Origin of the sequence: Aquiflexum sp. (genome assembly GCF_041751335.1) — a bacterium.
Taxonomy (GTDB): Bacteria; Bacteroidota; Bacteroidia; order Cytophagales; family Cyclobacteriaceae; genus Aquiflexum.
This window is the reverse complement of record NZ_JBGSXS010000240.1, coordinates 1-46,653: the sequence shown is the minus strand read 5'-3', so window position 1 is coordinate 46,653 and position 46,653 is coordinate 1. Positions and strand designations below refer to the sequence as shown.

Genomic DNA, 46,653 nt, shown 5'->3' with positions numbered 1-46,653 from the left:
AAGCAAATCACTCTCAGGAGTGCCACTTTTTGCATCAAAAATATCTTCTAATCTTTTCAAGGCGACTCTGTAATCTTCTTCTGTTTTAATTGGTTTTAAATTCATAATCATAAGATTTTAAATATTATTTGCATCAATTTTATCATATTCTGAATGAGTTCCAATAAATCTGACAAAAGCCAATTGATGTTCAAAATTAAATTTTATCACTAGTCTATATGAATTTCCTATAATGTTAAAAACAACTCTGCTATCTTTTAAAACACTTGCATTGGCATAACTATGCTTTACTTCATTCGGAGTTTTCCAATCTGAATTCATTGCAGTTTCATACCAGGTTTTCAAATATTGCTCAGAGTCTGGATATTTTTCCCAAAATTCTCTCAAAGTACTTTTTGCAAAGATCCTCTTCATTGTTCTCGATATGGGAACAAATATAAACAATAATTCGCAAAACGGGAACATTTATAAAGTGAATTTCAAAATATGTGGAAACCACTCACTCACACATCGTCATCTCCACCTTTTCAGCCCCATAGTCGAAAACCTGCAGCTTGGGGCTTACATAGTGTATCCCTAATCCCAAGCCCCTGACAATAAACAAAATCCCTATAAACATCGCAAGATAAGGAAGGGCATTGGTCAGTTTGGTTCGGAGGGACAGAGATAGGATTTTGCCGGAGACCATTACAGCGATTAGCATGGGTATTGTTCCAATTCCAAAAAAGACCATGTACATAGCGCCGTATATTGGACTTTGAAGTGCCAAGGAAGCTACCAAAGCAATGTACACCATTCCGCAGGGAAGCAATCCATTCAACAATCCCGAAGCGAAAAAAGCTGGGGTACCCCCTTTTTTTAAAAAATAACCCAATGAAGATTTCAACTTGGAAACTGCACCAAAAAGGCCGGATCGGGTAATTAACCTTTCGGAGCTTTTGTAAAAAAATGCCATCAATAATATCAAAGATCCCATCAAAATGGAAATCCATTGTTGGATTCCTGCCAGGGCCAAAGAAAAACCAATCATACCGATGACCGCACCGAGCATGGTATAAGTAAGCGTTCTGCCTAGGTTATAGATGATTTTATTGCGCAAGAATGGAGAATTGTCTTTGGCGGAAACCGCCAAGGCAATAGGGCCACACATTCCCAAACAATGGAATGAACCCAAAAACCCCAATAAAAATGCCGTCCAGATCACTTAAATATTGATTCTTTTCTCCTCGTAAAATTCCTTTCCATCCTCCGACCAACTCAGCTTGATCCTCCAATAGCCTGGTTTCAGGTCTTTGACATCCACCGAACTCTTATTGGTCTCGGAAATATCAAATGCAATCTTTTGATCAAGTCTCGCATCTGATGGTCTGAATAAGTGTAATGTTCCCTTTGCTCCTTTGGGCAACAGTAAATCCACTTTTTTGAGTTGGCTGTCATAGACCAGCACATTATAGCCAATTTCACTGGCATTGATCATTTTATCAATCTGATCCTGATATTTGATTTCCTCCTCATAGTAATTCTGTGTTACCAGATGAATATCGTCTTGTTTGATACAAAAAGTCACCATCCCGATCATCAAGATTCCGAATATGACTAATGTGATGGTTATTCCTTTTCCCCAGTCCATGTATTTTTTGTTTTAATGGTTGTATTTGTTTTAGTTGTTCCGCTGATGCGGATAGGTTTAATTGTTTGTCAGGTTGTCCCACTTTGTTATTTCGAACGTAGAGAGAAATCTGTTCAGCTTAAGGATCAGACCTCTCCTGCAGTCGAGGTGACAAGGCAAACCTTACTGCTACTCTTGATGCCGTTATTTTATCAACTGTGTCAAAAGGATTTTCCTTGTCATTTCTTCCGAAGAGAGAAATCTATACTGCCTTGAGGTTAATAGACTTCTCCTTTCGTACCAATGACGTTATCGGAGCAGCCGTCATGCTGATCCCGATGGCTATCGGGAGAAGCATCTCATGAGGTTCAGTAAATGATAAATTTGAACATAAATAGGACCTTTTGAGATTCCTCGCACCTCGGAATGAGGCAACCTGATGTCATTACCCATTTTGAAAATTTACAAAATGTTGTAAACTCGAAGTGACAAGGTTACGTCTCTTAATAATCTTAATCATTTTATTGGATCAAGTCTTCTCGTTTCAAATCTCTCGCATCTACTGATGCTAAACCTTCGAGGGTATAAAAAACCTCAAAGGTTAATTCCTCGCATCTTGGTTCTTGACTCTTGGTTCTAACTTCATTCCTCATCCTTCTAAATTCCTCCTTTATAAACCGGCCCCATAAAACTTGTTTTGATCTTATCGATTTCCTTTCCGTTTTGGAGCAATACCAATTTTATTTTTTCTTGGGGTATTTTCACATCTTCGTTGCTTTTTACAATAAAGAACCTCCCTTCGAACTTTGACTGCCCCTCCAAGGTCCAATTTTGATCCCCAACGACCTCAACCCTAAAATCCGGGTCCTCCGTTTTCAATTCCACCGTCTGTGGATCAAAGGTTTTGTTGATAAAGGTCACTTCATATAAGTTGCTGACTTCACCTGTATCCCGGGCCTGATAGGTCATTCCCCTAAATCTTGTAACAGTAGCACCCAAATCATCTCTAGTCGCAATCAAAGCCACAAATGCTCCCATTAAGATTATCAACATCAATGAATACACTTTTACTCTTGTTGTAATCAGCTTTTGGGTTCTTTTTTCCACACTATTATCAGATGCATAGCGGATAAGGCCTAAGGGCCTGTCCACTTTCTCCATGACTTCATCGCAGGCATCAATACAGGCGGTGCAGTTGACACATTCCATCTGAACGCCATTTCTGATATCTATACCAGTAGGACAGACCTGAACACAGAGGTTACAATCAATGCAATCGCCCTTGGGACTTTCTTCAATTATATTTTTTCTTATTGGAGCCCTTGGTTCACCCCTGACGTGGTCATAAGTGACGTTAATGGAATTGGCATCTAACAAAACCCCCTGAAGTCTTCCGTATGGACAAACCACAATGCAGGCCTGCTCCCTAAACCAAGAAAAGACAAAGAGAAAGACTCCGGCAAAAGCCATCAATCCTATAAATCCTGCCATATGTTCTGATGGTGGCTGACTTACGATTTCTTTGACCTGATCCACACCGACTAAATAAGCCATGACTAAATGGGCAATGGCAAGGGAAATCAAAACAAACAGTGTCATTTTAAAACCCTTTTTCCAGATCTTCTCCCCGTTCCACTCTAGGGCATTCAGCTTACGTTGTTGATTAGCATCTCCTTCGATCCAATTTTCTATCTTACGGAATACCATTTCCATAAAGAGGGTCTGTGGACAAAACCAGCCACAAAAGATCCGTCCGAAGACCGCTGTAAAGAGGATAACGAACACAAATAAAATCAAAAGCAGAAAAATGAGTAAATGGGTATCCTGTGGCCAGAATGCCGCACCGAAAATGATGAATTTCCTCTCGAAGATATTGAACAGCATATAAGGCCTACCTCCAACTTGGATAAAGGGCCCTGCAAAGAGAATGGCCAACAAAACCCAAGAAAGATAAGTCCTCCAACGGTAAAACTTTCCGGATACCTTTTTGGGATAAATCCAGTTTCGCTTTCCATCTTCCTTTACACTGCCTAGGGAGTCCCGGAATTTATCAGGATCCAACTGAGGATTATTTTTACTCATATTTCCTATAATAAATCCCCTGAAGTTTTCATTTAAAATGACCGATTCAGGGGGTTGATTTATTTTTATTGATCTTCCCTTTCTACAGGTTCAAGCTCCAAATCATCTTCTGTCAGGGCATCGATCGGCTGTTCTATAGCAGGTTCATACTTTTCTCCTTCAGGTGCCTTGGGGTTTACAGGAGTAGTTCCCACCATGGTCAATATATAACTGGAAACATTTTGAATTTCTTCTGGACTTAATTGATCCTGCCAAGGGATCATTCCTTTTTCCACCACGCCATATTTCACTACGCTGAAAATATCGTTAATGGATCCGCCATGTATCCAATATGCATCGGTCAGGTTTGGACCTATTCCACCCCCACCGTCAGAGGCATGGCAAGCCACGCAGTTGGTATCAAATATTTTTTGACCAGATTCCAAGGCCTGAGTGGTTGCATCGAAGGTCACTGTGTTTTCATCTATACTTGTCAGGGCCAGGGCATTCCACTCTTCAATCTGTATGGCAGCGATTCTCTGCTCTTCCGAATATTCCTCTATCTGCGTTTTGCCGATTCCCAGCACGGTATAATAGCTAAAGTAGAAAACCGCAAATGCTATGGTCACATAAAACACATTTACCAACCATGGCGGCAAATGGTTATCCAGTTCCACTATGCCATCATAGGAATGATCCAACAGGAGTTCTTTTTCCTCTTTGCCCCCAACCGGTTTTAATTTTCCGGTGATAAATTTCAATTTAAACTCATCCCACCAAGATGGTTCATTGGCTGTTTCAGGATTCTCTTTTTTGAAAACTGCCACCATGAAGGACATGAGGTATATCATCAAAATCAAAAGCAGCACAATCACTCCCAGTACGACAGCCATGATAACCAATAAGGTCAACTGACTGCTTTCCATTTGTTGCATTTTTGAAAACCAGGACAATTCACTGGACTGGGCCATGGCAGGAAGAGAGCTAAAAATCCCTGCCAACAGGATCAATATGGATTTAAACTTTTTCATAGGGGCTGTTCTTTGGTGTTTCATCATCTAAAGGCATTTCCTTCATGTGATCGATATACTTTTTGTCAACTCTGATTACCCATATAAACATCCCGACAAAGAAGATCACAAAGATCAGTAAGGATATGATGGGATATATTTCTATGTTCTCAATGGAACTTAATATGTCTTTTTTCATAGCATCGGTTGATTAAGGATTAGAAACAGTTGTTTTCTTGATATCAGTACCCAATCTCTGCAAATAGGCAATCAACGCAACTATTTCAGAATCTGGCAATACTTCTACACCTGAAGCCTTTAGATTGGCTACTATTTGGTCTGCCTGAAAAGACAAATCTGCATTGGCCTGCTGATCATATCCTTCAGGATATGGAACACCCAACTTTTGCAGGGTTCTGATTTTAGCAGGCAAATCTTGATGATCCATGATATTAGTGGACATCCAAGGATAAGGAGGCATCAATGAACCTGGAGACATTGTCCTTGGGTCCACCATGTGGTGATAATGCCAACTATCAGGATACTTTCCTCCTACTCTATGCAAATCAGGGCCGGTTCTTTTGGATCCCCAAAGGACAGGCCTGTCATAGACAAATTCTCCGGCTTTGGAATATTCTCCATATCGCTCAGTTTCCGACCTAAATGGTCTGATCATCTGAGAGTGGCAGCCGACACAGCCATTGGATATGTACAAATCCCTACCCTGAAGTTCGAGAGGTGTATAAGGCTGTACACTGCTGATAGTAGGCACATTGGATTTAACCAATATAGTAGGAATAATTTCTATAACCCCGCCAATCAAGATGGCTATAGTGGCAAGAACAGTAAAGAACAAAGGTTTTCTTTCCCATGCCCTATGCCAAAATTCTCCTTCATGCTCAACATGAGGTTTCAATGCCGGAGCTTCATCAGCTTCATAGGCTATAAAGGTTCCTTGCTTTGCAGTCTTTACCATATTGTAAACCATGAGAATGGCTCCCGATAAGTAAATAAACCCTCCAAAAGCCCTTAAAATATACATTGGAACAATCTGAACTACCGTTTCAAGGAAGTTGGGATAAGCCAATCTACCTGCCTCTGTGAATTCTTTCCACATCAATGATTGGGTCAAAGCTGCTACATATAAAGGGAGTGCATAGAATACAATTCCCAAAGTACCCATCCAGAAATGGGTCGTTGCCAATTTGGTGGAATAAAGGTTAGTCTTCCACATTTTAGGCCATAGCCAGTACAACATGGCAAAAGTGAAGAATCCATTCCAGCCCAGGGCTCCAATATGCACGTGTGCAACGATCCAATCTGTATAGTGGGCAATGGCATTTACATTTTTCAATGAAAGCATTGGACCTTCAAATGTTGCCATACCATAAGCCGTCACAGCCACCACCATGAATTTCAGTACAGGATCAACCCTTACCTTATCCCAGGCACCACGAAGTGTCAAGAGTCCATTGACCATACCTCCCCATGAAGGGGCTATCAACATAACTGAGAAAACAACGCCCAGTACTTGCGCCCACTCAGGCAAAGCTGTGTAAAGCAAATGGTGAGGTCCAGCCCAGATATAAAGGAATATCAAAGACCAAAAGTGTACAATTGAAAGCTTATAGGAATAAACTGGTCTATTTGCGGCTTTTGGCAAATAATAATACATCAATCCCAAAAATGGTGTAGTAAGGAAAAACGCCACGGCATTGTGTCCATACCACCATTGTACCAATGCATCCTGTACACCTGCATAAGCAGAATAACTTTTGAACAAGGAAACAGGTAATGCCAATGAATTGAAGATATGCAGCACAGCAATCGTCACGAAGGAAGCCATATAAAACCAGATGGCCACGTACATATGCTTCTCCCGTCTTTTGATAAGTGCACCGATCATATTCGCACCGAAGGCCACCCAAACCACCGCAATCAATATATCTATCGGCCATTCCAACTCTGCGTATTCTTTGGAAGAAGTCAATCCCAAAGGCAAAGTGATGGCCGCCAATAAAATGACAGTCTGCCAACCCCAAAAATGAAACCAGCTCAGCGCTTTGTTCCACATGGGTGTTTTCAGTAAACGGGGCATTGAATAATAAACTCCTGCAAAAATCGCATTACCGATAAAGGCAAAAATCACTGCATTGGTATGCAGGGGTCTTATCCTACCATAAGTGGTATAGGGATTTCCAAGGTTCGCTTCGGGGAGAAAGAGCTGGATGGCCGCAATCAATCCTACCAGCATTCCCACGAGGCCCCAGGCGATAGTGGCGACCCCGAAGTACTTTACGATCTTATTATCGTAATTGAACTGTTCCAGTGTTGTTACTGACATACTTACTTCGATTTAGTTGTTGATGGTACTTGTTTTTTATCTTTTGTTTTGGTTTCATTTTCAAAAAGGATCCTGATGGCAGGAGTGTGGTTGTCATCAAATTGGCCCGACTTCATGGCCTTGAAAAACAGGAACAAAAATGATCCTGCTAAAACTAAACTGATGGCGATTAGGATAAAGATTACTTCCATGGTTATAATATATTATCTTTTAGGCCTCTTTTATAGGCCATATAGTTTGTGGTCAAAGTGGTGAATAGTACTACTGAAAGACTGCTGATAGGCATAAGAATCGCACAGAAAACCGGACTGACAAGCCCTTGAACCGCAAAATACACCCCTACAAAATTGTAGGTGAAACTCAGTCCAAAACTGGCTTTGATGATATTCTTGCTGGTTTGGGCGAATTTGAGAAATACGGGCAATTTTTGGATCATTGAAGCATCCATGATGGCATCAGACGCAGGTGAGAAATTTGTAATTTTATCAGTGAGTGCAATTCCGACATTTGCCTCCCTAAGTGCCCCGGCATCATTCAGCCCATCGCCGATCATCAGGGTATTTGCTTCATTTTCGTTCAATTGCTGTATATATGACAGCTTATCAGTAGGACCTTGATTGAAATTCATCAAGATCTGATCACCAAATATTTTTTTGAGATTGATCCTTTCATGGTCTTGATCCCCTGAAAGAAAATGAACTGTTCTTTTCTGCTGAATTTCTGACACTACTTCTTTAATTCCTTTTCTAAGTCCACTCTGAATATAGAAATAGCCGAGTATCGAATCTTCAATGGAAAAAAATACTAAGTTTCCACCCTCAGGTAAATTTTTATTTTCGGCACCAACAAATTCCGCTGAGCCCAGCTTTATTTCTTGGCTTTTGTAAATGGTACGGATACCTTTTCCTTGTATTTCTTCTACTTCAAGTAGACTCAAGCCTTTGATTCCATCAAAATAAGTATTGATCCTATTGCTCAGGGCATGGGTAGATTGGTTGACCATCGATTTGATCAGAGATTTTGATTCAGCCAAAAGTGGTTCTCCGAAATATTTCACTGAGGCTTGTGATGGAGCAGTCAATGTACCCGTTTTATCAAAAATCACTGTATCCACTTTTGAAAGTCGCTCTATGACCTGAGAATTTTTAAGGAAAAATTTTCCTTGGCCAAAAACTCTCAGGGTATTTCCCAAAGTAAAAGGAGTGGACATCGCCAAAGCGCAAGGACAAGTAATGATCAGAACAGAAATAAAAGACAATACCCCCAAAGCAACCTGACCTTCCCAACTCCAATACACCAATGCTGAAAGTGCTACCAACAAAACAGTAACCGTGAATTTTCCAGAAATTCTATTGGCGAGGGATTCCAAGGAATTTGTTTTTTCTTTTTCGAAGGAGTCATTGTTCCACAAACCTGTAAGGTATCCTTGAGAAGGTGATTTTTGTACAGTCAATAGTAGTGATTTGCCTTTCTGCCTTCCACCAGCATAAATCAGTTCTCCCCTCTTCCTGATTACAGGCACTTCCTCTCCTGTCACAAAGCTGTAATCAATAAAAGCTTCTCCTTCCAAAAGAATACTATCTGCCGGAACCAACTCTTCATTCCTGACTTTGATGATATCCCCAACATGGAGTTTGATCAAAGGAATAACTTCTTCTTCCTCCCGGACAATTTTAGTAACAGCAACAGGAAAATAAGATTTGTAGTCACGGTCAAATGATAGGGTATCAAAGGTTTTTTGTTGGTAAAATTTGCCGATCAGGAGAAAAAACAATAACCCACCCAATGTATCCATGTAACCTTCATGACCCAAACCAAAAATATCATAAAGACTATAGGTAAATAAAGTGATGATACCGACAGCTATGGGCACATCCATATTGACACCTTTGTTTTTGACTGCGATCCAAGCTGATCTGTAATAATCAGTGGCCGCATAAAAAAACACTGGAAGTGACAATAGCACATTGAGGTAATTAAAGGTCTTTTTGAATCCCCTCCCCAATAATTCAGCTTCTGCAAAATATTCCGGCAAGCTAAACAACATCATGTTGCCAAAGCAAAAACCCGCAACTGCCAATTTGTAAATGAGTTTTTTGTCGCTTGTTGGGGCTGCCTTTTTATCAATATCAGACAGATTGATACTGGGCTCATAACCTATTCGGGAGAGTAGACTCACTACCTCCCTTAGGCTGATTTCTTCCTGATGGAATTTGATCTGTACTATTTTCTTAATAAAATCAACCCTTCCTGAAACAATTCCTGAATTGATTTTATGGAGATTTTCAAGCAACCAAATGCATGAGGCACAGTGAATCAGAGGTATGGAAAATGAAACATGAGTTTCACCGGAATTTTGAAAATCAACAAGTTTGCTGATAATATCAGGATCATCCAAATAGTCAAACCTGTTGTTTCTAGAGGAAACGGACTTTTGGCTTAAGCCAGGGTTATCCGCAATTTCATAGTAAGAGCAGAGGTCATTTTCACTTAGAACCTCATATACCAATTTGCAACCCGTACAGCAGAATTCCTTTCCATCAAAAGGAAGGATTTCTTCTTTACAGTCCTCTCCGCAATGATAACAGGTGGATTTGGAAGGTTGGTCAACTATTTGGTTAGGATTATTCATTGGTACAAGTTACATTTCTAAAATTGTTAAAAGCATGATAAAAATCATCTTTTGATAATATTTAAAATGACAGATAAAAAGATAAGCGATCGTACCACATACCGCCTTTATAGAAATGAAATAAGACTTTTGCCAAATCTGATTGGTAATTTTTGGAGGTAACCAAAAGGGTGCATTGATGCTTGCCGGCATAAGACCAAAAATCTCCTATTCGGTTGAAGTTGAATTTGATGAAAGATGTTTCTGAGGTTGCATTACTTACCAATTGGACCAATTCCTGTTCTTCTTTGAGTTTTGATCTGGGAATAAAGGAGGGCGAAATAATGGTAGCTTTGCTGCCCTTAATATTCTCTGAAAAAAGTTCAATAAAATTCTTAATTAGTTTTGCTGAACCCGGTGTGCCATCATAGTGGAACAGTATGCTGTCGGTAGACATTTCTTTGTCAAAAAGCAAGACCGGGATTTTGCAGGGCACATTTTCCAAGGCCCTAGGCATATCAAGACCATGAAGCCAATCCAGCACTTTTGGCAAATGTGCAGAAAATAAGGTAGGCCCTTGTTCAGGACTGCAAATTATTCCTTTTCCACCTTTGGAAAGATGGCCGGAAAAACCCGGTGGCAATTTCTCACAATAATGTGAGGAGATAATTGCCTCAGGCACTGCAAAGTTTTCCAACCTTTCTGTTTTAACTTGCATAACTTCAATCATTTTTACAAAACTATACTTAGTGACGAATTTGCGAAGTGATATTAAGAAGGTACAAATATGACTTTGGTCATACTTTTAGAAAAAGCTGGATGAGAGGCGAGAAGCAAGAAGCCAGACCTTTGAGGTTTTTTTTTAACCTTGAAGGTCATTTATAGAAACATGAGCCAAGAAACAAGAGCAGAATCGAGAGCGAAGGACCAGAACCAAAGCTTGCCCCGGGTATCTGGAATTCAAGAACATCTCACCATTAACACATTCCTGCCCAAGTCAGGCGGAGATTTCGATGAGAGAGAAAAAGAATGACTAAAAATTTCAACCCATCTTATAATTATGGTAATTTCATAGAACCAAATCCTGAAACTATGATGACCAGATCAATTCTACTGTTTTGCTTTTTATTTCTGTTAAACCCACTGCTATTTGCCCAATCCACATCCCTGTTTAACGGCAAAGATCTGGAAGGCTGGTATATGGATGTTCCCGATCTTGAAAAAGACAGCAGTCTGAGAATACCTTTTATTGTAAGGGAGGGAATGTTGGTGAGTTTGGGTACGCCTCAGGGCCATCTGATTACGGAAAAGGAATTCGAGAATTACAGGTTGGAAGTGGAATACAGGTTTCCTGGTAAACCTGGCAACTGTGGAGTTTTGGTGCATGCTTCCGCTCCTCGTATACTTTATAATATGTTTCCCAAATCCATTGAAGTTCAGATGATGCATGAAAACGCAGGGGACTTTTGGTGTATAGGTGAAGACATCCAAGTGCCTGACATGGAAGAAAGACGTGGGCCAAAAGACAATTGGGGAGTAATAGAAGGCAAAGGACGACGGATAATAAACCTTACTGATAATTCAGAAAACCCCAAAGGTGAATGGAACCACATGCTCATCGAATGTAAGGATAACACCATCAAAGTTTGGGTAAACGGGGATTTGGTCAACCATGGTTTTGGTGCTACAGCTACCAAAGGAAAAATAGCTATACAAGCTGAAGGGGCTGAAGTTGAGTTTAGGAAGTTGGTATTGTATTGAAAAATAAGGTATTTTAACTAGATGGAAGCGTCTTTAATGCTTCAGGTGATATTGTAAAATGAATGGAAAATCACCCTCTTAAAAAAGCGCCGTCACCTGCATCCTTCCAATATGCACCACCCTTCCCAATCCTTCTGAATTCCTCCCTTCATAGACCATATTCATCTGGAGGCCCTCACCGATTTTCTGCAGCCAGTTGAGGGACCAAGTAAAGTTATTGCCGGGAGTCAAGGCCTGTAACATTTCATATCCTGTTGGGGTGTTGGGCTGTCCGTTGTAGTCAATAAAGACATATTTGAAATTAGCGTTGATGGTGGTTTTGATGGCTTGGGCGTAGCGCAGGTCAAGTCCCATCTGATGAAGTGCAGCCCTTTCTTCAAATTCCTGATTGGCCAAGTTCAGTTTGTCGGTATATTGATAGGTCATTGTTGTCCGAAAAAGACTGCTCGGCTGCCATGCCAATTCCGGTCCGAAACCATATTGCTCAATATTGAAATTTCTATTATCCAGGAAATCGGAATTTGCTATTCTGTTTCCCGTCTGAAGAATTAGCCTCAAGTTTACCTGTGGGTTAAAATTGTAACGGGTATTGAGTCTCCAGTCCTTTTGCGTCAGGTCATCAAAACCGCCTGCGAGCAATTGTTTGTTTTGACTGTCAAAAAGAGAAAGGTCAAAACCGTATTTTGCAGAGGATCGGTTAAAGAAAAAGGAAGTGCGGATCACCTGTCTAACCGATAAAAGATCTTCAACAGCAAATCCTCCTACAAATGGGTTGATACGGTCCCAGAAATCATCAGAGGTGATTTTCTTTTCAATGCTCAAACTAGTGGTATTGGAAAATTTCTGCAAAAACTGCCTTATCCCTTTTTCTTTACTCCAATCATCTGGAAATTTGGCATTGAGCCTGTAATTGAAAATAGTATTGAAAGCCTGCACAAAATCGGTGGTAGGTACAAACACTTTGATAAAGCTTTTTTCGTCAGGATTGATGGCAATATAAAATTCATTGAGCTGCTGAATCCCGTCCTCGTTGTCATCCCTCCAAGCATGAGTACCATCTCCTGTAGGTACCGGTAAAAAGACAAACTCCCTCCTGAATTCCCTGCCATTGCCAAGCGCATAGCTGAGTTCATTCCTGATATTCCCTTTCCACATATTACCCAGATAATCAATCTTACTGAGCACCGTGGTCTCCGCATCCTGGACTGTTCTCAAAAACTCCAGTTTTCTGTAGGTAAAAGTACCCGTCAGGTCATGTCCGCCAAACCTCCTTTTCAATCCTACCATCGTTTGGAATGCCTCAGTATCCGGAGTCATTTGACCAAGGACTGGAAACTTATCCTCCCTGACAGATGCATTGACAAAGAAAGAATAGGGCAGCGTATCATTGCTCTCAATAAAAAAGAAATGCTCCAAAAAATTCATGGCAGTACTGACCACCGAATCCCGTTCTACATTGCTCACTGCATTTCTGTCCAGGATCAATCTATAACCGGGAACCAATACCTTAGACTGGTATCTTATATCACCTGTGTATCTTAGCCACGAGGAGTTCAGATCCCTCACATCACTGTCGAGTAAAAAAAAATCATTTCGGACCAAAACCCGCTTACCCAATTCTTGGTTCCATTTAGCCAAATGCTGCGTCCCTGCCAGAATATCCCCTCTGTTTCTAAGATTGAACCGATAGCTAAAAGTATTTTTGATATCCTTGGTAAGTTCCACTTGGGAAGTCAATATCCTTTCATGTCCCGCTTCCAAGACATCTTGAGGTGTCAAACTCCAATCCCTGTCAAATTCGATGTACCTGAGCCGGTCGATAAAACTAAAGTGATTGGAATTATATTCCAGCTCCGCCAGTGCTCTGAATTTGTAGTCTTTTAACTTGTCAAAAGACCTGTTTTCAGACATTATCCCCGATTTGATGGCAAAGCCATTATTGTCTTCATTGTTAATTGAGGAAAATAGGTTATGATCCACATTTGAAAAAGCCATCTCGGTATATACCTGTTCATATGAACTGAGCTTGACCCTTGTACCTGCTGTAAACATTTGTTTTTTGTTAGGCGATGGTAAAGGAGAGAGAATCGAATAATTGCCCTGCGGTTCACCACTTACCGGAGGCCTAAAGACATACACAGGTCCATTTGCAATCTGTCTGTCCCTGACATAATCGCCATTTCCCAGCCCCACTTCGCTGAAAGAAACCGCAAAATGGGCTACTTCAGGATCTGTACTATATTCAAAATAGGTGTTGGGATTGCCATTATCATCCAAATCCTGAACCCTCCTGTATAGAATCCGATTTGGATCAAAAGGGATGCTGTCTACTCTTGGCACTGATGCTGCATCAAGGTCATCTCCTACTGATGCCAGCAACTGTTTGTCAGCATCAGAAAACTCAAAGAATAGAGGCCTGTTTCTGTTATCCTGTTCCCTATAAAAATTCATATAAACAGAGACCTTTTCTGCCTCCTGAATGTGATTGGCTGTAAGAATAGACCGGGAGAAGTTCCTTTCAGCATATTCATAATCAATCCTGATCCTCGTATATTGGGTAATCAGGACATTGGGTGTAAAAGTAATCTCCCCCTGATTATAGTCAATCACATAATCATAATTGAATCCCCTTTGAAGCTGCCTTCCGTCATAGAATACCCTTTCTGAGTTTGCCATGACGATCACAAAACGTTCATTTTGAGGGCCGGGTATTCTATAAGGCCCCAAAGTTCCCTCACTGACCTCCAGGACAATTGAAGCAAATTTGCCTTTTGCCACAGAGGCGGCTGCTTGAGTGGAAGCTTTCCACTTTTCCCCCAATTTGTATTGGGTAGTCATTTGAGCTCCCTGAACATTTTTGTAATAGCGCAAAAACTCGGATTGCCTTTGCTGTAAAACTACATCCCCTGCTGCAAGATTAAAATCATCATTGTATAATTCCACCAATACGTTATCAAAATCCTGCAACTGCTGGGTATTTCCTTCAGGCTGAAAGGGTACGTTTTGGTCCGATATACTTGCTCTGATATTCAGATTTTCTGCCAACTGCCCGTTCATCTGAAGGTTGAGCGAAGAGTTGACAAAAAGATTTTGGGTATTTCCGAAGGATATTCCCCTAGTGAGGTTTCCGGATTTGTTAAGGTTGGTGCTAGGAAAAAGTTCTTCTCTAAAATCAAAGGAAGGCAATGCTTTGACCCTATTGTCCCTAAACAATGCCATGGAATCATAGTCCGCCAATAAAGTCCTATTTGCTACTGTCTGATGAAAACTATATGGAAAAGTCCTGAAGCAAACCAATACGGAATCAGGTATTGCAGAATCGTTAAATTGAATGCTGAGATATCCTGTGCTGAGATGGTAAGAAAAGGGATAAGTTTTTTCATCACTGTCCACCACCCTGATGCTTTCTTCCAAAACACTGAGAGAATCAAGTAAAAAAGGCTCCTGAAAAACATCAGCTGTTATCCACTTGCAAGTTTCAGATTGGGCAAAAATGCTTATCTGAAAGCCTGTTGTCAAAAACAGGAAAACAACCAAGTACCCAAACCTATACATTCTGAACTGCATATAACCTTGCTAAGGTAATATTTTAAGCAAAAAGATTATCTATGGGCAGGATTTTCTAAAAAAATGACCAAACCTCATTTCACCTGACCAAATTAAATGCAAGAAAAAAAGAGGTTCCTTTCTCTTCTATGGTATTAAACCAGATCTTTCCCCCTTCTGTTTCTACTCCCCTTTTGGCAATCGCCAAACCAAGTCCTGATCCTTCAGATTTTGTACTGAAATTTGGCATAAAAATTTTATCTCTCAACTCTTTGGGAATACCTTTACCGTTATCTCGAATTTCGAGTACGACCTGATCTTCAATTATTCTGAGAAAAACATGCATTAGTGCCTTTTTTTGATGATCAGAAGCTTGAAAACCATTTATGATCAAATTGGCAATAATTCTTCCAAAAAGCTGCTTGTCTCCAAGCACTGTCAAAGTTTCTTCTTCTGTCAAATCACCAAAAATGATTTTCTCATTCTCCCTATTTTTGAAGAGTTCCAAAGTTCCCAAAACCACTGACTTAAAGTCCATCAATTCTTTTTTAGGCTGAGGCATTTTGGCAAAATTGGAAAACGATGTGGCAATATCACTAAGGGTATCAACTTGGTGGATCAAAGTCTCAATGGGCTTCTTCAGCTTTGTCGGATCATCCAGATTGCCTTCTGCCTGAAGTCTCAACAAATGCTGAAGGGTCAACTTCATAGGCGTAAGGGGGTTTTTGATTTCGTGCGCTACTTGTTTGGCCATTTCCCTCCATGCCGATTCTTTTTCAGTTTCTGCCAGCTCTTTTTTACTGGCATCCAATTTAAAGAGCATGTTATTGTATTCATTGACCAAAAGACCTATTTCATCATTAGCAGGCCAATACATTGGCTCATTATTTTCCAGACCAGTGACTTTCAGCTTTTGGGTAAGTAGCTTGAAAGGAAAGGTTAGGTTTTTGGAAACGAAGTACGAGATGAACAAAAACAATATAAAAACCAGAACAAAAATATTGATGATATTGCTCAATACATCTGCAATCAACAGGTCTAGTTCTGTTTCTGATTCAAAAAACGGCACTGCTAAAATGGCTTGGACTTCCTGTCCATCATTGGATCGAATGGCTGCATATACAGATTTAAAATTGAGGTTACCTATGGTTTCTTCCAATAGCACAAGATTATTCTGACCCTCTACCAATTCCACCATTGCATGGGGGTTGATATATGGTGTCAATACTTTTTTATCAAAAATATTCGGTTGGGAAGTGTTGATAAGAATACCTCTGTTGTCATACAAGTTGATATCAGTATTGGCATTTCCTGACAAATTATTCATAGCTTCTTCCAGTTCATCTTTTTCCAAAAGGCCGGTTCTCTGTTTTTCGATCACATTAGATAAATTGTCTTTTACGAGGGATGCCTTTTGGAGGTATTGCCTGTGAAGCTCTTCTTGATATGAATTGGTAAACAAACCGACTATGATGAGACTAATAATTAAAATTGGGAAGAAGAAAGCAAAATTGAGATATAGTTGAAGTTTGGTAGCATAGTTGAAATCAAAAGAACCCATTCTTTTGGAGAAAGTGACGGCCAAAAGACTAATGAGTGTAAAGGCAATGAAGCCCAAAAAGAACAATGAAATATCTGCGAGTATGTAATAAAAAGGATATACCGGAGAAGAAACTACAATGACCCTATCATTTTCTCTCACCCCTATATGATGGAATTTTTTTCTATAAACCCCCTTCTCATACAATATCGGTTGTTCTAAAACATTCTTCAGATCAGCTGCACGGTAATTGAACAAACCTACCCCGTACTGTAACTCCCCCTCTTCATAAACAGCAAAGTCATATTTTTTTTGATTCAGACTTCCTACGTATTTCTCATCCATTAGCAGTTTTGGGAAAACAGAACCTGCAAGAACCCTTAATTGACGTAACTCCAAAAACACAGTACCAATATAAACTTCATCCCTAAGCAAAGGAATAAATGCAAAATACTGGTTGCCCTCCCCCTCTTTTCCCTGATTGATGAAATACAAATCCCGAACCGAAGTCGCATAATCACTTTTCACATAATCCTTCCGCAGGTCATCCAACTCATTAACATTGCCCCGGTCGAGAACATTATCTCCTATGGCATTGAATACTTTGATTTTAAGAGCGTATTGGTCAAAATAATTATCCATGTGGATCTTCCTAATTTTTTTGTCAATGGACTCTTTTTGCATTAAGGGATCCACCAATGAAGTTTTAATGAAAATATCCTCACTTACCCTATTCATAATATCTGAAAGAAAAAATTCAGCCAGGATATCATTCTCTATAAGTTGTTGAGATCCAAAACTTAATTTGGACTGAAAATTCCTGCTCAAATAAACCTGATGTGAAGCAATACCTATGATGATCGCTGCAATAAGACATCCAAAAAAGAATGTCAGAAATGTATTTAATCCAATTTTGAAAATATGTCGAAACAAATTAAAATGGATAGCTGCCACCAGTAAAATAAAATGGGCCATATATGCTGCAGCCCACATCCAGTTCCAATAACCCAATCCAATCATGAAAGGAATAGAAAAATATACCAAGGTGTATATCGCTTTGGGTATAGGTACTGAATTGTCATAAAAAATCAGATTCAAAATTAAAACAGTAAACATAAAATACCCTGCTCCTCCGACAAAGACTACCAATAAGCTGATAAATTTAAACCAATCCAAAGATGGTAAGCTTAGGATATTGAGGTCCCATTGTGAATTGCTCAGAATATCAATATATAAGCCGTAAAAAACAGATAATAGGACGGTTGAAGCCAAATAGGAAAAGATTAAAAACAAACGGCTATTATACCTGATTTTCCTTGCTCCTAACCAGCTTTTAAACTCTTTGCCAGCAATATAAGCCAACAACATCCCAAATATGATGGCAAGACAAATGATATTGATAAAAAGATCCCCAAGGCTGGGATTGAAATAAGAAGAAGCATAACCTGAAGAATCAAAAATTTCAAAGTCAAAATAATCTCTTGGAAACCGAAATAATAACATCAAAGCCCTGACAATAAACAGGACCAGACCGGCATAAAGAGTTGACCTTATTTTTTCCCCTTTTCGCCAATACACAAGAACTATTTCTCTGGTCAAAATCAGGACTAAAATCAATAAAGAAAAGAAAAATATCAAAATTGCAAATTTGTTCGACTGTTCTATGGGCAAATAATCCGGGTCAAAATATACCGAAAACAAAAACTCCCCCTTGGATCCAAGAACTTCTTTATACCCCTCTTCTCTTTTTTCAGATAAAGCAACTAAACCATTTCCAAATACAAATTTATTGAAGCCCGATTGAAGAAACTCATTTTGAATATCTCTTTTAAAATAGAGCGGATACAACTGCACCAACCAAAAGCCTTTGTTGTCTCTTGAAAACCTTTTGATCTTAGAATAATAAATCCCAAACCTGTCTTCAAGGATATGCTGATTAATTTTTGGATCCACCAACTCAAAATCAGGCATAAATGAAAAGTCTGACCAATAAACCAATTCACCTGATTCGCTGAAAATATAATAGGGGTGGTTCGTTGGGATGGTAAGATTGGTAAAGGAAAGTGCCTCATCAGGCCTGTTAGCCATCAGTATCGCTATATAATCCTCATCAAATTGTAGGTCTATTTTTTGGATTTTCTTAGAAATAGGCTGCACAAGTTTTTCTGAATCATCCTTCCTCGAAAACATGAAATTAACAGCCAAAAAAACTCCAAGACTGATTAGGGCAATAAATAGAGGAACACGTTTGATTTTGTGCATAACCATAAGTTAAGCAAAAAGCAAAATCCATACCCGGACTTTGCTTTTATCTTAATATTTTTCTCCGTGAAAAATAAACTTGGCTTTTCTTTTTTTGGCATTTCTGTACCAAAAGAATCCAATTATTGCTGCAATCAAATAGGGCATTGAAAAAAGGTATAAAATCCCCATGTTTAAACCTGCCCCAATACTTGTTTCACCATTGCTGACATTGTTTTCAATTGAGGCGCGGCACATTGCACATTGGGCATAAACAGGCACCTGAATGACTAAGAACAACACAATAAAAAGAAGGGATTTTAGGACGGGTTTCATATTTAGGAAAACGTCAGATATTCTCGAATAGTTTAGAAATTGTAGTAAGGACTTATCATCAAATATACCAATACGCCTGAAAGCGTTACATACAACCAAATTGGAAATGCAAATTTAACTACTTTTCTGTGTTTTTCTCTTTGATCCGTATGTCCATAATAGTAGGCTAGCAGAATGGGGAACAAAGCCACTGCTGCAAGGATGATATGGGTGATCAGAATGAAATAATAGACACTTCTAATCAGGCCTTCCCCACCAAATGAAGTGCTTTCCGCCGTAGCATGATAAACTATATAAGAAACCAAGAAAATTGCTCCCAATCCAAAAGCTGTGGTCATAGATGCTCTATGAAATTCAATATTTCCTTTTTTAATGAAAATCACACCTGAAATCAAAGCTATGGATGCAGCTGTATTGATCACCGCATTCAGATGGGGGAGAAAATAAACCCAATCACTGGCAACATCAATTTTGGATGGCATAAAAAGCAATACTGCAACCACTACGGGTACGGCAACGGCAATCAAGGTAATCCATCTAATGATACCCTTATCTTTTGTTTGAACAAGTGAACTATTCTTTTCCATGCAATAATATTTTTGTTTCTAATATCAATCTGTCGACTTCTTCTCTTTTTGTTCCGCTATAGTACCCCCTAATTCTTCCAATGTCATCTACTAAAACAAATTTATCGCTATGAATAAATTCCTCCGGGTCGCCCAAACCATCCAATGTTGGCAGGATGAAACCACATCTTGCCAAGTTGTATATTTCCGCTTTATCACCAGTTAGGAAAAACCATTTTTCAGGTGTGGCCAAATGTTTTTGGGCATAAGATGCAAGTACTTCAGGTGTGTCATATTCAGGATCAATGGAAATGGAATAAATCTGAACATCCGACTCATTTCTGAAAGCATCATCGACTCTTTCCATCTCAGTGGACATCACAGGGCAAATACTTGGGCATGAAGTAAAAAAGAAATCAACTATGGTAATTTTGCCGTTCATTTCAGATTTACCTCGCTCTTTGTTTTCTTGTGTGAACAATCTAAACTCAGGAATATAATGCTGACCTGATTCTTCGACAATGCATTCACCAAAGGGGTTTTCTACCCCAGTCTCATATAGAATCGGGATGTCGTATCTATTGCTGCCAAAAGACTTGAGGAATACAATAATTAAAACTGGTACCATCAGGATACACAACAAAACCAAACCTTGCAAAATCCTAACTTCTTTCATTTTTCTTTGTATATATAAACAAAAAAGTAGGTCAGAGTTCTCGACCCAGACCTACTTTTTTTATTAAATCAATAAAATTTTACCATCTTAAAAGGAAGATATCACTTCCTTCTCTCATCAATGCTATTACCAACCAGACCAAGAATATCAACGGAACAATAATGGAATAAAACAAGGGTTTTGCTTCATCACCAAGGTGCATAAATTCCATCATAATATATTTTGCTTTCCAAATTGTAAGCCCAATGAATATGGCATAAAGTAGAATACCTCGTGGAAGTGTAAAAGCAAAAACAAATTCAACGAGAGTCAACAACAACAGAATACCTGCTGTTTTCCATATTTTTTTAATTTTGGCATCATTCCTTGGAGTTACCTCCAAAACTGATTTATTTTCTTGCATTGCCATATATAAATATTTTTAATTTTAGATCAAATAGAACAGGGTAAACACAAACACCCAAACCAAGTCAACAAAGTGCCAATATAAACCGATTTTCTCAACCATTTCGTAGTGACCTCTTTTTTCATAAACTCCGACTGCGGCTTGGTAAAAACATAAAAAGAGAAGGAAAACACCAAGTGTTACGTGGAAACCATGAAAGCCTGTAATAAAGAAGAATAATTGAGCGAAAGCAGCAGGTCCGTATTCATTGACTGAAAGATTGGCACCATATACCGCCTCTGTGACCACCCTTCCAAAGTTATTGACGTAAGTGATCATTGAACCACCATCTGTACCATGGATAAAGTGTGACCATTCCCAAGCTTGGCAACTCAAAAAGGTTATACCTCCCAAAAGTGTCCAAAGCAACCATTTCACAACATCATTTCTATCATTTCGATGTCCCGCCTCCACAGCCAAAACCATGGTTACTGAACTCATAATCAATATAAATGTCATCAACCCTACAAAGGCAAGTGGGATATGCACTCCATGTATAAATGGAATAGCATCAAATACCAATTCCGGAACAGGCCAATATTCATTTGATCCAACAAAAGATTCTACAGGACCAGCATAAACCGGGAAGCTTACCCTTATTGATATATAGGTGATCAATAATGCAGCAAAAGTAAAGATATCAGAAAGTAAGAAAAACCACATCATTAGTTTTCCATAGCTGGCCTTGAGGGGTTCATTTCCACCTCCCCAGACACCTCTTTTGGGACTCACCCCGATAGCAGTTGCAGACGTTGACATATTTTATATTTAATTAAAATTTCATTTAATGATTCAATAATAAGAACATAAACAGGTAAAGCCAAAGACCACCCAGAAAATGCCAATAGGTCACGCACATTTCCATTGTATCCATGTTCTTGGAATGTACCTGATATCTAAAGGACGAAATTAATACAATAATTAGAAATATCACACCGCTGACCAAGTGTAATGCATGCAGACCTGTGAAAACATAAAGAAATGAACCTGCTGGATTTCCAACAAAGAATACATCTCTATCAACCAACGCGGACCAACTATACCATTGTCCTATCAAGAACGCTACTCCAAGGATTGAGGTAATTATCATTCCAAGTCTGATTTTGCCCAGATTGTCTTTTTTTGCTGAAATAAATGCCCAATGCAAAAAAACACTACTCAAAATGATGATGGCTGAATTATACCAGAAGATATCGGGCAAATCAAACTCCAACCAATTCCCTTCTGACTGTCGTACGATATAAGCACTCGTCAATGAGGCAAATATCATGACCACCGTAACAATAAACAGCCACAAGGCAAATTTTTTGGGGTGCATTGCAATAGGCTGTTCAGCACCTTCTATATAAGCATACTTTTCTTCCATGATTAAACTTTATCTAATAAATATGCGATTTGAACAATTGGAAGGTACAAGAATGATCCGAACATGATTTTTAAAGCCGACTTTCTGGAACAATCCTTCATCAAGGAAAATGTCTGGGCCAAAAACAAAACCCCACATACTGTAGCTACAATCCCGGAATTTAGACCAGTTAATCCAAAGTAGGTGGGTAACAAACCTAATGGAATCAGAAATAGGGTGTATATCATTATCTGAATGGCTGTATTCAAATCTTTTTTACCTCCACTGGGAAGTAATTTAAAACCCGCTCTTTTGTAATCTTCATCGCTTACCCACGCTATGGCCCAGAAATGCGGAAACTGCCAGATAAACTGAATTCCAAATATAATTAATGCTTCATGAGAAATAGCACCTGTGGCCGCTGTCCACCCCAATAATGGTGGCATCGCACCAGGGATAGCCCCTACAAATACTGCAATTGGACCAACTCTTTTGAGTGGTGTGTAAACAAATACATATAGAATCATGCTCAGGATGCCAAGACCAGTAGTTAAGGGATTGGTAAAAATCCATAAAATGGAAATTCCCAAAAACGCAATTATCAAGGTGAACCAATAGGCCTCCTTCAAGGAAATCTGATTTAAAGGCAAAGGACGATTTTGGGTCCTTTTCATCAATTTATCATAATCCCGCTCCCAAATTTCATTGGCTGCACCGGATGCTCCACTAATAAGAAATCCTCCAATCATTAGAGCAAAAAATTTACCCCAAGAAAAGATTACTCCGGAGTCACCAAGAATAAATCCAAAGATAGCGGAGAAAGTTACAAGAGCTGAAAGTCTGAACTTGATCAACTCATAGTAAATCCTGGCCCTCAGAACCAAGAAATCCAATAATGTATCTTCTGTTAAATTTATAGTTCTCATGAACCTATTTTTTCAATATTTAATTTTTTTTGATCACTTAATTGTAGCAAGATGACAAACTGGATTCCTATGATCAAGGTGCCCATTAGAAGGTGAATTGGCTGAAGGAAAGCAGGAATCGCAAAATAAGCCATTCCTACACCTGTCATAATTTCAATAAATAAAACCAGTAGTAATATTTGAGACCATTTAAACACTCTCGCATGTCTGAGAGAATACTTATATACTTTATAAATAAACAGCAAATGAACCCCTAAGATCAATAATGAATAGGACCTGTGAACAAGAAATGCTAAACCTAAATTATTGATCCACTCACCCCTTAATAAATTTCCAAATTCAAATGCAACCTTGTCAACACTTTCTCTTACCTGAGTGCCCAGTACAATCTGAACAGCCATCAACATAAAGGCAAATAATAATATTACGAAAAGCCTATTGGGTTTTTCAGTCATTATTTTAACAGGATAAGCCAGTCGATGAGACTTATAATGAATATATAGCAAGAGACATACGATCAGCAATGCAAGAACCATATGTAGGGTAATCATCCATGTCAACAAATTGGTCGATACAACAACAGACCCTATCCATGCTTGAAATAGGACAAGAATCATATTGAAGAAGGCAAAGATTGGGATTACTTTATCCTGATTCCACAATGGTATTGATCTGAATAAAGTTAGAAATACCAATATTCCGATCACTGCTCCTATCAATCTATTGATATATTCGATCCATGTTTTGACTGGATTGAATTCCTCTTCTATCAGAATACTTTTGTCATTTTTAATTTCAGCGGCTTTTTTATGAAAACCGAGATTTTCCAATTGGGCTATAAACTTTTCATTTTTCTCAACCCTTTTCTCCAAGTAGATATCCTGATAATCACTTGGGAGCTGATTCACACTTGTCGGTGGAACCCAGCTCCCAAAGCATTTAGGCCAGTCGGGACATCCCATTCCGGAACCTGTACTTCGTACAATTCCTCCGACCAATATCAGAAAATAAACAGCTATCACAGTTATTAATGAAATCCTGCGAAAGCTGTTTATTGCGTTAAGATTCTTTTGATTCATTGGCTACTAATACGGCCTCTTCATCTGCAATAATCTCTTTTTCAAGTTTCACCAATTCCTGCTCATGTGGAAGATTGGATTCGGGTGTAGCAGATAATGGTACTGTCTGTGGAATAAAATCCTCCTTAGCACCAGGCTTTGAATAATCATAAGGCCATCTGAATACCGAAGGAATCTCACCCGGCCAGTTTCCGTGAGCCGGATGAAGTGGAGTAGTCCACTCCAAAGTATTGGATCTCCATGGATTCAATGATGCTACCCTTCCTCTATACATGGAATAGAAGAAATTAAATAAGAAGATAAGCTGTGCACCAAAAGTGATAAATGCTGCAACAGATACAAACATATTCAAATCTGTATACATGTTGGAAAATTCAAATCCAGTCCATGAATAGTATCTCCTTGGAAATCCTGCAATTCCAATGTAGTGCATAGGGAAAAATACAAGGTACACTCCAATGAATGTTAACCAGAAATGAATATATCCAAGTCTTGCATCCATCATCCTTCCAAACATTTTTGGGAACCAATGATAAACACCTGCCATCAATCCAAAGAAGGATGCAGATCCCATCACCAAGTGAAAGTGCGCAACGACAAAGTAAGTGTCGTGCAATTGAATATCAATGGCTGAATTACCCAAGAAAATACCAGTCAAACCACCGGAAATAAAGAAGGATACCAGACCGATGGAAAACAGCATTCCAGGTGTAAATATCAAATTACCCCTCCAAAGAGTAGTCAAATAGTTAAACACTTTTACGGCAGAAGGAATCGCAATAATCAATGTCAAGAACATGAAAATGGAACCTAGAAAAGGATTCATTCCTGATACAAACATATGGTGAGCCCAAACTACAAATGATAGGATGGTAATACCCAACATTGATATAATCATTGCTTTGTACCCAAAGATCGGTTTTCTTGAATTAGTGGCGATTACCTCAGAAGTTATTCCCAAGGCTGGTAATAGAACTATATACACTTCCGGGTGTCCCAAAAACCAAAATAAATGTTGATATAAAACCGGACTACCACCTGTATTAGGTAAAGCTTCTCCACCAATGTAAATATCCGATAAGTAGAAACTAGTACCAAAGCTCCTATCAAATACCAATAATAGCGCTGCTGAAAATAAAACGGGGAAAGATAAAAGACCAATTACGGCAGTAAGAAAGAATGCCCAAATCGTTAAAGGAAGCTTTGAGAAAGACATTCCTTTAGTCCTTAAATTAATTACAGTAGTAATATAATTAATACCTCCTAGCAACGAAGAAGCAATAAACAAAGTCATCGCAATAAGCCATAGCGTCATCCCCAATCCAGAACCTGGCATAGCCTGTTCCAATGCTGACAGCGGCGGATAGACAACCCAACCCCCTGAAGCAGGACCTGTTTCAATAAACAATGAAATGAACATCACCACTCCAGAAGTAAAAAAGAACCAATAGGAAAGCATGTTCATAAATCCTGAGGCCATGTCCCTTGCTCCAATCTGAAGGGGAATTAAGAAATTTGAGAAAGTTCCACTAAGGCCAGCTGTTAACACAAAGAATACCATAATGGTACCATGCATGGTTACCAAGGCCAAATAAAATTCAGGATCCAGTCTTCCGTCAGTAGTTATCCACCCTCCTAATATAGGTCTCAACCATTCCAGATCCATGTCTGGAAATCCAAGTTGAAGCCTGAATAAAAGAGACAAAAGACCACCTATAATTGCCCAAAATATCCCGGTAACCAAAAACTGTTTACCGATCATTTTATGGTCTTGTGTGAAAATATACTTGGTTATAAAATTCTCGTGATGTTCATGCTCGTGATGATCATGAGATGCTTCACTGTGTGTAGCTGTATGAGCTGTTGCCATAATAATAATAATTTAATTACTTATGTTCACTGATGGTGATATCAGCCAATTCTTTCAATTCGGTTGGAAGGTCAGCGACCAACGCAGGATTATTGACAATGTAAGGTTTTTGTTCAGAGAGCCACTTTTTATACTCAGCCGGCTCGACAACCCTTAATTCTTTTCTCATAGCATTGTGGCCACGACCACAGATTTCGGTGCAAGCAATTTCGTATACAAACTCAGGATTGTTTAACTCTACCCTCATTTCTTCTGTAGTCTTGGTGGCAGTAAACCAAAACCTTGTTGGCATTCCTGGGACGGCATCCATTTTCAAACGCATGTGAGGGGCAAACACTGAATGAAGGACATCTCTTGCTCTGATTCTAAATAGAACAGGCTCACCTTTAGGAATAACAACTACAGGAGAGGAGAAATCATCAAATGAGTTTTTATCAGAAAAATCTACTCCTGAAATATTTGATGCATTGGTCAATCTGTAATCGTTTTCTCCCAACACATTATCCAATCCAGGATATCTGACTTCCCATGCAAATTGATAACCCATCAATTCGACAATATGTGAATTTTCGGGAGCCGGTTTGGTTATGTCTGACCAAGCCTTCCAGCCACCAATTACCAAAGCAGCGAGAACAAAGGCTGGAACAATTGTCCAAATTAGCTCAAGTTTATTATTGTCAGGGTAAAAACTGGCTTTTCTATCTTCTTTGTACTGATACTTGTAGGGAAACCAAAACAAAAGAACATGAGTGATAAGAAAAACAACACCTGTGATGGCCATTGTAACCCAGAAAAGCTGATCTGTAATAACTCCATGCTCAGAAGCAATCGGTAACTGGTAATTATCGAACTCCTTAATAGAATACCAGAACATTAAAATACTTCCACCGACTAGGAAGAAAATAAACATCCAAGCATTGATTTTATTACTTCCCGATGCAACTTTCTTATCGCTGCCTTTAACAACAGAGACAAGAGTTTGGATTCTGTAAACCATCCATATAATGGACAGTAATAACACGATACCTATTATAATTAGAAATCCGTACATATCTTTAAATTTTTCGGACGATTAAATATGATGATGATAACTTTCCTCCAACATTGGATGATTTTTGGCAATTAAATTACCTTTTGCAAGATTATTCATGAGAACGAAAGTAAATGCAGCAGCATAAACAAGGAGCATTCCTATTTCCATTAATCCAAAACCTCCATTCTGACCAAGAGTTCCCGGTTGAATCATTAAGAAGAAATCAAACCAATGACCAATAATAATCAAGGAACAAACCAATTTAAGAAATATACCATGTCTTTTAGCATCACGTGTCATAAGAACAAGGAATGGTAGGAAGAAGTTTAAACCTAGATTTACAAAAATGAACGGGCTGTACACATCACTTTGTAGTCTTTCTACAAAGTAAAAAGTCTCTTCTGGAATGTGTGCGTAGTAGATCAACAAAAACTGTGAAAACCAGATATAAGTCCAGAAAATAGAGAATGCAAATACGAATTTCCCCAAATCATGAATATGGTTTTCATTAACCATATCTAGATATCCCCTCCCCTTTAAGAATAGGGTGACCAATGTAATCGCTGACAAGCCAGCAACAAACCAAGAGGAAAAAACATACCATCCAAACATGGTAGAGAACCAGTGGGTATCAATTGACAACACCCAATCCCAAGCTGATATTGAAGAAGAAACAGCAAAGAATATTAAGAATATTGCTGACCACTTTCTCAATCTGAAGTAATATTGATTTCCTCCATGGAGATCTTCTTCAAAAGATAAGGATTTCAGTTTATTGAAAAAGAAAATCCAAAATCCAAAAAACAATACCATTCTTATGATAAAGAAAACAGGAAAAGTCCCTTTCTCCATAGGCCAATAGAAATAAGATCCTTTACCGTCAATGATATAATCGTACTCCGGACTAGATTTATCAAATAAATATGAATGTGTCCAATGGAAGATATCATGATTGATGAAAAAGTAACTTACAATCATCAAAACTCCAGCTATCGGTAACCAATGTCCAAATGATAGCATAATTCTTTGAATACCAACTGACCAACCCGCCTGTGCAGCATATTGGATGGCAAAGAAGAAAACACCAATCACCGAAATCCCTGTAAAGTAGACATTGTTGATCCAAATGTTGGCAAAAAGCCTCTGATACCAATGGAATGCATGTCCATCCCCTTCGGCATGTTCATGGCTTCCCGTCATTGCAAAGACAATTCCAGCAGCCAAAATAACTGCACCAATAACCAATGCAATTATGATTGATTTTTTCAGCGCAGCTGTGAAATCAAATTTTTGTTCCAAATTATAATTAGTTGTACCGTGCGCCATGATTATTGCTTTTGAATTTCTTGTTTGACATAGTGAACAATTTTCCAAATTCTTTCTTGTGGTATCTGTGAGCCATGGGCTCCCATTCTCCCTTTACCCTTCATGATAACATGAAAAATATGTCCTTCGGGAAGATTGATGTAGGCCCCGCCTTTAAGGTTGGCTACACCACCTACGACTTGGCCAGCCAGACCATCGCCTTCTCCACCGGCACCATGACAGGTAGCGCAATATTGTGTATACAATACCTTACCTTCTGCTAATACTTTGTCAGAAAATTCTATTGGATTTTCAATTAAAGCAGCAGGTTCCAACTCAAATGCCTTCAATCTATATGGTAGAGATCCATCCTTCGTTCTAGGAACGGTATTAGCAACAGGTTCTCTCATATTCATCCTGTATGGATTGTTGATATTACTGTTGAAAAACTCTCCTTTACCATCTTCCCGTGAAGAAAGCCAACTTCCCTCATCTTCATTGATGATTTGGGTCAAAGGCTCATATGCCACTGAATTGTACATTTGGGGTGCATATTCATATCCAGGATTGTCTCCAGAGGCTCCACATGACAACATTCCAAAGGACATTGCCACAAAACCGATTAAATATATAAAATGTCTGATTTTCATATTCTCCAATTACCTATTCAAAACTTTTTTTATTGACCTCAGAGGCATCTGCTGATTTGAGCGCTTCTCTTAGTTTTTCCTCACCGAAATTAGCATTTACTGCCAAATCAATTGCCAAGACATGTTTATCATCAGTGATTCTTAAATCAAATATTTTAGGTTGGCCCCAAGGCTTGAGATTGCTTGATATCAAGAAAACTCCCACCATACCAAATGCGGACAGAAGTACTGTCATTTCAAAGGTTACAGGAATAAATGATGGAAAAGCTGCAAAGTCTTTACCGCCTATAATCATTGGCCAATCAAATTTCATCATATAAAACTGCATGGTCAAGGCCAAAATTGTTCCCAGTAATCCGAAAAGAAAGGCTGCTATAGGTAAACGGCTCCTATTATATCCCAATACCTCATCCAAACCATGGACAGGAAAAGGTGAATAAACCTCATGGATTTTGATCCCAGCTTTTCTGATTTTGACAACTGCATCCATTAAAACATCCTCATCTTCATACACTCCGAGGATAAAATTCTTATCTCTTTCCATGCTTTTATTTATTTATTTTTTTTGAGGAAGATTTTAAAATAGATTTTACTTCAAACATATTGATCACCGGGAAAAACTTCGCAAATAAGAAGAAGAAGGTGAAAAACAACCCGAAGGTAAATAGGTAAACACCAACATCAGACAAGGTGGGATAAAACATTGCCCATGAAGATGGAAGGAAATCCCTATGTAAAGAAGTAACAATAATTACAAATCTTTCAAACCACATTCCTGTATTTACTACCAAAGAAAGAATGAATGTCGCCACAATGGATGTTCTGATTTTTTTGAACCAGAAAAGCTGTGGAGAAATCACATTACAAGTCATCATGATCCAATAAGCCCATGCATAAGGTCCGAACATCCTGTTCATAAATGCATACTGCTCGGCGGCTACTCCGGAATACCAAGCCATGAAAAATTCAGTGATATAAGCAATACCTACAATTGACCCAGTGATAATGATCACTATATTCATCAATTCAATATGCCCGATTGTGATGTAATCTTCCAAGTGGAAAACTTTTCTTGTTACAATCATCAAAGTCAACACCATTGCAAACCCTGAGAAAATCGCTCCCGCCACAAAATAAGGGGGGAAGATCGTAGTATGCCAACCAGGAATAACGGATGTAGCAAAGTCAAAGGATACGATAGTATGTACAGATAACACAAGTGGAGTAGCCAACCCTGCTAAAATCAATGCCACGGTTTCAAATCTACTCCAAGTTTTTGCGGCACCGTCCCACCCAAGGGCCAAAGCTCCATATATAGATTTACGGATTCCTGTTGCCCTATCTCTGATGGTTGCAAAGTCAGGGACTAAGCTGACATACCAGAAAACCAATGAAACTGAGAAATAAGTCGATATGGCAAATACGTCCCAAAGTAGAGGTGAGTTAAAATTAACCCATAAAGACCCAAATGTATTCGGTAATGGAAGTGCCCAATAAGCACCAAGCCAAGGACGTCCCATGTGGATAATAGGGAACATAGCTGCACAGATTACTGCGAATATAGTCATGGCTTCTGCAGCCCTGTTAATGGCCATTCTCCATTTCTGTCTGAACAACAATAGTACAGCTGAAATCAATGTACCTGCGTGGCCGATACCAACCCACCAAACAAAGTTTGTTATATCCCAAGCCCAACCAACAGTTTTGTTGAGACCCCACATCCCAATACCTTCCCAAAGGGTGGCAGCCAAGGCAATGAATCCTAGCGCCAATGCTCCCACCGATACAAGGAAGGCGAGTAACCAAGACATACTTGGCTTGCCCTCCACTTGTCTGGAGATGTCATGGGTGACGTCTTTTAAGGTTTTACCGCCGGTAATCAGCGGATCGCGTACGGATGAAGTAACCTGCATATCTTATAAAATTATTATTACGCTTCTGTTTTTTCCTTATTTCTGATTTTGGTAAAATACCATACATTTGGGCTAACATTAAGGTATTCAATCACATGATATGCCCTTTCCTCATTCACTTCCTTAATTGCCGCGGTGGTATCTTCCTGAATTTTCAACATTTGTGTGATCTTGCTGTTGGAGTCATTCATGTCACCAAAAACAATGGCATCCGTAGGACAGGCTGTAGCACATGCCATATTAATTTCACCATCCTTAATCTTTCTGCCTTCTCTTTTGGCTGAAAGTTTTCCAGATTGGATTCGTTGGACACACATGGAACATTTTTCAATGACCCCTCTTGCCCTTACAGTAACATCAGGGTTCAATACCATTTTACCCATATCATCATTCTGCGCCACATTGACAGTTGCAAAATCTTTGTTATCATGATATTTGAACCAATTGAACCTTCTAACTTTATATGGACAGTTGTTGGCACAATATCTTGTACCAATACATCTGTTATAAGTCATTTGGTTGAGGCCTTCGGAAGAATGGGTTGTAGCAGCAACCGGACAAACAGTCTCGCAAGGAGCATTGTTACAGTGCTGACACATCATTGGCTGGAATGTAACCTCAGGATTTTCTGCTGGTGTTTCAAGTTCCTTACTGGATGAGGCACCTTCTGGTGAACTATAGTATCTGTCTATTCTTATCCAAGCCATTTCTCTTCTATTGAGAACTTCTTGTTTACCTACTACTGACACATTGTTTTCAACTTGGCAGGCAACTGTACAAGCCCCACAACCAATACATGAATTCATATCAATTGCCAAACCCCAATGGTGTTGACTATATTGATGTCCAGCCCACATGGAAATTTTAGAGGGTTTTACAAATTCACCTTCCATATAGACTTTCGGATGATGTCTTCCGGCCGATGCATTTTGCTTGTATTCAGGAAGAGTAGCTTCTTGAATGACATACTCCCTATCCATGTAAGTCTCATGCGTTTGGGTTTGGGCTATTTTGTAAGTATCTGCTAAAAGTTCCACACTTACTCCTTCTGTGATATCAAAATTCACAAAGCCTTTGGAAACATCCAAAAGCTCATAGGCATTGACACCAACCCCATTAGCAACTCTTCCTCCCTTTGTACGACCATATCCAAGTGCTAACCCTACCGTTCCGTAAGCTTGACCGGGCTGCACCATTATTGGTATAATCAGCGATTTTGCTCCCACGGTAATTTTGGCCTTTCTGGTTGCACCTTCTGCCATTTTTAAATCATTCTCATTTGCCCACTTCTGGGAAACGGTCAGGTAGTTATCCCAAGTAGCTTTAGAAATCGGATCTGACATTTCCTGAAGCCAAGGGTTGTTGGAAAAAGTACCGTTGCCTATTCCAACTTTGGTATAAACACTTAATTCAACAACCTCACTGGACGCACTATAAGCATTTGATACAGCTGAGGCTGCTGCTGAAATATCAGCGAAACCGGAAACCCCAGAAGATTCTGAAGGAACCGAATATACTCCATTGAAAAGAGATCTGTCCCAAAACTCCTGAAATTCTGTGATTTCAGTTTGGGATCCAAATAAACTTGAATTCCAGTTTCCCTGTAAGAAGTCATAGTAGGTAATATCTGAATCAGACCAAACCAAGAAAGATTCCTGCGCCTGTCTAGTTTCAAATAGCGGAGAGATAACTGGTTGGGACAAGCTATATTCTCCATTTTTTGGATTAAAATCATTCCAGGACTCTAAGTAATGATGGTCCGGAGCATGATATTGTACTAAAGTTGCCGTCTCATCCATGGTCCCGTTTGTTGCAACAGAAACCTTGACCTTTGATAAACTTTCAGCAATTGCAGCTCCTTGGGCAAAATCATAAACAGGATTACAGTTATAAAATATAACTCCACCGATCCTACCTGCATTAAGGTCAGACACAAATTGATTCATTCTAACATCATCACCCTTTCTATAGTAAGATGGTTTGGAAAAATCAACTGTTACACCATTATTCTGAAGAAGGTCGTTAATTGCATTGATGACAATTTGGACATTTGGATCATTGGATCCTGAAACTACTATAGATTTTCCTCTGTTTGCCCAAAGTTCTTTAGCAGCCTTGTCAAGGTGTTCCACTTCGACTGCATCTCCTGAAACTGTGGGCCCACCTGCTTGTTTCGCCAATGAGTTATATAAGGACAATACTGCCAAACCACTCTGAGATGGTTTAATCGGTGTTCGGTAATCAGCATTGGCCCCTGTCAAAGAAAGCGTAGATTCGAATTGGAAATGACGGGACATGAAAGGCTTTTCTTTCGAAATCTTTCTGCCTTTACTATATTGTTTTGCGAATTCAATCGGTGAAATCCAAGTACCAAGGAAATCGGCACCGAAGCTAACAATGACACTTGCCTTATCGAAATGATAACTTGGCAATCCCTCAATACCATAGGTGGTCTTAGCCGCACTACTTATCCCGAAATTTGATATAGGATCATAGGTGACAATTTCTGCCCCGAATTTTTCTGAGAGTTGATTAAGCGTCAGTTGGGTGGATGGTGAAAGGACAGTGTTTGTAACGATCCTTACCTGACCAGCTGAAGCTAATTTGGCTTTCACTTCAGAATCAAGGATAGTCCATTCCACTTTTTCACCATTAATGTGTGGTCCTGAAAGTCTTTCCCTATCATATAATGATAAAACGGAAGCTTCCACAATGGCATTTACACCGCCACTGTTGATTGGAGACAATTCATTTCCATCAATTTTAATTGGTCTGCCTTCCCGGGTTTTTACAACTATTGACGCATAATCACCACCTGACGAAAAGGTTGATGCATAATAATTAGGAATCGAAGGATTAATATCAACGGGCTTGTTAATATAGGGGATTGCTTTCCTTATAGGTGCTTCACAGGCAGCCAAAGATGCTGCGGCCACACTAAAGCCCATAAGTTTTAAAAAATCCCTTCTTGATGGACCTTCCTCGGAATTGAGTGACGAAGGCATTTCAGGAAATTCTCTATCTGCATTTTTGACAAACTCCGGATCGTTTGTTAGTTCTTCTAACCCTTTCCAGTAGGTCTTTTTATTTTCTTTCATTGTATAATCAAGAAGAGTACGTTCTGAATTGATTTAAATTAATAGTGGCACTTCGCACATTCTAAACCGCCAATGTCTTTGACTTTCAAAGCATTTTTTGACTCAGAATGAAGCTGAACCAATTTATCATAATATTCATTACCCTGCGAATTGATATCTGTCTGTCTGTGACAATCTATACACCATCCCATGGTCAGCGAACTGTGCTGATAGACCACTTCCATTTCTTGTATGGGACCGTGACAGGTTTGACATTCCACACCACCTACCGCAACATGTTGGGAATGGTTGAAATAAGCCAAATCAGGAAGATTGTGAATTCTGACCCATTCAATCGGTTGATTATTATCAACTGCATTATAAATTTTCTGGATTTCAGGGGAAATACCCTCTTTTCCACCAACATTTTGAATGTGGGCGTGACAGTTCATACAGATATTGGCAGAAGGGATATTGGCGGATTTGCCAATTTCCACTCCCGTGTGGCAATATTGACACTGCATTTCATATTGACCCGCATGAAGTTGGTGGGAAAAAGCAATGGGCTGAGCAGGAGCATAGCCTTGTTGAACACCAATTGTATATAATTGATCAATACCTGATTTAGCAACAAAGGCCACCACAAGGGTAGTAATGATAATTATGAATGCATCAGACCTTAATAATTTCTTGAAATCGAATTTTTGGTTAATAAATTCCTCATCAACTTCATCTAATTTTTGACTTGATAGGTATTTGGTAAGGATCGAAATGATCAAACCCAAAACTACCAAAATCAACAATAAAACTATTACAAGTACAGCTAGGATGATAGTTAGATATTCACTTGGAATTCCTCCGCCTGTTCCAACCTGACCACCTTCACCGCCACCCGCAGCAGCGGCTGCAGGATCTACCTTTTCACCATATTCAATATAAGACAGTAAGTTCATTACATCATCATCAGAAAGAAACTCATGCGCAGGCATGGCCAACTGATTGAATTCATTATAAATGGCAACAGCTTCTGCATCGCCAGTAGCAATCAATGCCTGTGAATTTCGAATAAACTTTTTGTTCCATTCAATTGAATGACGGTCCGAAACTCCTCTCAGTGCGGGGCCTACATTCTTTTGGTCAAGTCTGTGACAGGTTCTACAATTGGCATTGAAAATAGCTTTTCCAGCTGCAATCGCTTCTTCACTGTCAGAAACATCGGGATTAACCGCAAAGACCTGTGTACTCATCGAAAGGAGAAACACAAGTAACAATGTGCTTAACCTTAAAGGAACACTTAATAATGAGCGTTTGATCGTCATATTTATTACTTATTAAACAGTTTCGTGCACGTTTTTTGATAAACACTGCAAATGTACTACCCCGATTCTATTTTTCAAACTTGGATGAAATAGATAGCTACTTGGCGTTTATAGATTCTAATTATTTGTAAGTTATTGTTTTACAATAAATTAAAGAAGCATTCTTAAACCTAAATTCAATTTAGAATGATTATAAATAAAAGAATATTTGGTAAAATTCAGAAGAAAACAAAATGTCAAGAAAATCTCCTCAAAAAATTAGCTTTGCGGGAATTTTAAATGGGAGCAATTATTTGGAGTTCATTTTAAAATTCAAAATCAATTGCTTTGTAAATATGATAATTTTATATTTCTTTGCAATGTATAAGGATGAGTTTCCTAATAGTAATAAGGCTTCAAAAAGTCTTTTTAGGTTTTTCAAATAAAACCTTGTCCTTTATTGGAATAGTGGACGCTTAAGTCACCCCCGATCAAATGTTCCATTCAATTTATTTTACAGTCAGCAAATATTTGTTGTCGGAAATCTATGTTTGTTCGGGAAAAGCCTGTTCAAAAATTAACTTTATGGTCGAGTGACTGAGTGCTAAGTGGGAGTTCGCAAGGCTCTTTACGGTGGTTCGAATCCACCCTCGACCTCTATAATTCATGGAAATGTTTATTTCAACTGGAATTAATCTTTCCCTGAAAATTTTATCCTCTGTAAACAATCCAATTGTCAGCAGAATTACGAAAGTACCGGATATGCTGGTGCAGATATTTCAATTATGGTCGAGTGACTGAGTGCTAAGTGAGAGTTCGCAAGACACTTTACGGTGGTTCGAATCCACCCTCGACCTCTATGATTCATGAAAACCAAATTTGTTTAAAAAATATTTTAGTTTCGATAAATTTAAAAAACAATCCAAAATCTTTTTCGTTGTTAAGGTGTTTATAGGTGAAGAAAAGCTTTCTTTATAATTATCTTTCTCAAGGTCGGGTGGCCGAGTGTTAGGCGAGGGTTCGCAAGACTCTTTACGGTGGTTCAAATCCACCCCCGACCTCCAAAGCACTTAATGCAAAGCGCTTTTTTGAAAATAAAGTAAAAGTAAATTCTTAATTCATTTGATTGATTAAGAAACCTTTGGTGAAAATTAGAAATCAAGGTCTCAAAATTTACACTTATTACATTTGCTTAAAAACTGAATATACCTACATTTGCATTCCTATTTCAAAAGGTCGCGTGGCCGAGTGGCTAGGCAGAGGTCTGCAAAACCTTGTACAGCGGTTCGAATCCGCTCGTGACCTCAATAAAAACAAATAAACCCCCTTCGCATTCTGCGAAGGGGGTTTATTTGTTTTTAAATGGTATTTAAAAAAATCTGATTTTTCCGCTCTCTTTTTACCAATCAATTCATTTCCGTCTATCCTTCCCATTTTTCCTTTCAAACTTGTTGGATTTGAAATTAGGGGGATTAAGGGTATTTTGAATTTTTACTTAATAAAAACTATATGACTGTAAAAGCCCAACTTGATCTAAATGGAAAGAAAGTACAAGTGGAAGTCGATGAGAAAGAACCGCTTTTGTATGTGTTGAGGGAAGAGTTTGGGCTCAATGGGCCTAAATTCGGTTGCGGGTTGCATCAATGCGGAAGCTGTATGGTGTTGGTGAATGGGGAAGCTGTTCCATCATGCATCCAACCTTGCAAATCCTTTGAAGGGAAAAAAATTGAAACCATTGAAGGTTTGGAAAAGGGCAAAGGCCTCCACCCTTTACAGGAATCATTTTTTGAAGAACAGGCAGCCCAATGTGGCTATTGTTTAAACGGAATGATGATAGCCGGATTGGCATTATTAAGATCCAATCCAAAGCCAAACGAAAATGAAATAAGGGATGCCCTAGAGCCTGTAATCTGCCGATGCGGCACACATACCCGATTCATTTCTGCTATCAAAAAAGCATCCTCAAAAACCACGAAATTTTAAAATATGAAACTGACCACAACAAATAGACGAACATTCCTCAAAAGTTCCGGACAGCTTCTGATCGGATTCAATCTTTTTCCTTTGGCCTTTTGCAAATCTAAGGAAACAGAAAATACCTTGATGAATGATTATGGCGGAATTTCTGAAAGACCACATATTGACAGAAACCTGATCGATTCTTGGATAAGATTAGATGCAGATGGTCATGTGACCATTTTGACTGGAAAACAGGAATTAGGACAGGGGATTAGGACTGCATTGATGCAGATAGCTGCTGAGGAACTGGATGTTGACCTGGAAATATGTCATATTATTAACGGTGATACTGGGCAGACAGCCAATGAAGGCTATACGGCAGGAAGCAATTCGGTGGAAGGAAGCGGCAAAGCCATCCGTCAGGCTGCTGCTGAGGCAAAGTTGGTTTTATTAAAATTGGCAGGTGAAAAATGGGGGACGGACATTACAGGGCTACAGGTCAAAAACGGTATTATTCAGGGCGGTCCTGATAAAGAAATATCCTATTGGGAATTGTTGGAGGGAAGATACTTGGAAGAAAAGATAACCGGTGATGCACCCATAAAAGATCATAATGACCACGTTTACGTAGGAAAAGCAGTTCCAAGGGAAGATATTATGAAATTAGTTCGGGGAGAAGCTCACTTTGTCCATGACCTAAGATTGCCTGACATGGTACATGCCCGTGTTCTCCACCCACCGGTATATAAAGCAAAGCTTGTTTCTATAGACCTTGACAATATAAAAGACCACGATGGGATTTTAAAGGTAATTGAAGATGGGAGTTTCGTAGCCGTTATCGCAAAAAGAGAATTTCAGGCAGTCAAAGCATGGCAGCATCTCAAAGAAAGCAGTAAATGGGATAGCCCAAAATTGGGTCCTTTGTCAGAAGCACTTTTTGAAGATATGAAAACCAATGCCAATTCTCCCCAAATAGTTGAAGACAGCCCGGGCATATCAGGTAAAATCAATTCCTCATTCAAAAAAATCAAAGCTGAATATCAGAGACCCTACCAAATGCATGGTTCCACTGGCCCTTCTTGTGCTGTAGCAAAATGTGATGATGATAACCTGACTGTATGGTCACCAACCCAGGGTGTGTATCCCCTCCAAAATACTTTATCAGATCTTTTTGGGTTGGCAAAAGAAAAAATCAGATGTATTGGAATGCCCGGTTCGGGCTGCTACGGACACAATGGTGCAGATGATGTCTCCGCAGAAGCAGCATTGATTGCCAAACACTATCCCAGAAGACCTGTACGCCTGCAATGGATGCGGGAGGATGAACACCAATGGGAACCCTATGGTTCTGCCATGTCCATTCAGTTGGAAGCAGGTATGGATGAAACTGGAAAGATTCTGGCTTGGGACACCAAAATCTGGTCTGATACGCACAGCACACGACCCAATGGAAAGGCAGGGCATTATGTTTCTGCAAGACATTTAAAAGAGCCTTTTGAATTTCAAAAAGGAGGTTTTTCAGGAGGTTCATACCGGAATGCCACACCTTTGTACAATATGCCTGATAAAAGATTGCATTTGTACAATTATGATGGCCCATTGCGGACTTCTGCTTTGAGGGGACTTGGGGCTTATGGGAATATCTTTGCTTTGGAATCATTTATGGATGAATTGGCCTCTGAGGCAGGAATGGATCCTATTGCCTTTAGAATTAAAAACCTGGACGATAAAAGGGCCATCGCTGTCTTGGAAACTTTGGCCTCCAAAACCGGATGGGATTCCAAGCTGAAAAATCCAGGTAAAGGCTATGGGGTTGCTTTTTCCAAATACAAAAATTCAGCCTCCTATTTCGCTGTTTTGGCTGAGGTGGAAATCAACAAAGCCGAAAAATCATTTAAACTGACCAAAATGACTGGAGTGATAGATTCCGGGCAGTGCATCAATCCTGATGGGTTGAAAAACCAAACCGAAGGTGGCATGGTCCAATCTGCAAGTTGGACCTTATTGGAATCTGTTCAGTTTGATGAAAATGGCATTTTAAGCAAGGATTGGAGTTCCTATCCTATAATGAGATTTAAGGAGGTGCCTGAAATCGAAGTCCATATTATCAATCGGCCTGAACTTTCTCCAATGGGTGCAGGGGAAGCTGCGCAGGGACCTGTTGCAGCGGCGATAGCGAATGCTATATTTGATGGAACTGGAACAAGAGTTAGGGAATTGCCAATAAAGGCTGAAAAAGTGGATTGGGAGAGATTTTAATTAAACATTAAAAATCAGGCACAGAAATTTTAACCACTTTTTGGATCCCGCCAACACTATAGATAGAAAATACAATAGCCTTGCCCTGATCTGTCCAACTCAAACTAGTGCTTGATGAAACAAAATTTTCATCATTTTTAAAATAAGAAATCTGGTTTAATTTACCATTGGTGATATCCAAAGTCCAAATTTGTCTACTGCCTGACCTATCAGAAATAAAGGAAAGTAATCTCTCATCAAATGTGGAAAAAGCAGGAGCCATATCATTCCATTGGGAAATCACCAAATCTTTTTTTTGGATCCCTGATCCATATTCCAAACCATAAATATTGTAAATTGGTCTGTTCTCCACCACCCTAATATTGTCCACAGCTACAATGTCTTTAAACACTGATCCATCCATACCTGTAAATAAAGGCAAACCTACTCCCTGTTCAGGTAATTGAAAAGAGGGCCACAGTACTTTAGTGGTACCATTAGTTTCAGTTCTCCATAACCCCATGTTTCCTCTTTCCAACGAATCTGAAAGAAATATCACTGCAGCATTACCTCTTTCGAAACTGGGGAAATATTGTTGATACTGACCCGAACTAATCACGGTGGATTCTTTGCTGTTTATATCAAAAATTTCCAATCGGGTTGGTTTATAACCTTGAGCAATTTGACTCAACCCGTCATCAGTTCCAAAAACAATCTTTTTTCCATCTGCAGACCATTGCGGATGATGACTGTTCAGCTTGATCAGTTCCGTTTGACCCGAAAATAAATCAAGTAAATAAAGGCTTAAGGTCATGAAGTTTTGATCACCTTCAGACCATCGATAATTAGAAATATAAGCTATCTTGTCCCCATTAGGATTTATTTTAGGATTAAATATTGGATCCCAATCATCTGACTCCATCAAGGTTTGAAATTCAGGAAATGGATTGGGGATAATCATGACCCTGTTTGATGTGGTTTTTTGACCGGCCCGATGCGTGGTCAAATAAAACTCATAAGGTTTACCAAATTCCAGATTCTCCACCAAAAATGCTTTTTCATCTGCACCCAAACGTGAAATGCGGATAAAATCATTAGTTCCTGGGTATTTCCCGAAAATCTCATATCTACTTCCTTCCACCCAATCAATACACATCCACCCTGGACAAAATCTGGAAAAATCCCAGTTTAGCATTACTTTTCCCTCTTCGGTAAGGTTAGCGGTCAAGTTTGGAGTGCCGAGTATAGCTCCTTCAGGAATTGGGTCATCCCATTGCTTTTCACAACTTAAAAAGCCAAAGATTAACAGTATAAGATAGTATCGTATTTTCATGGTTTAAAACTTATACGCCAACCCAAATTGTACTCCGAATTCGTTCAGGTTATAGTTGGTGGACTCAAATGGAATGGTTGCATGTCTTTTGAAATGAGGATGGACAAAGACACCAACTTTCTTTAAATAATGCTCGGCACCAATCCCCAATAGGTAACCTATTCCTGATTGGTTATAGTCAGGGTTTTTTGACCGCTGAATATCGAGCATGGGGCCAGCATTCACATACAAAAAAGGAAAAATGGAATAACGCACTAAAACAGGAAAACTGAGCATTTGAAATCTTTCAGAAGGAGGAAGCATGGTTGATTCATGAGCAGAAACCATTCTGTGGCCGAGTACATATTTGAAATCTGCAGATGCAGCATTCAATCCAGCTTCAATTGCCCATGTCTTACTTAACTCCTTTCCCAGTAAAAAGCCGAATTCCCTTAACCCTTCCGGATCATAACTTAAACCTCCCCCAACCACCTCTTCTTTGACAAGCAATGCTGCATCAGAAATACCGTAATAAACTTTCCCATAAAATGAATTTTGGGCTTGTGAAGTTTGGACTCCAAACAGGAACAAAAACAACTTTAAAGAAACGACTAGTTTACTCATAAAAACTTCAATAATAGGTGGGAAATTTGATTGATGAATGATAAGAATTTATTCGAATCTAACCATCTATATTATTGGGGACGTAAAAATCATTCAAAATGCGACAAAATTCCCCGACTTGCTACCAATTAAATAATAAATCCTTTTGAAATAAAGCTTCTCGAATAGTTCATTTTTTGACCAATTGAAGTTTATAAAAGGTGATGTAATCTTGCTCTTCCCCGAGATAATCATCATCCCTAAGCCCGTAAAAGGGCTTATCCAGTTCCTCAATATTCAAAATTCTTCCAATGCTATATGGTATAATGATTTCATTTGAAAGGCTGGAATCTTGATATATGACTTTTTAAATCTGATTTTGAAAGTCTTTGTATTTGGGAAAGTTTTTTGGAATGTGCAATTCATTTTGGAAGAAAACATCTTCGTCAATACCTTCCATAAAAATGACCACTGATCCCTTTTCTGTTACGAATAGTTGTCTGATTTCACCATCAAGCATTTTTCTCTCTGAGATATATTGGTATTTTTCTTGATGTTCACCATTGTCCAAAAATTTAGAGGGCTGAATATCAATAGTGTTTAAGTATTCTCCACCATGGCTTAAATCGAAAGTATGAATCATTGGCTCATTGCTGAGTGCCAAGAACAGAATATTCCCGGATATGCCAAATTGGACCCAAGGTCTTTCATAGTATTTATCTGAAGAATATCTTGAAGTACTTGGAGTTTTAATTATTGGTTCTGAACCTCCTGTTCTTGGATCAATTTTTTCTAAAAGAAAATGGTCTCGGAAGAAATGTGGATCGTAGGGATTTGCCCCATCTCTACCTGGGTAAAAACTTAATAATGAATCATTCCAATATTCCAAATTGCGAAGTAATCCACCTCCGTCTTTTGCCTCACTTGGAAATGATAGTTTTATTTCCTGCTTTAAAGATAAATCAGTATTTAATTCATACAACCAGCCCATAAAACTTGCTGCGAAAAGTCTTCCATCCTTTGTGTACCGCAATTGGGTTGGATATTCGACTTTTCCCGGCCCATCCTTTGGGTAAGTCATTTCATAACTAATTTTCCCAGTTGAATCAAACTCAATCAATTTATTTTCCTGAAAATTAAAAAACACTCCCTTCCCATTTCTAAAATCTCCTCCACTTACAACTCCCAAATAATCAACCTGAATAGAATCCAATATCACAAGTTCCCATTCGTTAGAAAAACTCTCCAAATCTGACTTATTATTTGATGAACAAGCGAGAAGTAAAAAGAAGAGAAATAACATCGCCAAAATCCTGATTTTCATATTTTGACCAATTTAAGTTTATAAAAAGTAATATAATCCTGCTCTTCCCCGAGGCAATCATCATCTCTGAGGGCATAGATTGGTTTATCCACAGACTCGATGTTAAGTATAAATTTGATTTTTGAAGGAACAATCATCTCATTGGACCAACCATATCCATACCTGTAGATTTTGAGATAATTGGTAATGAATTCCGGATACCGGAAAAAATTTTCTCTTTCCTTTAAGTTATTGTTCGTAAAAGTATCTTCATCAATTCCACCATGATATGTGACAATGATATGGTTCGAATCTGAATATATGCCTCGGATTTGTGCTTCAAACATTTTTATCATTTCTCGATATGTCACAGGAGTGTTTTGTCCTGGGAATAATTTAAAATCGGTTGGCTCCATATCAATACTTCTTTGCCAGGTAATACTATCCCCTAAAGCATATACATGCAAAATGGGCTCATTGGAAAAGGTAAAATACAAGCTGTCGTTTTCTATGGTGAAATTTATGTTGGGCCGATTAAAAAAATCATCACTGCTAAATTTTGATGTCGGAGGTGTATTAACAACTGGTTTTGATGTTTCTGTATTTAAATCATACAATTCCAAAAGAGGGTAATCTCTATAAAAATGGTCAATATAAGGACTGATACCATTGCGTCCTGGATACCATAACAGCAATTTTTCTTTCCAAACAGCAATATTTCTTCTGTTGTAGGCACCGCCTCTAGCTTCACCCATAAAGGGCATTTCCAAACTTTCTTTTAAATTAAGGTCGCCATCGAAATGATAAAAATTATTAAATGAAGTCGTTCCAAAGAATTCTCCTTTATGTTCAAGTAAAGTCTCCAAGCGCATTACTGACCCAGGTCCTTCTTTAGGAAATTCTTTTTTTACAAGAATATTTCCTGTTGAGTCAAACTTAATCAAAGTACTATTTGAAATGTCTTTAATCAGACCTATTCCATTGTTAAAAATCCCCTCTCTGATGTCAGCCAAATAGTCCACCTGAATTGAATCTAAAATCACAAGCTCCCATTCGTTTGAATCGACATTATTCCTGGAATTTTTTTCTACTTCGGAACAACCCAATGTCATTGCTAAAAATAAAATTATACAGATGCAATGTTTATTCATTTGGCTTCCACTTTCACTTTGTAAATTCTTAAAAAATCTTCCTCTTCATTTGGGTCTAGGATTTTTTGCATCCATAGAAATCCTCCCCTTGATGCAAAACCACTTTTATTTATTCGGTTGGGAAAATCAAGATAGCCCACGTTTTTCAAGGTTTCTTTATCTAAAATCAAGACTCCCTGACTGACTTCACTTTCTGCTTTACTGTAGAACTTCGCAGCTTCTTCTTTATCACCCGAACTCCACATGCCTTCAAGCTCTTTCATTGTACCATCCGGAAAACCTCCATAGTAATGGATCATGATTTTTTCATCCACAACATGTATGTTTCTAATGGCAGGAGTATTTCCTTTGATCGTTATGGAACCATCAGAAAATTCCTCACGAGATGTTATAGGAAGTTTTTCGAAACCTGGGATCTGAAGATTGATAATGGTATCAAGCTTTGCTCCTTCAGGGCTTAGCGTATATACAATCAATCGATTTTCCCCACCCAAAGCAACGTAAAGTTTGTCCTCGAACGCCTCCAAAGCAGGTGCGTAATCACTTTCAAAGTAACCGTTCCCATCTAAAAATTGGCTTCCTTTTTCAAAAGGGACAATTTCAACAAAGTTGTCATTTTCAATATCAATAAGTTCCAATGCCTTAAAAGTGTCATAGAATAATTGCTCACCAGCAAAAGTGTCACGGGTGCGCACGGATTTACTGAGCAAATATTTTCGGTCGTTGAGCATCACTGTTTCGATTCCTTTTCCGGGAAAACTCATAAAACCTGCGCCACCCAACAATTCAGGATGTTCCATTTTTTTGACCATGTTGCCCTCCAAATCATAGATGAAAATTCCTTTCATCCCTGCTAGAGCAATTTGGTTATCATTTATAAAGCCTGGAAATTCCATCAGAAAACCGTAGGCATCAGGGGTGTCTTCATTTTTTGAAAATCGACTAAAAACATCTCCTGATTGATCAGTGAAGACAAATTCTTTACCAGCAAAATCATAAAAGGCAAACCTGTCTGCTTTAGGATTAATATCAATCAGCATTGGGTCGCCTAAAATCTTTAAATCCAAAGAATCTACTACTTCAAAAGAAAAGCTATTAGAAATTTCAATCTCCCGTTCTTTTTGATTGGCACATGAGAAAAAAACCAGTGAGATAAACAGGTATTGACAGTATCGTTTCATGTTGAAAAATTAAAAAATAAACCTGAAAAACGCTACACTTAGTTATTTTTTCAGTTTGAAACAAACACAAAAAAAAAAGTGCCCACCTTCCGGCAGACACTTTTAAATATTTGATACGAACCATCTTGGTTCTTGTCTCTTTTTTCTAAAGATTACTTCTTACCACCTTCCATCTTTTCCTTCAACTCAGCCAAAGCATCGATATCTCCTAAGGTGGATTTATCAGCTGTAGCTTCGGTTGCCGGTGCAGATGCTTTTTTGACGGCTTTCTTAGGAGCAGCAGCAGCTGGTCTGGCTTCTTCTCTAAATGTAGCAGTATGGGAAAGAACAATTCTCTTGTCATCTTTGGAGAATTCAGTAACTCTGAAATCCAAAGATTCACCAACTTCTACTGAAGATCCGTCCTCTTTTTCCAAATTCTTAGAAGTAGCAAATCCTTCCAATCCATAAGGAAGTTCTAAAACAGCACCTTTATCATTTTTGGAAACTACTGTACACTTATGGTCAGAACCTACAGGGAATACAGTTTCGAAAGTATCCCATGGATTTTCTTCCAATTGCTTATGACCTAGGGCCAATCTTCTGTTGTCCACATCAAGTTCCAATACAGCAACATCCAATTCATCACCTACTTTTACAAACTCTGCAGGATGTTTGATTTTCTTGGTCCAAGAAAGATCAGATACGTGGACCAAGCCATCGATACCTTCTTCCAATTCAAGGAACAAGCCAAAGTTGGTCAGGTTTCTTACCACACCTTTGTGTTTGGTGCCAATGCCGTATTTAGAGGACATATCACCCTTAGTCCAAGGATCTTCAGTCAATTGCTTGATGCCCAAAGACATTTTTCTTTCGTCTTTGTCCAAAGTCAATACCACCGCTTCGATCTCATCATTGACTTTCACAAAGTCAGCAGGATTTCTCAAGTGCTGGGACCAGCTCATTTCAGACACGTGGATCAAACCTTCAACTCCAGGAGCCAATTCGAGGAATGCTCCGTAGTCTGCTACGTTTACAATCTTGCCTGTAACTTTGGAGCCGATTTCAAGATCAGCAGAAAGTGCATCCCAAGGATGTGAAGTCAATTGCTTCATACCCAAAGAAATTCTTTTCTTGTCATCATCAAAATCAAGAACCACAATCTGAACTTTGTCGTCCAAATTAAGCACTTCTTCCGGATGATTGATTCTTCCCCAAGAGATATCAGTAATGTGAAGCAAACCATCTACACCACCCAAATCGATGTAAACACCGAAGTTGGTCATGTTTTTGATCACTCCTTCCAATACCTGACCTTTCTCAAGGTTGTTCAATATTTCAGCTTTTTGTTTCTCAAGATCTTTCTCGATCAGGACTTTGTGAGAAACGACTACGTTATCATTGGTGTGGTTGATTTTAACCACTTTCACTTCCATTTTCTTACCTACATAGATATCAAAATCCCTGATAGGCTTCACATCAATCTGGGAACCTGGCAAGAAGGCTTCAACACCGTAGATATCCACAATCAGACCACCTTTGGTTCTTCTTTTTACTAGGCCTTCGATGACACTGTCATTGGCCAAGGCATCTTCGATATCGCTCCATGCACGGACCATTCTGGCTTTCTTTCTTGAAAGCACCAATTGACCCAATGAATTTTCCTGCTCTTCGATGAACAATTC

The 46,653-nt window shown here is 38.9% G+C and carries 37 protein-coding genes and 3 tRNA genes; 6 read left to right on the top strand and 34 right to left on the bottom strand.

Features of this window, described 5'->3' with window-relative positions:
• Positions 1–117: 117 nt before the first annotated feature.
• The 10 genes from ACEW8U_RS13555 to ACEW8U_RS13510 form a co-directional block, all read right to left on the bottom strand.
• Complete coding sequence (locus ACEW8U_RS13555) at positions 118–414, bottom strand: type II toxin-antitoxin system HigB family toxin (protein WP_373522590.1); 297 nt, start codon at positions 412–414, stop codon at positions 118–120.
• Between the two features lie 85 nt (positions 415–499).
• Positions 500–1,204 (bottom strand): sulfite exporter TauE/SafE family protein, encoded by a 705-nt coding sequence (locus ACEW8U_RS13550; RefSeq protein ID WP_373522589.1) that lies wholly within the window; start codon positions 1,202–1,204, stop codon positions 500–502.
• The gene (locus tag ACEW8U_RS13545; protein WP_373522588.1) at positions 1,205–1,630 is read right to left on the bottom strand and encodes a FixH family protein; all 426 of its coding nucleotides are present in this window, start codon (positions 1,628–1,630) and stop codon (positions 1,205–1,207) included.
• Positions 1,631–2,266: 636 nt separating this feature from the next.
• Positions 2,267–3,691: a cytochrome c oxidase accessory protein CcoG gene (gene ccoG / locus ACEW8U_RS13540; RefSeq protein WP_373522587.1), complete on the bottom strand. Its 1,425-nt coding sequence runs from the start codon at positions 3,689–3,691 to the stop codon at positions 2,267–2,269.
• Between the two features lie 65 nt (positions 3,692–3,756).
• Positions 3,757–4,701, bottom strand: a complete 945-nt coding sequence (locus ACEW8U_RS13535; RefSeq protein ID WP_373522586.1) for a cbb3-type cytochrome c oxidase N-terminal domain-containing protein — start codon at positions 4,699–4,701, stop codon at positions 3,757–3,759.
• The gene (locus ACEW8U_RS13530; protein ID WP_373522585.1) at positions 4,688–4,879 is read right to left on the bottom strand and encodes a cbb3-type cytochrome c oxidase subunit 3; all 192 of its coding nucleotides are present in this window, start codon (positions 4,877–4,879) and stop codon (positions 4,688–4,690) included. The genes ACEW8U_RS13535 and ACEW8U_RS13530 overlap by 14 nt, the downstream gene beginning before the upstream one ends.
• A 12-nt stretch (positions 4,880–4,891) precedes the next feature.
• The gene (gene ccoN, locus ACEW8U_RS13525) at positions 4,892–7,024 is read right to left on the bottom strand and encodes a cytochrome-c oxidase, cbb3-type subunit I (RefSeq protein WP_373522584.1); all 2,133 of its coding nucleotides are present in this window, start codon (positions 7,022–7,024) and stop codon (positions 4,892–4,894) included.
• Positions 7,025–7,026: 2 nt separating this feature from the next.
• Positions 7,027–7,215: a cbb3-type cytochrome oxidase assembly protein CcoS gene (ccoS, locus tag ACEW8U_RS13520; protein WP_373522583.1), complete on the bottom strand. Its 189-nt coding sequence runs from the start codon at positions 7,213–7,215 to the stop codon at positions 7,027–7,029.
• 2 nt (positions 7,216–7,217) lie between these two features.
• A complete protein-coding gene (locus tag ACEW8U_RS13515; protein ID WP_373522582.1) occupies positions 7,218–9,656 on the bottom strand; it encodes a heavy metal translocating P-type ATPase in 2,439 nt (812 codons plus the stop codon).
• A gap of 61 nt (positions 9,657–9,717) precedes the next feature.
• Positions 9,718–10,353, bottom strand: a complete 636-nt coding sequence (locus tag ACEW8U_RS13510) for a hypothetical protein (protein ID WP_373522581.1) — start codon at positions 10,351–10,353, stop codon at positions 9,718–9,720.
• A gap of 374 nt (positions 10,354–10,727) precedes the next feature.
• Here ACEW8U_RS13510 and ACEW8U_RS13505 point away from each other — a divergent pair, with 374 nt between their 5' ends.
• Entirely contained in the window at positions 10,728–11,396 is a 669-nt protein-coding gene (locus ACEW8U_RS13505; RefSeq protein WP_373522580.1) for a DUF1080 domain-containing protein, read from the top strand.
• A gap of 78 nt (positions 11,397–11,474) precedes the next feature.
• Here ACEW8U_RS13505 and ACEW8U_RS13500 read toward each other — a convergent pair whose 3' ends face one another.
• The 18 genes from ACEW8U_RS13500 to ACEW8U_RS13415 form a co-directional block, all read right to left on the bottom strand.
• Positions 11,475–14,963 carry a hypothetical protein gene (locus ACEW8U_RS13500; RefSeq protein ID WP_373522579.1) on the bottom strand — a complete coding sequence of 1,163 codons (3,489 nt, stop codon included), beginning with the start codon at positions 14,961–14,963 and terminating at the stop codon, positions 11,475–11,477.
• A gap of 79 nt (positions 14,964–15,042) precedes the next feature.
• Positions 15,043–18,744, bottom strand: a complete 3,702-nt coding sequence (locus ACEW8U_RS13495; protein WP_373522578.1) for a PAS domain-containing sensor histidine kinase — start codon at positions 18,742–18,744, stop codon at positions 15,043–15,045.
• A gap of 51 nt (positions 18,745–18,795) precedes the next feature.
• Positions 18,796–19,059 (bottom strand): hypothetical protein, encoded by a 264-nt coding sequence (locus ACEW8U_RS13490; RefSeq protein ID WP_373522577.1) that lies wholly within the window; start codon positions 19,057–19,059, stop codon positions 18,796–18,798.
• A gap of 32 nt (positions 19,060–19,091) precedes the next feature.
• On the bottom strand, positions 19,092–19,646 hold the full coding sequence (locus ACEW8U_RS13485) for a DUF420 domain-containing protein (protein WP_373522576.1): 555 nt from the start codon (positions 19,644–19,646) through the stop codon (positions 19,092–19,094).
• Positions 19,633–20,301, bottom strand: coding sequence for an SCO family protein (locus ACEW8U_RS13480; RefSeq protein ID WP_373522575.1), 669 nt, complete (start codon positions 20,299–20,301; stop codon positions 19,633–19,635). Before ACEW8U_RS13480 ends, ACEW8U_RS13485 begins: the two co-directional genes overlap by 14 nt.
• Before the next feature lie 79 nt (positions 20,302–20,380).
• Positions 20,381–20,710, bottom strand: coding sequence for a cytochrome C oxidase subunit IV family protein (locus tag ACEW8U_RS13475; protein ID WP_373522574.1), 330 nt, complete (start codon positions 20,708–20,710; stop codon positions 20,381–20,383).
• A gap of 18 nt (positions 20,711–20,728) precedes the next feature.
• Positions 20,729–21,505 carry a cytochrome c oxidase subunit 3 gene (locus tag ACEW8U_RS13470; protein WP_373522573.1) on the bottom strand — a complete coding sequence of 259 codons (777 nt, stop codon included), beginning with the start codon at positions 21,503–21,505 and terminating at the stop codon, positions 20,729–20,731.
• A 25-nt stretch (positions 21,506–21,530) separates the two neighbouring features.
• A complete protein-coding gene (locus tag ACEW8U_RS13465) occupies positions 21,531–22,112 on the bottom strand; it encodes a heme-copper oxidase subunit III (protein WP_373522572.1) in 582 nt (193 codons plus the stop codon).
• A gap of 2 nt (positions 22,113–22,114) precedes the next feature.
• Positions 22,115–23,017: a heme o synthase gene (gene cyoE, locus ACEW8U_RS13460; RefSeq protein WP_373522571.1), complete on the bottom strand. Its 903-nt coding sequence runs from the start codon at positions 23,015–23,017 to the stop codon at positions 22,115–22,117.
• Positions 23,014–24,096 (bottom strand): heme A synthase, encoded by a 1,083-nt coding sequence (locus ACEW8U_RS13455; RefSeq protein ID WP_373522570.1) that lies wholly within the window; start codon positions 24,094–24,096, stop codon positions 23,014–23,016. Before ACEW8U_RS13455 ends, cyoE begins: the two co-directional genes overlap by 4 nt.
• Positions 24,077–25,966 carry a cbb3-type cytochrome c oxidase subunit I gene (locus tag ACEW8U_RS13450; RefSeq protein ID WP_373522569.1) on the bottom strand — a complete coding sequence of 630 codons (1,890 nt, stop codon included), beginning with the start codon at positions 25,964–25,966 and terminating at the stop codon, positions 24,077–24,079. Before ACEW8U_RS13450 ends, ACEW8U_RS13455 begins: the two co-directional genes overlap by 20 nt.
• Before the next feature lie 16 nt (positions 25,967–25,982).
• On the bottom strand, positions 25,983–27,017 hold the full coding sequence (locus ACEW8U_RS13445) for a cytochrome c oxidase subunit II (RefSeq protein ID WP_373522568.1): 1,035 nt from the start codon (positions 27,015–27,017) through the stop codon (positions 25,983–25,985).
• A gap of 21 nt (positions 27,018–27,038) precedes the next feature.
• Positions 27,039–28,325, bottom strand: coding sequence for a quinol:cytochrome C oxidoreductase (locus tag ACEW8U_RS13440; RefSeq protein ID WP_373522567.1), 1,287 nt, complete (start codon positions 28,323–28,325; stop codon positions 27,039–27,041).
• A 2-nt stretch (positions 28,326–28,327) separates the two neighbouring features.
• Positions 28,328–28,954: a cytochrome c gene (locus tag ACEW8U_RS13435; protein WP_373522566.1), complete on the bottom strand. Its 627-nt coding sequence runs from the start codon at positions 28,952–28,954 to the stop codon at positions 28,328–28,330.
• Positions 28,955–28,967: 13 nt separating this feature from the next.
• The gene (locus ACEW8U_RS13430) at positions 28,968–29,498 is read right to left on the bottom strand and encodes a DUF3341 domain-containing protein (protein ID WP_373522565.1); all 531 of its coding nucleotides are present in this window, start codon (positions 29,496–29,498) and stop codon (positions 28,968–28,970) included.
• Positions 29,499–29,502: 4 nt separating this feature from the next.
• A complete protein-coding gene (gene nrfD, locus ACEW8U_RS13425; protein ID WP_373522564.1) occupies positions 29,503–30,867 on the bottom strand; it encodes an NrfD/PsrC family molybdoenzyme membrane anchor subunit in 1,365 nt (454 codons plus the stop codon).
• Positions 30,868–30,884: 17 nt separating this feature from the next.
• Positions 30,885–33,965 carry a TAT-variant-translocated molybdopterin oxidoreductase gene (locus ACEW8U_RS13420; protein WP_373522563.1) on the bottom strand — a complete coding sequence of 1,027 codons (3,081 nt, stop codon included), beginning with the start codon at positions 33,963–33,965 and terminating at the stop codon, positions 30,885–30,887.
• Between the two features lie 38 nt (positions 33,966–34,003).
• Positions 34,004–35,263, bottom strand: coding sequence for a c-type cytochrome (locus ACEW8U_RS13415; protein ID WP_373522562.1), 1,260 nt, complete (start codon positions 35,261–35,263; stop codon positions 34,004–34,006).
• A 566-nt stretch (positions 35,264–35,829) separates the two neighbouring features.
• Between ACEW8U_RS13415 and ACEW8U_RS13410 the strand changes: the two genes are divergently transcribed.
• The 5 genes from ACEW8U_RS13410 (at position 35,830) to ACEW8U_RS13390 (ending at position 39,460) form a co-directional block, all read left to right on the top strand.
• Positions 35,830–35,899: transfer RNA gene (locus ACEW8U_RS13410), tRNA-OTHER, on the top strand.
• Positions 35,900–36,233: 334 nt separating this feature from the next.
• Positions 36,234–36,306, top strand: a tRNA-Cys gene (locus tag ACEW8U_RS13405).
• Positions 36,307–36,476: 170 nt separating this feature from the next.
• A tRNA-Cys gene (locus ACEW8U_RS13400) sits at positions 36,477–36,547 on the top strand.
• Positions 36,548–36,751: 204 nt separating this feature from the next.
• Complete coding sequence (locus ACEW8U_RS13395; RefSeq protein ID WP_373522561.1) at positions 36,752–37,225, top strand: (2Fe-2S)-binding protein; 474 nt, start codon at positions 36,752–36,754, stop codon at positions 37,223–37,225.
• 3 nt (positions 37,226–37,228) lie between these two features.
• Positions 37,229–39,460: a molybdopterin cofactor-binding domain-containing protein gene (locus ACEW8U_RS13390; protein WP_373522560.1), complete on the top strand. Its 2,232-nt coding sequence runs from the start codon at positions 37,229–37,231 to the stop codon at positions 39,458–39,460.
• A 7-nt stretch (positions 39,461–39,467) separates the two neighbouring features.
• On the opposite strand, the gene ACEW8U_RS13385 is transcribed toward ACEW8U_RS13390, so the two are convergent.
• The 6 genes from ACEW8U_RS13385 to rpsA form a co-directional block, all read right to left on the bottom strand.
• Positions 39,468–40,772: a hypothetical protein gene (locus tag ACEW8U_RS13385; RefSeq protein WP_373522559.1), complete on the bottom strand. Its 1,305-nt coding sequence runs from the start codon at positions 40,770–40,772 to the stop codon at positions 39,468–39,470.
• Between the two features lie 3 nt (positions 40,773–40,775).
• Positions 40,776–41,375, bottom strand: coding sequence for an outer membrane beta-barrel protein (locus tag ACEW8U_RS13380; RefSeq protein WP_373522558.1), 600 nt, complete (start codon positions 41,373–41,375; stop codon positions 40,776–40,778).
• 346 nt (positions 41,376–41,721) lie between these two features.
• Entirely contained in the window at positions 41,722–42,678 is a 957-nt protein-coding gene (locus ACEW8U_RS13375; protein WP_373522557.1) for a hypothetical protein, read from the bottom strand.
• Positions 42,675–43,700 carry a hypothetical protein gene (locus ACEW8U_RS13370; RefSeq protein ID WP_373522556.1) on the bottom strand — a complete coding sequence of 342 codons (1,026 nt, stop codon included), beginning with the start codon at positions 43,698–43,700 and terminating at the stop codon, positions 42,675–42,677. Before ACEW8U_RS13370 ends, ACEW8U_RS13375 begins: the two co-directional genes overlap by 4 nt.
• A 104-nt stretch (positions 43,701–43,804) precedes the next feature.
• Positions 43,805–44,989 carry a hypothetical protein gene (locus tag ACEW8U_RS13365; protein ID WP_373522555.1) on the bottom strand — a complete coding sequence of 395 codons (1,185 nt, stop codon included), beginning with the start codon at positions 44,987–44,989 and terminating at the stop codon, positions 43,805–43,807.
• A 152-nt stretch (positions 44,990–45,141) separates the two neighbouring features.
• A partial coding sequence (gene rpsA / locus ACEW8U_RS13360) for a 30S ribosomal protein S1 (protein ID WP_373522554.1) occupies positions 45,142–46,653 on the bottom strand: 1,512 nt, incomplete at its 5' end.

Coding starts and splice junctions, on each gene's coding strand:
- ACEW8U_RS13555 (WP_373522590.1), bottom strand. CDS start 414: ATGAAGAGGATCTTTGCAAAAAGTACTTTGAGAGAATTTTGGGAAAAA.
- ACEW8U_RS13545 (WP_373522588.1), bottom strand. CDS start 1,630: ATGGACTGGGGAAAAGGAATAACCATCACATTAGTCATATTCGGAATC.
- ccoG (WP_373522587.1), bottom strand. CDS start 3,691: ATGAGTAAAAATAATCCTCAGTTGGATCCTGATAAATTCCGGGACTCC.
- ACEW8U_RS13535 (WP_373522586.1), bottom strand. CDS start 4,701: ATGAAAAAGTTTAAATCCATATTGATCCTGTTGGCAGGGATTTTTAGC.
- ACEW8U_RS13530 (WP_373522585.1), bottom strand. CDS start 4,879: ATGAAAAAAGACATATTAAGTTCCATTGAGAACATAGAAATATATCCC.
- ccoN (WP_373522584.1), bottom strand. CDS start 7,024: ATGTCAGTAACAACACTGGAACAGTTCAATTACGATAATAAGATCGTA.
- ccoS (WP_373522583.1), bottom strand. CDS start 7,215: ATGGAAGTAATCTTTATCCTAATCGCCATCAGTTTAGTTTTAGCAGGA.
- ACEW8U_RS13515 (WP_373522582.1), bottom strand. CDS start 9,656: ATGAATAATCCTAACCAAATAGTTGACCAACCTTCCAAATCCACCTGT.
- ACEW8U_RS13510 (WP_373522581.1), bottom strand. CDS start 10,353: ATGCAAGTTAAAACAGAAAGGTTGGAAAACTTTGCAGTGCCTGAGGCA.
- ACEW8U_RS13505 (WP_373522580.1), top strand. CDS start 10,728: ATGATGACCAGATCAATTCTACTGTTTTGCTTTTTATTTCTGTTAAAC.
- ACEW8U_RS13500 (WP_373522579.1), bottom strand. CDS start 14,963: ATGCAGTTCAGAATGTATAGGTTTGGGTACTTGGTTGTTTTCCTGTTT.
- ACEW8U_RS13495 (WP_373522578.1), bottom strand. CDS start 18,744: ATGCACAAAATCAAACGTGTTCCTCTATTTATTGCCCTAATCAGTCTT.
- ACEW8U_RS13490 (WP_373522577.1), bottom strand. CDS start 19,059: ATGAAACCCGTCCTAAAATCCCTTCTTTTTATTGTGTTGTTCTTAGTC.
- ACEW8U_RS13485 (WP_373522576.1), bottom strand. CDS start 19,646: ATGGAAAAGAATAGTTCACTTGTTCAAACAAAAGATAAGGGTATCATT.
- ACEW8U_RS13480 (WP_373522575.1), bottom strand. CDS start 20,301: ATGAAAGAAGTTAGGATTTTGCAAGGTTTGGTTTTGTTGTGTATCCTG.
- ACEW8U_RS13475 (WP_373522574.1), bottom strand. CDS start 20,710: ATGGCAATGCAAGAAAATAAATCAGTTTTGGAGGTAACTCCAAGGAAT.
- ACEW8U_RS13470 (WP_373522573.1), bottom strand. CDS start 21,505: ATGTCAACGTCTGCAACTGCTATCGGGGTGAGTCCCAAAAGAGGTGTC.
- ACEW8U_RS13465 (WP_373522572.1), bottom strand. CDS start 22,112: ATGGAAGAAAAGTATGCTTATATAGAAGGTGCTGAACAGCCTATTGCA.
- cyoE (WP_373522571.1), bottom strand. CDS start 23,017: ATGAGAACTATAAATTTAACAGAAGATACATTATTGGATTTCTTGGTT.
- ACEW8U_RS13455 (WP_373522570.1), bottom strand. CDS start 24,096: ATGAATCAAAAGAATCTTAACGCAATAAACAGCTTTCGCAGGATTTCA.
- ACEW8U_RS13450 (WP_373522569.1), bottom strand. CDS start 25,966: ATGGCAACAGCTCATACAGCTACACACAGTGAAGCATCTCATGATCAT.
- ACEW8U_RS13445 (WP_373522568.1), bottom strand. CDS start 27,017: ATGTACGGATTTCTAATTATAATAGGTATCGTGTTATTACTGTCCATT.
- ACEW8U_RS13440 (WP_373522567.1), bottom strand. CDS start 28,325: ATGGCGCACGGTACAACTAATTATAATTTGGAACAAAAATTTGATTTC.
- ACEW8U_RS13435 (WP_373522566.1), bottom strand. CDS start 28,954: ATGAAAATCAGACATTTTATATATTTAATCGGTTTTGTGGCAATGTCC.
- ACEW8U_RS13430 (WP_373522565.1), bottom strand. CDS start 29,498: ATGGAAAGAGATAAGAATTTTATCCTCGGAGTGTATGAAGATGAGGAT.
- nrfD (WP_373522564.1), bottom strand. CDS start 30,867: ATGCAGGTTACTTCATCCGTACGCGATCCGCTGATTACCGGCGGTAAA.
- ACEW8U_RS13420 (WP_373522563.1), bottom strand. CDS start 33,965: ATGAAAGAAAATAAAAAGACCTACTGGAAAGGGTTAGAAGAACTAACA.
- ACEW8U_RS13415 (WP_373522562.1), bottom strand. CDS start 35,263: ATGACGATCAAACGCTCATTATTAAGTGTTCCTTTAAGGTTAAGCACA.
- ACEW8U_RS13395 (WP_373522561.1), top strand. CDS start 36,752: ATGACTGTAAAAGCCCAACTTGATCTAAATGGAAAGAAAGTACAAGTG.
- ACEW8U_RS13390 (WP_373522560.1), top strand. CDS start 37,229: ATGAAACTGACCACAACAAATAGACGAACATTCCTCAAAAGTTCCGGA.
- ACEW8U_RS13385 (WP_373522559.1), bottom strand. CDS start 40,772: ATGAAAATACGATACTATCTTATACTGTTAATCTTTGGCTTTTTAAGT.
- ACEW8U_RS13380 (WP_373522558.1), bottom strand. CDS start 41,375: ATGAGTAAACTAGTCGTTTCTTTAAAGTTGTTTTTGTTCCTGTTTGGA.
- ACEW8U_RS13375 (WP_373522557.1), bottom strand. CDS start 42,678: ATGAAAATCAGGATTTTGGCGATGTTATTTCTCTTCTTTTTACTTCTC.
- ACEW8U_RS13365 (WP_373522555.1), bottom strand. CDS start 44,989: ATGAAACGATACTGTCAATACCTGTTTATCTCACTGGTTTTTTTCTCA.